54 protein-coding genes and 1 tRNA gene (2 of these 55 running past the window's edge) are annotated in these 54,388 nt (G+C 63.5%); 25 read left to right on the top strand and 30 right to left on the bottom strand.

Features of this window, described 5'->3' with window-relative positions; all coding sequences use genetic code 11:
• The 8 genes from AC1DZ5_RS18875 to AC1DZ5_RS18840 all read left to right on the top strand — a co-directional run.
• Positions 1-1,319: the 3' portion of a DNA translocase FtsK gene (locus AC1DZ5_RS18875; RefSeq protein WP_477891887.1), read on the top strand. It extends 1,018 nt beyond the left edge of the window; only the last 1,319 of its 2,337 coding nucleotides appear in the window; its start codon lies off the left edge, out of view; its stop codon occupies positions 1,317-1,319.
• A 15-nt stretch (positions 1,320-1,334) separates the two neighbouring features.
• Positions 1,335-1,967 carry an outer membrane lipoprotein periplasmic chaperone LolA gene (gene lolA, locus AC1DZ5_RS18870; RefSeq protein ID WP_477891885.1) on the top strand — a complete coding sequence of 211 codons (633 nt, stop codon included), beginning with the start codon at positions 1,335-1,337 and terminating at the stop codon, positions 1,965-1,967.
• Positions 1,968-1,978: 11 nt separating this feature from the next.
• Complete coding sequence (locus AC1DZ5_RS18865) at positions 1,979-3,274, top strand: replication-associated recombination protein A (protein WP_477891883.1); 1,296 nt, start codon at positions 1,979-1,981, stop codon at positions 3,272-3,274.
• A gap of 222 nt (positions 3,275-3,496) precedes the next feature.
• Positions 3,497-4,426 carry a branched-chain amino acid ABC transporter permease gene (locus AC1DZ5_RS18860; protein ID WP_477891881.1) on the top strand — a complete coding sequence of 310 codons (930 nt, stop codon included), beginning with the start codon at positions 3,497-3,499 and terminating at the stop codon, positions 4,424-4,426.
• A gap of 13 nt (positions 4,427-4,439) precedes the next feature.
• The gene (locus AC1DZ5_RS18855) at positions 4,440-5,525 is read left to right on the top strand and encodes a branched-chain amino acid ABC transporter permease (RefSeq protein WP_477891879.1); all 1,086 of its coding nucleotides are present in this window, start codon (positions 4,440-4,442) and stop codon (positions 5,523-5,525) included.
• 66 nt (positions 5,526-5,591) lie between these two features.
• Entirely contained in the window at positions 5,592-6,362 is a 771-nt protein-coding gene (locus AC1DZ5_RS18850; protein ID WP_477891877.1) for an ABC transporter ATP-binding protein, read from the top strand.
• 9 nt (positions 6,363-6,371) lie between these two features.
• A complete protein-coding gene (locus tag AC1DZ5_RS18845; RefSeq protein ID WP_477891875.1) occupies positions 6,372-7,091 on the top strand; it encodes an ABC transporter ATP-binding protein in 720 nt (239 codons plus the stop codon).
• Between the two features lie 126 nt (positions 7,092-7,217).
• Positions 7,218-7,601 carry a hypothetical protein gene (locus AC1DZ5_RS18840; protein ID WP_477891873.1) on the top strand — a complete coding sequence of 128 codons (384 nt, stop codon included), beginning with the start codon at positions 7,218-7,220 and terminating at the stop codon, positions 7,599-7,601.
• Between the two features lie 47 nt (positions 7,602-7,648).
• Here AC1DZ5_RS18840 and AC1DZ5_RS18835 read toward each other — a convergent pair whose 3' ends face one another.
• Positions 7,649-8,701: a CDP-6-deoxy-delta-3,4-glucoseen reductase gene (locus AC1DZ5_RS18835; protein ID WP_477891871.1), complete on the bottom strand. Its 1,053-nt coding sequence runs from the start codon at positions 8,699-8,701 to the stop codon at positions 7,649-7,651.
• 44 nt (positions 8,702-8,745) lie between these two features.
• On the opposite strand from AC1DZ5_RS18835, the gene AC1DZ5_RS18830 reads away from it, so the two are divergent.
• On the top strand, positions 8,746-9,660 hold the full coding sequence (locus tag AC1DZ5_RS18830) for an SDR family oxidoreductase (protein ID WP_477891869.1): 915 nt from the start codon (positions 8,746-8,748) through the stop codon (positions 9,658-9,660).
• Here the strand turns inward: AC1DZ5_RS18830 and AC1DZ5_RS18825 are convergent.
• Entirely contained in the window at positions 9,657-10,352 is a 696-nt protein-coding gene (locus tag AC1DZ5_RS18825; protein WP_477891867.1) for a phosphatase PAP2 family protein, read from the bottom strand. The genes AC1DZ5_RS18830 and AC1DZ5_RS18825 overlap by 4 nt on opposite strands.
• 100 nt (positions 10,353-10,452) lie before the next feature.
• Here AC1DZ5_RS18825 and AC1DZ5_RS18820 point away from each other — a divergent pair, with 100 nt between their 5' ends.
• A complete protein-coding gene (locus AC1DZ5_RS18820; protein ID WP_477891865.1) occupies positions 10,453-10,902 on the top strand; it encodes an META domain-containing protein in 450 nt (149 codons plus the stop codon).
• 6 nt (positions 10,903-10,908) lie between these two features.
• Here AC1DZ5_RS18820 and AC1DZ5_RS18815 read toward each other — a convergent pair whose 3' ends face one another.
• From AC1DZ5_RS18815 to AC1DZ5_RS18805, 3 genes are all read right to left on the bottom strand, one after another.
• On the bottom strand, positions 10,909-13,182 hold the full coding sequence (locus AC1DZ5_RS18815; RefSeq protein WP_477891863.1) for a xanthine dehydrogenase family protein molybdopterin-binding subunit: 2,274 nt from the start codon (positions 13,180-13,182) through the stop codon (positions 10,909-10,911).
• A complete protein-coding gene (locus AC1DZ5_RS18810) occupies positions 13,179-13,643 on the bottom strand; it encodes a (2Fe-2S)-binding protein (protein ID WP_477891861.1) in 465 nt (154 codons plus the stop codon). The genes AC1DZ5_RS18815 and AC1DZ5_RS18810 overlap by 4 nt, the downstream gene beginning before the upstream one ends.
• 128 nt (positions 13,644-13,771) lie before the next feature.
• Positions 13,772-13,856, bottom strand: a tRNA-Leu gene (locus AC1DZ5_RS18805).
• Positions 13,857-13,897: 41 nt separating this feature from the next.
• Between AC1DZ5_RS18805 and cysM the strand changes: the two genes are divergently transcribed.
• The 3 genes from cysM to AC1DZ5_RS18790 all read left to right on the top strand — a co-directional run bounded on the left by cysM (position 13,898) and on the right by AC1DZ5_RS18790 (position 15,696).
• Positions 13,898-14,800, top strand: coding sequence for a cysteine synthase CysM (cysM, locus tag AC1DZ5_RS18800; protein WP_477891859.1), 903 nt, complete (start codon positions 13,898-13,900; stop codon positions 14,798-14,800).
• 86 nt (positions 14,801-14,886) lie between these two features.
• Complete coding sequence (locus tag AC1DZ5_RS18795; protein WP_477891857.1) at positions 14,887-15,438, top strand: NUDIX domain-containing protein; 552 nt, start codon at positions 14,887-14,889, stop codon at positions 15,436-15,438.
• Between the two features lie 30 nt (positions 15,439-15,468).
• Positions 15,469-15,696 carry a sulfurtransferase TusA family protein gene (locus AC1DZ5_RS18790; RefSeq protein ID WP_105259997.1) on the top strand — a complete coding sequence of 76 codons (228 nt, stop codon included), beginning with the start codon at positions 15,469-15,471 and terminating at the stop codon, positions 15,694-15,696.
• Between the two features lie 82 nt (positions 15,697-15,778).
• Here AC1DZ5_RS18790 and AC1DZ5_RS18785 read toward each other — a convergent pair whose 3' ends face one another.
• A complete protein-coding gene (locus tag AC1DZ5_RS18785) occupies positions 15,779-18,697 on the bottom strand; it encodes a valine--tRNA ligase (RefSeq protein ID WP_477891854.1) in 2,919 nt (972 codons plus the stop codon).
• 71 nt (positions 18,698-18,768) lie between these two features.
• On the opposite strand from AC1DZ5_RS18785, the gene AC1DZ5_RS18780 reads away from it, so the two are divergent.
• Positions 18,769-19,263, top strand: coding sequence for a cupin domain-containing protein (locus AC1DZ5_RS18780; protein ID WP_477891852.1), 495 nt, complete (start codon positions 18,769-18,771; stop codon positions 19,261-19,263).
• 20 nt (positions 19,264-19,283) lie between these two features.
• Here AC1DZ5_RS18780 and moaC read toward each other — a convergent pair whose 3' ends face one another.
• From moaC to AC1DZ5_RS18765, 3 genes are read right to left on the bottom strand one after another with little or no spacing between them, the layout of a single operon-like run.
• A complete protein-coding gene (gene moaC, locus AC1DZ5_RS18775) occupies positions 19,284-19,796 on the bottom strand; it encodes a cyclic pyranopterin monophosphate synthase MoaC (RefSeq protein ID WP_477891850.1) in 513 nt (170 codons plus the stop codon).
• Positions 19,797-19,818: 22 nt separating this feature from the next.
• Complete coding sequence (locus AC1DZ5_RS18770; RefSeq protein WP_477891848.1) at positions 19,819-20,712, bottom strand: MaoC family dehydratase; 894 nt, start codon at positions 20,710-20,712, stop codon at positions 19,819-19,821.
• A gap of 42 nt (positions 20,713-20,754) precedes the next feature.
• Complete coding sequence (locus AC1DZ5_RS18765) at positions 20,755-22,131, bottom strand: esterase-like activity of phytase family protein (RefSeq protein WP_477891846.1); 1,377 nt, start codon at positions 22,129-22,131, stop codon at positions 20,755-20,757.
• Positions 22,132-22,280: 149 nt separating this feature from the next.
• On the opposite strand from AC1DZ5_RS18765, the gene yaaA reads away from it, so the two are divergent.
• The 3 genes from yaaA to queF are packed head-to-tail and all read left to right on the top strand — an operon-like array spanning position 22,281 to position 24,837.
• Entirely contained in the window at positions 22,281-23,054 is a 774-nt protein-coding gene (yaaA, locus tag AC1DZ5_RS18760) for a peroxide stress protein YaaA (protein WP_477891844.1), read from the top strand.
• A 27-nt stretch (positions 23,055-23,081) separates the two neighbouring features.
• Positions 23,082-23,981, top strand: coding sequence for an alpha/beta fold hydrolase (locus AC1DZ5_RS18755; protein WP_477891842.1), 900 nt, complete (start codon positions 23,082-23,084; stop codon positions 23,979-23,981).
• 10 nt (positions 23,982-23,991) lie between these two features.
• Entirely contained in the window at positions 23,992-24,837 is an 846-nt protein-coding gene (gene queF, locus AC1DZ5_RS18750) for an NADPH-dependent 7-cyano-7-deazaguanine reductase QueF (protein ID WP_477891840.1), read from the top strand.
• A gap of 56 nt (positions 24,838-24,893) precedes the next feature.
• On the opposite strand, the gene AC1DZ5_RS18745 is transcribed toward queF, so the two are convergent.
• The 4 genes from AC1DZ5_RS18745 to AC1DZ5_RS18730 all read right to left on the bottom strand — a co-directional run bounded on the left by AC1DZ5_RS18745 (position 24,894) and on the right by AC1DZ5_RS18730 (position 32,951).
• Entirely contained in the window at positions 24,894-27,548 is a 2,655-nt protein-coding gene (locus tag AC1DZ5_RS18745) for a bifunctional diguanylate cyclase/phosphodiesterase (RefSeq protein WP_477891837.1), read from the bottom strand.
• Positions 27,548-28,633, bottom strand: coding sequence for a TRAP transporter substrate-binding protein (locus AC1DZ5_RS18740; RefSeq protein WP_477891835.1), 1,086 nt, complete (start codon positions 28,631-28,633; stop codon positions 27,548-27,550). The genes AC1DZ5_RS18745 and AC1DZ5_RS18740 overlap by 1 nt, the downstream gene beginning before the upstream one ends.
• A 111-nt stretch (positions 28,634-28,744) precedes the next feature.
• Entirely contained in the window at positions 28,745-31,360 is a 2,616-nt protein-coding gene (locus AC1DZ5_RS18735) for a sensor domain-containing protein (RefSeq protein WP_477891833.1), read from the bottom strand.
• A 31-nt stretch (positions 31,361-31,391) separates the two neighbouring features.
• Positions 31,392-32,951, bottom strand: a complete 1,560-nt coding sequence (locus AC1DZ5_RS18730; protein WP_477891830.1) for a methyl-accepting chemotaxis protein — start codon at positions 32,949-32,951, stop codon at positions 31,392-31,394.
• Positions 32,952-33,189: 238 nt separating this feature from the next.
• Between AC1DZ5_RS18730 and AC1DZ5_RS18725 the strand changes: the two genes are divergently transcribed.
• Positions 33,190-33,645: a DUF1569 domain-containing protein gene (locus AC1DZ5_RS18725; RefSeq protein ID WP_477891828.1), complete on the top strand. Its 456-nt coding sequence runs from the start codon at positions 33,190-33,192 to the stop codon at positions 33,643-33,645.
• Here the strand turns inward: AC1DZ5_RS18725 and dinB are convergent.
• Together dinB and AC1DZ5_RS18715 are read right to left on the bottom strand one after the other, a co-directional pair.
• Complete coding sequence (dinB, locus tag AC1DZ5_RS18720) at positions 33,642-34,901, bottom strand: DNA polymerase IV (RefSeq protein ID WP_477891826.1); 1,260 nt, start codon at positions 34,899-34,901, stop codon at positions 33,642-33,644. The genes AC1DZ5_RS18725 and dinB overlap by 4 nt on opposite strands.
• A gap of 21 nt (positions 34,902-34,922) precedes the next feature.
• A complete protein-coding gene (locus AC1DZ5_RS18715; protein WP_477891824.1) occupies positions 34,923-36,068 on the bottom strand; it encodes an alpha-hydroxy acid oxidase in 1,146 nt (381 codons plus the stop codon).
• Between the two features lie 146 nt (positions 36,069-36,214).
• On the opposite strand from AC1DZ5_RS18715, the gene AC1DZ5_RS18710 reads away from it, so the two are divergent.
• On the top strand, positions 36,215-39,094 hold the full coding sequence (locus tag AC1DZ5_RS18710; protein ID WP_477891822.1) for a DUF2339 domain-containing protein: 2,880 nt from the start codon (positions 36,215-36,217) through the stop codon (positions 39,092-39,094).
• The gene (locus tag AC1DZ5_RS18705; RefSeq protein ID WP_477891820.1) at positions 39,091-40,491 is read left to right on the top strand and encodes a DUF3999 family protein; all 1,401 of its coding nucleotides are present in this window, start codon (positions 39,091-39,093) and stop codon (positions 40,489-40,491) included. Before AC1DZ5_RS18710 ends, AC1DZ5_RS18705 begins: the two co-directional genes overlap by 4 nt.
• On the opposite strand, the gene AC1DZ5_RS18700 is transcribed toward AC1DZ5_RS18705, so the two are convergent.
• Both AC1DZ5_RS18700 and AC1DZ5_RS18695 read right to left on the bottom strand, forming a co-directional pair.
• Positions 40,475-40,900, bottom strand: a complete 426-nt coding sequence (locus tag AC1DZ5_RS18700; RefSeq protein WP_477891818.1) for an RcnB family protein — start codon at positions 40,898-40,900, stop codon at positions 40,475-40,477. The two genes, AC1DZ5_RS18705 and AC1DZ5_RS18700, sit on opposite strands and share 17 nt — an antisense overlap.
• A gap of 123 nt (positions 40,901-41,023) precedes the next feature.
• Complete coding sequence (locus tag AC1DZ5_RS18695; protein WP_310344025.1) at positions 41,024-41,164, bottom strand: hypothetical protein; 141 nt, start codon at positions 41,162-41,164, stop codon at positions 41,024-41,026.
• A 156-nt stretch (positions 41,165-41,320) separates the two neighbouring features.
• Between AC1DZ5_RS18695 and creD the strand changes: the two genes are divergently transcribed.
• Positions 41,321-42,634: a cell envelope integrity protein CreD gene (gene creD, locus AC1DZ5_RS18690; protein WP_477891816.1), complete on the top strand. Its 1,314-nt coding sequence runs from the start codon at positions 41,321-41,323 to the stop codon at positions 42,632-42,634.
• A 4-nt stretch (positions 42,635-42,638) separates the two neighbouring features.
• Here creD and AC1DZ5_RS18685 read toward each other — a convergent pair whose 3' ends face one another.
• A complete protein-coding gene (locus AC1DZ5_RS18685; RefSeq protein ID WP_477891814.1) occupies positions 42,639-42,974 on the bottom strand; it encodes a DUF6172 family protein in 336 nt (111 codons plus the stop codon).
• Between the two features lie 44 nt (positions 42,975-43,018).
• Between AC1DZ5_RS18685 and AC1DZ5_RS18680 the strand changes: the two genes are divergently transcribed.
• A complete protein-coding gene (locus tag AC1DZ5_RS18680; protein ID WP_477891812.1) occupies positions 43,019-43,612 on the top strand; it encodes a 3'-5' exonuclease in 594 nt (197 codons plus the stop codon).
• On the opposite strand, the gene msrA is transcribed toward AC1DZ5_RS18680, so the two are convergent.
• The 5 genes from msrA to AC1DZ5_RS18655 all read right to left on the bottom strand — a co-directional run bounded on the left by msrA (position 43,609) and on the right by AC1DZ5_RS18655 (position 46,695).
• Positions 43,609-44,346 (bottom strand): peptide-methionine (S)-S-oxide reductase MsrA, encoded by a 738-nt coding sequence (msrA, locus tag AC1DZ5_RS18675; protein WP_477891810.1) that lies wholly within the window; start codon positions 44,344-44,346, stop codon positions 43,609-43,611. The two genes, AC1DZ5_RS18680 and msrA, sit on opposite strands and share 4 nt — an antisense overlap.
• Before the next feature lie 49 nt (positions 44,347-44,395).
• A complete protein-coding gene (locus tag AC1DZ5_RS18670) occupies positions 44,396-45,013 on the bottom strand; it encodes a DUF938 domain-containing protein (RefSeq protein WP_477891808.1) in 618 nt (205 codons plus the stop codon).
• Between the two features lie 15 nt (positions 45,014-45,028).
• Positions 45,029-45,277 (bottom strand): hypothetical protein, encoded by a 249-nt coding sequence (locus AC1DZ5_RS18665; protein WP_477891806.1) that lies wholly within the window; start codon positions 45,275-45,277, stop codon positions 45,029-45,031.
• 78 nt (positions 45,278-45,355) lie between these two features.
• Positions 45,356-45,598 (bottom strand): hypothetical protein, encoded by a 243-nt coding sequence (locus AC1DZ5_RS18660; protein ID WP_477891804.1) that lies wholly within the window; start codon positions 45,596-45,598, stop codon positions 45,356-45,358.
• Positions 45,595-46,695 carry an MBL fold metallo-hydrolase gene (locus AC1DZ5_RS18655; RefSeq protein ID WP_477891802.1) on the bottom strand — a complete coding sequence of 367 codons (1,101 nt, stop codon included), beginning with the start codon at positions 46,693-46,695 and terminating at the stop codon, positions 45,595-45,597. Before AC1DZ5_RS18655 ends, AC1DZ5_RS18660 begins: the two co-directional genes overlap by 4 nt.
• A 126-nt stretch (positions 46,696-46,821) precedes the next feature.
• Here AC1DZ5_RS18655 and AC1DZ5_RS18650 point away from each other — a divergent pair, with 126 nt between their 5' ends.
• On the top strand, positions 46,822-47,091 hold the full coding sequence (locus AC1DZ5_RS18650) for a hypothetical protein (RefSeq protein ID WP_477891800.1): 270 nt from the start codon (positions 46,822-46,824) through the stop codon (positions 47,089-47,091).
• On the opposite strand, the gene AC1DZ5_RS18645 is transcribed toward AC1DZ5_RS18650, so the two are convergent.
• From AC1DZ5_RS18645 to AC1DZ5_RS18625, 5 genes are all read right to left on the bottom strand, one after another.
• Positions 47,088-48,185 (bottom strand): WD40/YVTN/BNR-like repeat-containing protein, encoded by a 1,098-nt coding sequence (locus AC1DZ5_RS18645; RefSeq protein WP_477891798.1) that lies wholly within the window; start codon positions 48,183-48,185, stop codon positions 47,088-47,090. The two genes, AC1DZ5_RS18650 and AC1DZ5_RS18645, sit on opposite strands and share 4 nt — an antisense overlap.
• Positions 48,186-48,212: 27 nt before the next feature.
• Positions 48,213-48,482 (bottom strand): MoaD/ThiS family protein, encoded by a 270-nt coding sequence (locus AC1DZ5_RS18640; RefSeq protein WP_477891796.1) that lies wholly within the window; start codon positions 48,480-48,482, stop codon positions 48,213-48,215.
• Positions 48,483-48,553: 71 nt separating this feature from the next.
• Positions 48,554-49,609, bottom strand: coding sequence for an alkene reductase (locus AC1DZ5_RS18635; protein ID WP_477891794.1), 1,056 nt, complete (start codon positions 49,607-49,609; stop codon positions 48,554-48,556).
• A gap of 105 nt (positions 49,610-49,714) precedes the next feature.
• Positions 49,715-50,155, bottom strand: coding sequence for a thioredoxin TrxC (gene trxC / locus AC1DZ5_RS18630; protein ID WP_477891792.1), 441 nt, complete (start codon positions 50,153-50,155; stop codon positions 49,715-49,717).
• Positions 50,156-50,259: 104 nt separating this feature from the next.
• Positions 50,260-52,032, bottom strand: coding sequence for a phospholipase D-like domain-containing protein (locus AC1DZ5_RS18625; RefSeq protein ID WP_477891790.1), 1,773 nt, complete (start codon positions 52,030-52,032; stop codon positions 50,260-50,262).
• 178 nt (positions 52,033-52,210) lie between these two features.
• Between AC1DZ5_RS18625 and AC1DZ5_RS18620 the strand changes: the two genes are divergently transcribed.
• Positions 52,211-52,963 (top strand): NYN domain-containing protein, encoded by a 753-nt coding sequence (locus AC1DZ5_RS18620; RefSeq protein WP_310344055.1) that lies wholly within the window; start codon positions 52,211-52,213, stop codon positions 52,961-52,963.
• 15 nt (positions 52,964-52,978) lie between these two features.
• Here the strand turns inward: AC1DZ5_RS18620 and AC1DZ5_RS18615 are convergent, their stop codons facing one another.
• Complete coding sequence (locus AC1DZ5_RS18615) at positions 52,979-53,215, bottom strand: hypothetical protein (protein WP_477891788.1); 237 nt, start codon at positions 53,213-53,215, stop codon at positions 52,979-52,981.
• 203 nt (positions 53,216-53,418) lie between these two features.
• Between AC1DZ5_RS18615 and AC1DZ5_RS18610 the strand changes: the two genes are divergently transcribed.
• Positions 53,419-54,348 (top strand): M14 family metallopeptidase, encoded by a 930-nt coding sequence (locus AC1DZ5_RS18610; RefSeq protein ID WP_477891786.1) that lies wholly within the window; start codon positions 53,419-53,421, stop codon positions 54,346-54,348.
• On the opposite strand, the gene pdxR is transcribed toward AC1DZ5_RS18610, so the two are convergent.
• Positions 54,345-54,388 carry the end of a MocR-like pyridoxine biosynthesis transcription factor PdxR gene (gene pdxR, locus AC1DZ5_RS18605; protein WP_477891784.1) on the bottom strand. The gene runs 1,417 nt beyond the window's last position, so 44 of the gene's 1,461 nt are visible here — the last part of the coding sequence; its start codon lies off the right edge, out of view — the gene reads right to left on this strand; it ends in the stop codon at positions 54,345-54,347. The two genes, AC1DZ5_RS18610 and pdxR, sit on opposite strands and share 4 nt — an antisense overlap.

The following is a 54,388-nucleotide window of genomic DNA, read 5'->3' as shown; positions in this document are numbered from 1 at the left end:
TGATCACGCGCTACGAGATTGAACCCGCCACGGGTGTGAAGGGCTCGCAGATCGTGGGTCTGGCCAAGGACTTGGCGCGGAGCTTGAGTTTGGTGTCCATCCGGGTGGTGGAGACGATTCCCGGCAAAAACTACATGGCGTTGGAACTGCCCAACGCCAAGCGCCAGAGCATCAAGCTGTCCGAGATTTTGGGTTCGCAGGTCTACAACGAAGCCAAATCCATGTTGACCATGGGTCTGGGCAAGGACATCGTGGGCAACCCGGTGGTGGCCGATTTGGCCAAGATGCCGCACGTGCTGGTGGCGGGTACCACAGGCTCGGGCAAGTCAGTTGGTATCAACGCAATGATTCTGTCCTTGCTCTACAAGGCCGAAGCGCGTGATGTGCGCCTGTTGATGATCGACCCCAAGATGCTGGAAATGTCGGTCTACGAAGGCATTCCGCATTTGCTGGCGCCTGTGGTGACCGACATGCGACAGGCTGCACACGGGCTGAACTGGTGCGTGGCGGAAATGGAAAAACGCTACAAGCTCATGAGCAAGATGGGCGTGCGCAACCTGGCCGGCTACAACGTCAAGATTGACGATGCCAAGGCCAAGGGGGAGTTCATCTACAACCCCTTCAGCCTGACGCCCGAGAGCCCCGAGCCGCTGAACCGCCTGCCGCACATCGTGGTGGTAATCGACGAGCTGGCTGACTTGATGATGGTGGTGGGCAAGAAGATCGAAGAGTTGATTGCGCGATTGGCGCAGAAGGCACGGGCCGCTGGTATCCATTTGATTCTTGCCACTCAGCGCCCCAGCGTGGACGTGATCACCGGCCTGATCAAGGCCAACATCCCGACCCGTATTGCCTTCCAGGTCAGCAGCAAGATCGACAGTCGCACCATCCTGGACCAGATGGGCGCCGAAGCGCTCTTGGGCATGGGTGACATGCTTTACATGCCCAGCGGTACCGGCCTGCCAGTCCGCGTGCACGGTGCGTTTGTCAGCGACGAAGAGGTGCACCGCGTTGTGAGCTACCTGAAGAGCCAAGGCGAGCCAGATTACATCGACGGTGTCCTGGAAGGCGGCACGGTGGATGGTGAAGACGGCGAGGGCGGCGGTGATTCCGGCGGCGAGAAAGACCCGATGTACGACCAGGCCGTGGAAGTGGTGCTGAAGAACCGCAAGGCCAGCATCTCGTTGGTACAGCGCCACCTGAAGATTGGCTACAACCGCGCCGCGCGGCTGGTGGAAGACATGGAGAAAGCCGGGCTGGTGAGTTCCATGAGTGGCAGCGGCCAGCGTGAGATTTTGGTACCGGCCCGTTCCGAATAACTTGTGGGTCAGACCATGATCAAACAAATTGCTCTTATTTTGATAGCTGCCAGCGCAATTTCTGCGCGGGCTGGAGGGCTGGAAAGCTTGGAAACCTTCGTGAAGACGGTAAAGAGCGGCAAGGCAGACTTCACCCAGGTGGTGACGGCGCCCGCCAAGGAAGGGCAGACCGCACGCAGCAAGACGTCCAGCGGCAGCTTCGAGTTCGCCCGGCCCAGCCGCTTCAAGTTTGTCTACAAAAAACCGTTCGAACAAACCATCGTGGCCGACGGCCAAACGCTGTGGCTGTACGACGTAGACCTGAACCAGGTGACCGCGCGCAAGCAGTCTGCCGCCCTGGGTTCCACGCCCGCCGCGCTGATTGCGGCGGCGCCCGACTTGAAAGCTCTGCAGGCCGATTTCACTTTGGCTGACGCGCCGGACAAGGATGGCCTCCAGTGGGTGCAGGGCACGCCCAAGGCCAAGGACAGCCAGCTGCAGCAGGTGCGCGTGGGCTTCAAGCAGGACCAGCTCGCAGTGCTGGAGATTCTGGACAGCTTTGGCCAGCGCTCCGTGCTGAGCTTCGTAGGCTTCCAGCCCAACGCCGTGCTGGATGCCGCGGCCTTCCAGTTCAAACCACCGGCCGGTGCGGACGTGGTGCGCCAATAGCGCGGAAAACCATGGCATCGTCGCCATCGAAACACCCCCCACTTGCCGAACTGCTGCGCCCCAAGACCCTGGGGCAGGTGATTGGCCAGCAGCACCTGCTGGGCGACGGCATGGCGCTGCGCCTGGCGTTCGAGTCGGGCCAGCCGCACAGCTGCATCCTCTGGGGCCCGCCTGGCGTGGGCAAGACCACTATCGCCCGGCTCATGGCCGACGCGTTTGATGCCCAGTTCATCACCATCAGCGCCGTGTTGGGCGGCATCAAGGACATCCGCGAGGCGGTGGAGCAGGCCCTGCTGGCGCGCGACGGACTGGAGCAGCGTCGCACCATCGTGTTTGTGGACGAGGTGCACCGCTTCAACAAAAGCCAGCAGGACGCGTTTTTGCCGCATGTGGAAAGCGGCCTGTTCACTTTCATTGGCGCCACCACCGAAAACCCGTCATTCGAGGTCAACTCGGCGTTGTTGTCCCGCGCCGCCGTCTATGTGCTGCAGCCGCTGGATGCCGACAATTTAAAGCAAATAGTGGAGCGGGCCCAGGCGGAGTCTGCGCTACCAGCTATCGAAACCATAGCGGTGGATCGGCTTATCGCCTACGCCGATGGCGACGCCCGGCGCCTGCTCAACACGCTGGAAACCCTGACCGTGGCCGCCGTGCAGGAGAAGGTCGAGGAGATCACCGATGCCTGGCTGCTGAAGGTCTTGGGTGAGCGCATGCGCCGCTACGACAAGGGTGGCGAGCAGTTTTACGACACCATCTCGGCCCTGCACAAAAGCGTGCGCGGCTCGGACCCTGATGCCTCGCTGTACTGGTTTGTGCGCATGTTGGATGGCGGAGCCGACCCGCGCTACATGGCGCGCCGCCTGATTCGCATGGCGGCCGAAGACATTGGCCTGGCCGACCCGCGCGCGCTACGCATGGCGCTGGATGCGGCTGATGTGTACGAGCGCCTGGGCACTCCAGAAGGTGAGCTGGCCTTGGCCGAGTGTGTGATCTACCTGGCCGTCGCACCCAAGTCGAACGCGGTCTACAAGGCCTTCAACGAAGCCAAGGCCTTCATCAAGAAGGATGGCACGCGTCCCGTGCCCATGCACCTGCGCAATGCGCCCACCAAGCTGATGAAAGAGCTGGACTACGGCAAAGGCTACCGCTATGCGCATGACGAAGACGATGGCTTTGCGGCTGGCGAACAGTACCTGCCCGATGGCATGGCTGGTACGAATTTCTACAGGCCGGTAGAGCGGGGGCTGGAGATTCGTATCAGTGAGAAGTTACGCGACCTCAAAGCGCGCAATCATAAGCAAAGTTAATACTGCATGAAATGCAGAAAGTGTTGCCGAATCGGCATACTTTTCAAGGGTAAACCCACCCCAAACCCTCGAGACCCTGGTACGCGACCTCGCTAGAATCGCGGCACTGCTTTGGCCTGCACCGCCAGTGAACCTGACGTGGCAGGCTTATTGCTTTCGATTGGTCTAACGCCACCAGTGTTAACGGCCATGCCGTTCGCATCCAAGAACAACGGAGTATTTATGGATATTTTGATACAGCAGATCATCAACGGTCTGGTGTTAGGTAGCATGTATGCGCTCATCGCGCTGGGCTACACGATGGTGTACGGCATCATCAACCTGATCAACTTTGCCCATGGCGAAGTGGTGATGGTGGGAGCCCTGACCAGCTGGACCGTGATTGGCCTCATGCAGGACGCGATGCCCGGTACTCCGGGCTTCATCATCCTCTTTCTGGCCCTCATCATTGCCTGCGTGGTCGCTGCCACCCTCAACTTTGTTATTGAGAAGGTAGCCTACCGCCCCCTGCGCAACAGCCCCAAGCTGGCCCCTCTGATCACTGCCATCGGCATGTCCATCTTGCTGCAAACCCTGGCGATGATCATCTGGAAGCCTAACTACAAGTCCTACCCCACGCTGTTACCCAACACACCGTTTGACATCGGTGGTGCGGTGATTACGCCCACCCAGGTGATGATTCTGGGCTTCACGGCCGTGTCGCTGGCGCTGCTGATGTGGCTGGTCAACTACACCAAACTGGGGCGCGCCATGCGCGCCACAGCCGAGAATCCCCGTGTGGCGGGTCTGATGGGCGTGAAGCCCGACATGGTGATTTCTGCCACCTTCATCATTGGCGCCGTGCTGGCTGCCATTGCCGGTGTGATGTACGCGTCCAACTACGGCACCGCACAGCACGCTATGGGCTTCCTGCCCGGCCTCAAGGCCTTTACCGCTGCTGTGTTTGGCGGCATCGGCAACTTGGCGGGTGCCGTGGTTGGCGCCATCCTGCTGGGTCTGATCGAATCGATTGGCGCTGGCTACATCGGCGCCTTGACCGGTGGTGTGCTGGGCAGCCACTACTCCGACATTTTTGCTTTCATTGTTTTGATCATCGTGTTGACATTGCGTCCTTCCGGCTTGCTGGGTGAGCGTGTAGCCGATCGTGCGTAAGGAGACCCAACAGATGAACTCTCAAAAACGACTGATCACCATGCTGGTGGCCGCCGCCGGCCTGCTGATTCTGCCGCTGTTGCTGCAAGGCTTCGGCAACGCCTGGGTCCGCATCGTGGACATGGCGCTGCTGTTTGTGCTGCTGTCTCTGGGCCTGAACATCGTGGTGGGCTACGCCGGTCTGCTGGACTTGGGCTATGTGGCGTTCTTCGCTATCGGTGCCTATATGTACGGCCTGCTGGCATCCCCCCATTTGGTAGAGACCTTCCCCGCTATCGCGGCCATGTTCCCTGAAGGCATGCACACACCGCTCTGGGCCATCGTGCCGTTGGCCGCGGGTCTGGCCGGTGTGTTTGGCATCTTGTTGGGCGCGCCTACGCTGCGCCTGCGCGGTGACTACCTGGCCATCGTGACGCTGGGCTTCGGCGAAATCATCCGGGTATTCATGAACAACCTGGACAACCCGGTCAACATCACCAATGGTCCCAAGGGTCTCCTGGGAATCGATCCCTTGCATTTCTTCGGCTTAAACCTGGGCAAAAAACTCAGCGTCCTTGGTTTCGAGTTTGCCTCGGTATCGCTCTACTACTACCTGTTCCTCACGCTGGTGGTGGTAAGCGTGGTGATCAGCCATCGCCTGGAGTTGTCCCGCGTGGGCCGCGCCTGGATGGCCATTCGCGAGGATGAAATCGCTGCCAAGGCCATGGGCATCAACACCCGCAACATGAAGCTGCTGGCATTTGGCATGGGCGCTACCTTTGGTGGCGTGTCGGGTGCGATGTTCGCTTCCTTCCAGGGTTTTATTTCTCCCGAATCCTTCAGCCTGATGGAGTCCGTGATGATCGTGGCCATGGTGGTGCTCGGTGGCGTGGGCCATTTGCCCGGAGTGATTCTGGGTGCGGTGCTGCTGTCGGCGCTGCCTGAAGTGCTGCGTTACGTGGCCGGTCCGCTACAAGCCATGACCGATGGTCGCCTGGATGCTTCCATCTTGCGCCAGTTGCTCATTGCACTGGCCATGATCAGCGTCATGCTGATTCGCCCGCGCGGCCTGTGGCCATCGCCAGAGCACGGCAAATCTTTGCAAAACGCCAAAACCTGAACTTTGTTGGGCCACGGCTTCGCGCCCTGCGCAAGCCCGCTGGCCCTCAACAGAATGGAATCTCCTATGACAGATACAGTATTGAACGTCTCCGGCGTGTCCAAGCGCTTTGGCGGTTTGCAAGCCCTGAGCGATGTGGGCATCAAAATCGAACGCGGCCAGGTCTACGGTCTGATCGGCCCCAACGGCGCTGGCAAGACCACCTTCTTCAACGTGCTGACCGGCATGTACACACCCGATAGCGGCAGCTTTGAGCTGGCTGGTCGGCCTTACCAACCCACTGCAGTGCACACCGTGGCCAAGGCCGGTATTGCCCGCACCTTCCAGAACATTCGCCTGTTCGCTGAAATGACGGCACTGGAAAACGTGATGGTGGGTCGCCACATACGCACCCACTCCGGTTTGTTGGGCGCGGTGTTTCGCACCCCTGGCTTCAAGGCCGAAGAACTCGCCATTGCCAAGCGCGCACAAGAGTTGCTGGACTATGTGGGCATTGGCAAGTTTGCCGACTACAAGGCTCGTACGCTGAGCTACGGCGACCAGCGCCGCCTGGAAATTGCCCGTGCATTGGCCACCGATCCGCAACTGATTGCACTGGACGAACCGGCTGCCGGCATGAACGCCACCGAGAAGGTCATGTTGCGCGAATTGATTGACCGCATTCGCAAGGACAACCGCACCATCCTGCTCATTGAGCACGATGTGAAGCTGGTGATGGGCCTGTGCGACCGCGTGACGGTGCTGGACTACGGCAAGCAAATTGCCGAAGGCACACCTGCCGATGTACAGAAAAACGAAAAAGTGATTGAGGCCTACTTGGGCACGAGCGGCCACTAAGGAATTAGCATGACAACCCAGACTCTGCTCAAAGTTAAAGGCCTGAAGGTCTCGTATGGCGGCATCCAGGCCGTCAAAGGTGTGGATTTCGAAGTCCACGAAGGCGAACTGGTATCGCTGATCGGCTCTAACGGTGCTGGCAAGACCACCACCATGAAAGCCATTACCGGCACCTTGCCCATCAACGCAGGTGACATCGAATACCTGGGTAAAAGCATCAAGGGCCAGGGCCCTTGGGACCTGGTCAAGCAAGGTCTGGCCATGGTGCCCGAAGGCCGCGGTGTGTTCACCCGCATGACTATCACTGAAAACCTGCAGATGGGCGCCTACATCCGCACCGACAAGGCGGGCATCCTGGCCGACATCGAGAAGATGTTCACCATCTTCCCGCGCCTGCGCGAGCGCAAGGACCAGCTGGCCGGCACCATGTCCGGTGGCGAGCAGCAGATGCTGGCGATGGGCCGCGCGCTGATGAGCCGCCCCAAGGTCTTGCTGCTGGATGAACCCTCCATGGGTCTGTCCCCCATCATGGTCGACAAGATCTTTGAAGTGGTGAAAGACGTGTACGCCCAAGGCGTGACCGTGCTGCTGGTGGAGCAAAACGCCAGCCGTGCACTGTCCATTGCCAACCGCGGCTACGTGATGGAATCCGGAATTGTCACCATGTCAGGCAAGGCGTCGGACATGCTGACCGATCCCAAGGTGCGCGCAGCCTACCTGGGCGAATAAGCCCTCCAGGCATCCCGGATGCAAGTTGTTACGACACTTTGCATTCGGGATGTCAGGCCCGCGCTGAGTGGAGCCGTTGAAAAGGGCATGGAGTCATTCCATGCTTAACCTCAACAGGAGTTCACGATGAAAATTCACGCTTTGCTGGCTGGTCTGGTGTTGGTGGCAACTGGCGCCGCGTTCGCGCAAACCGCTACCCCTGCACCCAGAGACCCTTTGGCCACCCCCAAGATCGACCAGCGTGAGGCCAACCAAGACAAGCGCATTGCACAGGGTGTGGGTTCTGGTCAGCTGACCCAGCGTGAAACCCGCCGCCTGAACCGTGGCGAAGCCCGTATCGACAAGGTCGAAGACCACGCCGAAGCCGACGGCAAGGTGACGGGCCAGGAGCGCAAGCGCATTGCGCACCTGCAGCGCGCTGAGAGCCGCGACATTGCCTACCAAAAGCATGACCGCCAAGTGGATCTGAACCATGACGGCAAGCGCGACCGCAAGAACGGCAAGCTGTAAACCTGCGACCGGCAGCACGAGCGGGGCCTGCAGGCCCCGCTGCTGTTTCAGGCGTGGGCCTTGTCGGCCTCCGAGGTGAACGCGTCGGCAAAGAACTCTTCGTCTGGCAGGCCCGCAAGCGCACAAAAATCCGCGCGGGCCGAGTCCACGACAATCGGTGCGCCGCAGGCGTACACCTGATGGCCGCTGAGGTCGGGCAGGTCGTTCAGCACGGCGCGGTGCACAAAACCGGTGCGTCCTTGCCAAGCATCATCGGGCAATGCATTGGACACCACGGGAACGTAGGTCAGTTGCGGCATGCGCTGCTGCATGTTTCGCACCCAGGCGTCCATGTACAGGTCTGCGGGTCGGCGCCCGCCCCAGTACAGCGTCACAGGCCGGACAATGCCCTGCGCCAGCATGTGCTCCAGCAGCGCCTTGACGGGCGCAAAGCCGGTGCCAGAGGCCAGCAGTACGATGGGTTTATCCGAATCTTCGCGTAGGAAGAACGAGCCATAAGGCCCTTCCAGTCGCAATATCTCCTTCTCCTTCATCGCACCAAACACGTGGTCGGTGAACTTGCCGCCAGGCATGTGGCGGATGTGCAGCTCCATGCCGGCGCCCTGGCCGGGCGCATTGGCCATCGAGTAGCTGCGCCGCGCGCCGTCGCGCAGGATGAACTCCACGTATTGCCCGGCACGGTAGGCAAAGTTGTCGTTGGCCGGCAATTGCAGTTGCAGCACCATGACGTCGTCGGACACCCGTTGCAAGGTCGTCACGCGCGTCGGCATCTTCTTGATGGGCAGGGCGCCGGCCTCGGTTACTTGGCGCGACTCCAGCACCACATCGCTTTGCGCGGTGGCGCAGCAGGTCAGTACCAAGCCGGCGGCTTCTTCCGCCTCACTCAATGCCTTGGCCTGGTGCAGACTGTGGCGTACTGAGCCCGACAGCAACTTGCATTTGCAGGAGCCGCAGGCACCGTCTTTGCAGCCATAGGGCAGGCCAATGCCTTGGCGGATACCAGCAGCCAAAATGGTTTCATCGGCTTGGGTGCTGAAGGCGCGTCCGCTGGGTTGCACGGTGACGGAGAAAGTGGTGGCGGCGTCCGCAGAGACGGTCATCTTTTGGGTATCCTCAAGGGCTTATCTGTCTGTAGCCCCCGATTTTGCCCTCAATCCAATCCCCCCTCGGTGCCCTGCCGTCCCGCTTCAAACGCCAGCGGGTGTTGGTGGTGGGCTGCGGCGACGTGGGCAGCCGCTTGGTGGCGGCCCACGCAACGGTGCGCTGGCTGGCGCTGACCTCTAGTGCCTCGCGTATGGCGGAGCTGCGCACCCTGGGTACCGTCCCGCTGTTGGGTAATCTGGACCGTGCGGCCACACTGAATCGCTTGGCCGGTGTGGCCCACCGTGTGATCTACCTGGCACCCCCACCGTCAGAAGGCTGGTCCGACCCCCGCGCCGCCCAACTGAGTCAGGCCTTGCGCCGGCGTAGCGCGCCGCAGCGCGCGGTGTATGGCTCCACCAGCGGTGTGTATGGTGATTGCCAGGGCCAATGGGTGGCCGAGACGCGTGCACTCTCGCCACAAACCCCGCGCGCGCAGCGCCGCGTGCATGCCGAACAGGCCTTGCGCACCTGGGGCCGGGCCAGTGGCGTGCCACTCAGTGTGCTGCGCATCCCCGGTATTTACGCACCCAACCGCGAGGGCGGCACGCCACACGAACGGCTGCAGAAGGGCACGCCTGTGCTGCGCGCGGAGGATGACGTGTACACCAACCATATCCACGCTGACGACCTGGCCCGCGCCTGCTGGCTGGCACTGTGGCGCGGTGCACCGCAACGCATCTACAACGTCAGTGATGACTCGCAGCTGAAGATGGGGGATTACTTTGACATGGCGGCCGACCTGTATGGCTTGTCACGCCCACCCCGTGTGGCACGCGACAGTGCACGCGAGCAGTTGCCTGTGGTGCTGTTGAGTTTCATGAGCGAATCTCGCCGTTTGGTGAACCAGCGCATGAAGCAGGAGCTGCGCCTGGTACTGCGCTACCCCGATGTGGGGCAGGGGCTGCGCAGCACCTAGGGCGCGTAGCGCCGGTAGGCCCACTGCAGGACCTGCCACACCAGCCAACTGCTGACCAGCGTGATGGGGTAGGCCCACAGCACGTCGCTGAGCCAATGCGCCACGTCCGACATGCGGGCAAAGCCAATCACCAGGCCGCTGGCCGTTCCCACCACAGCCCAAGCGGTTTGCCGGCGCCGGTGCACCAGCAGTAGGGTGGCAAGAAAGAAGCCGCAAGCCACGTGGCCGCTGACGAACGAGCAGTTGTTGTCGCACTGGTCAGTCATGACAGCGGCGCGCGTGAACTGCTGCGCACCACCGAAATTCTCCACTTGGTAGGGCCGTGCACGCGCCCAGTGGTCCTTGAACCCCGCGTTCACCACCACGCCTGGCCCGACGATGCCCGCCAGCACCACAAACGCCAGCGGCAGTCGGAGGTGTTTCCAGCGCCCCAAGAAGGTGGCTACCAGCCAGGCCACAAAACACAGTGCCAAGACGCCGCGGAAAATAGCGGGTATGTACAGGTTGATCCCTTGCACCCACCACCAGCCGCCCGACGCGATGGTGGGCTGCGCGCCAGTGAATAGGCCTGCAGCCGCCAGATCCAGCGCCGGAAACACGGTGGGCACCAGGGCGGCGAGCAAAGCAAGAGCCAGCAGGCCCCAAAACAGGCGGGGTGTGGCTGTGGTGGCAGGGGTGGTGGACGACGACATGGGGCTGGAGGTTCGGAGCGCGAAAGACCGTGATTGTGCGGGATGTTGGTAGGGGCCTGGTTACCATAGGCTTTTGTCACTCCATTCTTCGGACATCACCATGCTGTTTTCTTCTTTCAAACCTGTTGTGATGGTCGCGTTGGTGCTGGCGTTGGCCGGCTGCGATGTCGCCCCGGTGCAACCGCAGCCCGTCCCGGTGTCCGGTGCCCAGCTGCAGGGGCGTGAATGGGTGGCCAGCTACATCGACGGCATCGCCACCGTGACGGCCCCCGCACCCCGGTTGCGCTGGACCACTGCGGACCAGCTGGCAGGCAGCGGCGGCTGCAACGCGTTCATGGGCCGGGCCGTAGTGGAGCAGGGTGCGCTAAAGCTGGGCCCCCTGGCGGCCACTGGCAAGCTCTGCATGACGGCGCCCCAAGGCCAGGAGGATCGCTTCTTCAAGGCGCTGGAGGCCACCCGCAGCGTACGGCTGCAAGACGGGCAGTTGCTGCTGGAAGACGCGACAGGCCGTGTACAGGCCCGCCTGATCCCCGGCACCACAGCGCCCTGAAATCGCTCAGGCTGCGGTGACCAGCGGCAGGCTGCGCTGGCGCTTGCCGGTCAGGGCAAACAAAGCGTTGGCCACCGCGGGGGCAATGGGCGGCACGCCGGGTTCGCCCACACCACCGGGGTGGCGCGTGCTGGGCACCAGCCAGGTTTCCACCACTGGGGCTTCTGCCAGCTGCACCATGGGGTAGCTCGGGAAGCTGGTTTGTTGTACTGCGCCGTCCTTGATGTCGATCTTGCTGTACAGCGCGGCTGTGAGGCCAAACACCACAGCGCTTTCCATTTGCTGCGCCACGATGTTCGGGTTGACCACCGTGCCGCAGTCGATGGCACACACCACCTTGTGCACACGAGGCACCCCGTTTTTCAGCGACACCTCGGCCACCTCGGCAACGATGGAGCCGAACGATTCATGCAGCGCCACCCCACGCGTACGCCCGGCGGGTAGGGGGCTGCCCCAGCGCGCCTTGCTGGCGGCCAGCTGCAAGACTGCGGCATAGCGGGGGGCTTCCTTGAGCAGGGCTAGACGAAATGCCACCGGGTCTTGCTTGGTTTGTGCGGCCAGCTCGTCGATAAAGCTCTCAGAGAAGAATGCGTTGTGCGAATGCCCGACCGAGCGCCAAAAGCCCACCGGCACGTCCATGTGCGTGGCCACATGGGCCATGTGCTGGTTGGCAAAGCCGTAGGGCAGGTCAAACAAACCCTCGGCCGTGGTCTTGTCGGGCATGTCGATGGGTCCGGACAGGGCTGGAAGCCCACGAGCCATCCAGCGCGGGCTGATGGCATCGCCGGCAGATTTGATGCGCAGACTGCTGACCTGCCCTTGGCTGTCGATCGCGGCGCGCAGCTGCGCCACATGCATGGGGCGGTAGAAGTCGTGCGTGGTGTCTTCCTCGCGGGACCAGGCCAGTTGCACCGGGCGGCCCTTGCAGGCCATCGCCACGCGCACGGCCTGGGCCACGTAGTCCACCTCTAGTCGGCGGCCAAAGCCGCCACCCAGCAGCGTCACATGCAGCGTCACCTTGTCTTCTTTGACGCCGGCGACCTTGGCGGCGATGGCGCGTGCCATTTCCGGCACCTGGGTGGGGGCCCATACCTCCACCAGCCCGTCTTTTACTTGGGCCGTGCAGTTCATGGGCTCCATGGTGGCGTGGGCCAGGTAGGGGGCCTGGTAGGCAGCTTCTACCGTGCTGGCCGCGGCAGCCTCAGCGGCCTTGGTATCGCCTTTGTCGTAGAACGCAAAGCCATCTTCGTTTTTCAGCGCTGCTTGCAGGCGCTCTTCAATTTTCTGGGTGTCCAGCGCGCCGCCTGCGGGGGCTTGCCACTTCACCTCTACCGCCTGCACGGCCTGGTGTGCATGCCAAGTGGTCTTGCCGACCACCGCAAACCCGGCGGTGGAGCCACCCAGGGCGTCCAGCGGTACCAGCATTTCTATGCCTGGCATGGCCAGCGCGGCCTTGCTGTCCAGTGAGCCCACAGTGCCACCCAACTGGGGTGCAAGGCGAATGGCCGCAAATAGCATGTCGGGCATGCGCACATCCAGCCCAAACCGGGCCGTGCCATTGGTCTTGGCGGGAATGTCCACGCGCGGCGCCGGGGTGCCCAGCAGCTTCCAGTCCTTGCGGTCCTTGAGGGTGACGTTGGATGGCTTCAGCCCGGCAGCGCCTTGGGCCAACTCACCAAAATGGGCTGACTTGCCGGATGCATGCTGCACCACGCCGTCCTGGATGTTCAGTTCGGTGCGGGGCAGCTTCCACTGTGTGGCGGCCGCTTCCAATAGGCTGGCACGGGCCAGGGCTGCGGCGGTGCGTATGGGTTCCCAAGCGTCCGCCACGCTGGATGACCCCCCGGTGGCGTTGATGCCCAGTTCCCGCGCGATCTTGCCAACGAACCATTGGCCCAACTTGACCTTGGCCGGCGGGTTGTCGCTCTCGGTTTCCAGCGGGTGGAAGGGCAGGGTAGCGGTGAGCATCACCACGTTGCCGTACAGGGTTTCTGGCCCGGCCTGCTGCAGGCGCACCTTGGCCAGCGAAATGTCCAGCTCTTCGGCCACCAGCATGGCCAGCGCGGTGTGCACGCCTTGGCCCATCTCGCTGCGCGGCATGGCCAGTACCACGGTGCCATCCTTGGCGATCTTGATCCAGCCGTTCAGGCCGACTTCTCCCTCGGTGGGCAGCATCAGCGCGCCATCGCCCAGGCGCGAACGCTGGGGCATCAGGCCCCAGCCCACCACCAGCGCACCGGTAGCGCCCAGGGCGCTCAATAGCCAGGTGCGGCGCTTCATGCTGCAGCTCCCTGGGGTTGGCCCGCTGCACGGTGGATGGCGGCGCGCACGCGCTGGTAGGTACCGCAGCGGCAGATGTTGGTCATCGCCTCGTCGATGTCGGCATCGGTGGGCTTGGGTTTGCGGGCCAAGAGGGCGGCGGCGGCCATCAGCATGCCGCTTTGGCAGTAGCCGCATTGGGGCACCTGCTCGGCGATCCAAGCGGCCTGCAGGGCATGCAGCTTGTCGGTGCTGCCCAGGGCTTCGATGGTTTTGATTTTTTGGCCGGCCACGGCAGACACGGGCATCACGCAGGAGCGCACGGGCTGGCCGTCGATGTGTACGGTGCAGGCGCCGCAGGCGGCCACCCCGCAGCCAAACTTGGTGCCGGTCATGTTCAGCACGTCGCGCAACACCCACAGCAGGGGCATGTCGGGCGGGGCGTCGGCGGTCACCACCTTGCCATTGATGTTGAGTTCCATGGGCGTCTCCTTTGCGGTTGCGTGCTAGCGCGACACATCATAGGGTTTGGATGCGGGCCAGAGGTGTCACCCAAGGCCACCGGCAAGAAAAAAGCCTGCTGTTTTTGCAAACAGCAGGCTTTTTGATCTGGTGCCCGGGGCCGGACTCGAACCGGCACGCCTTGCGGCGGGGGATTTTGAGTCCCCTGAGTCTACCAATTTCACCACCCGGGCGGGGTATTCTGTGAAGCGCGAATTATGGCACATTTATGGGCATGACATTCCCCACCATCGAAGACGCCATCGGGAACACCCCGCTGGTCGCACTGCAGCGCATCCAGGCCACCGACAACCAATCCCGCAACACCGTGGTGCTGGGCAAGCTCGAAGGCAACAACCCCGCAGGTTCGGTCAAAGACCGGCCAGCCCTGTCCATGATCCGGCGCGCGCAGGAGCGCGGCGACATCAAGCCCGGCGACACGCTGATCGAAGCCACCTCGGGCAACACCGGCATTGCGCTGGCCATGGCCGCGGCTGTCAAGGGCTACCGCATGGTCTTGATCATGCCGGAGGACCTGTCCATCGAGCGCGCCCAGACCATGAAGGCTTTCGGTGCCGAGCTGATCCTGACACCCAAGAGCGGTGGCATGGAGTACGCGCGCGACCTGGCCGAACAAATGCAGCGCGAGGGCAAGGGTCGCGTGCTGGACCAGTTTGGCAATGACGACAACCCGCGCATCCACTACGAGACCACGGGCCCCGAACTCTGGGCGCAGACGCACGGCCGCATCACCCACTTTGTGAGCGCCATGGGCACCACGGGTACCATCACCGGCGTGTCACGCTTCTTGAAGGAAAAGAACCCGGCCATCCGCATCATTGGCGCCCAGCCGTCGGAGGGCTCGCGCATTCCCGGCATCCGCAAATGGCCCGAGGCCTATTTGCCCAAGATTTACGACCCCAAGAATGTGGATGAACTGGTCTACGTGAGCCAGCTTGACGCCGAAGACATGTGCCGCCGCCTGGCGCGTGAAGAGGGCATCTTTGGTGGCATCTCAGCGGCGGGTGCCTGCTGGGTGGCGCAGGAGATTGCCAAGCGCGAGCGCGATGCAGTGATCGTGTTCGTGGTCTGTGACCGCGGGGACCGTTACCTCTCCACGGGTGTGTTTCCCGCGTAATTTATAAGAAATAGGTTGGTAGCCCCCGTGGAATATGCGCGGGTAGCTACTGAATAGATAGCAAATCAATCTGCAAAAGGGTGGGCATGTCTGCAGCTTTCAAGTTCTGTCCACAGTGCGCCACGGCGCTAGAGCACATCACGCTGGCCGAGGACGGCGGCGACAAAACCCGCCTGCGCTGCCCGGCCTGTGACTTTACGCACTGGAACAACCCCACGCCCGTGCTGGCGGCGGTGATTGAGTACAACGGGCAAATCTTGTTGGCACGCAACGCGGCCTGGCCCGGCAAGATGTACGCGTTGATCACCGGCTTTATGGAGGCCGGCGAGACGCCCGAAGGGGGCATTGCGCGCGAGATTTCGGAAGAGACCAGCCTGACCACCAGCGCGCTCAAGCTGCTGGGCGTGTACGACTTCCAGCGCATGAACCAGGTCATCATTGCCTACCACGCCGTCTGCCATGGCGACGTAAAGCTGAGCCCCGAGCTGGTGGACTACAAGCTCTACAACCTGGAAGACGTGAAATGCTGGCCGGCCGGCACCGGTTATGCGCTGGCCGAGTTTTTGCGCTCGCGCGGGCATGAACCCACGTTCATCGACCCGGTGTGGCGCCAAGACGCCGAGAAGCTGGCGACTTAAAATCGGTGCCAACGCCAGAAAGCCTATCGCATGCACACCGACAAAGAAGTTGACACTCGCGGCCTGAACTGCCCGCTGCCCATCCTCAAGGCCAAGAAAGCCTTGGCGGAGCTGGTGAGCGGCCAGACCCTCAAGGTGGTGGCCACCGATCCCGGTTCCATCCGCGACTTTCAGGCTTTTGCCAAGCAAACCGGCAACGAGCTGCTGGAGCAGGAAACCGTGGGTGCCGAATACATCCACGTGCTGCGTAGACGCTAAAGCGTTTCCAAGCCCCAAAAAAACGCCGCAGGGTTTCCCGTGCGGCGTTATGTTTTGGGGCAGGCCCCAGCGGGGCCGAGCATTAGCCGAGGCGGGCCAACTGCTCTTTCACCTTCTCCAGCGTGGCGGCAAAGTCGGCTACGCGTTTGCGTTCTTGCTCCAGCACGGCGGCCGGAGCTTTGGCCACAAAGGCTTCGTTGCTCAACTTGACGCTGGCCTTGGTGATCTGCTCTTCCAGGCGCGCTACTTCCTTGCCCAGGCGGATCTTTTCGGCGGCCACGTCCACTTCCACAAACAGGCAGACGCGGGCCTCACCCACCACGGCCACGGGGGCGGATTGGGCGGCGGCTTGCCAGCTGGCTTCGTCGGCAAACACCTTCACCTCGCTGAGTTTGGCCAGTGACTGCAGCACGGCAGCAGAGGATTGCAGGAATTCGCCTTCGGCCGCGCTATGGGCCACCACAAACAGCGGCAGGCGCACGGCGGGCGACACGTTCATCTCGCCGCGCAGGTTGCGGCAGGCGTCCACCAGGGCTTTGAGCTTGACCACATGGGCAATGGCAGCGTCGTCAATACGCTCGGGCTGGCTCACGGGGTAGGCGGCGATGGACACGGACGGGCCCTGACGGCCGGCAACGGGCGCCACCTTTTGCCACAGCTCCTCAGAAATGAAGGGCGTGATGGGGTGGATCAGGCGCAGGATGACTTCCAGCGTGCGGATCAGCGTGCGGCGCGTGGCGCGTTTCTGCGCGTCATCGCCGGTGTTGATCTGCACCTTGGCAATTTCCAGGTACCAGTCGCAGAACTCGTTCCACACAAAGTCGTAAATCGTGTTGGCCACATTGTCCAGGCGGTATTCGGCAAAGCCTTTGGCCACTTCGGCTTCGGTCTTTTGCAGCAGCGAGACGATCCAGCGGTCGGCCTGGCTGAATTCCAGGTAGCCGTGGGCTTCGCCACCGGGTGCGCACTGCTCTTTGGTGTGCTCGTTCAAACCGCAGTCATTGCCTTCGCAGTTCATCAGCACAAAGCGCGTGGCGTTCCACAGCTTGTTGCAGAAGTTGCGGTAGCCCTCGCAGCGCTTGCTGTCGAAGTTGATGCTGCGGCCCAAGGATGCGAGTGCCGCGAAGGTGAAGCGCAGCGCGTCCGCACCGTAGGCGGGAATGCCTTCGGGGAATTCCTTCTCGGTGTTCTTGCGCACCTGGGGTGCAGTCTCGGGCTTGCGCAGGCCTTCGGAGCGTTTGACCAGCAAGGGAGCGAGCGAGATACCGTCGATCAGATCGACCGGGTCCAGCACATTGCCCTCGGACTTGCTCATCTTCTTGCCTTGCGCGTCTTTCACCAGGCCGTGGATGTAGACATGCTTGAACGGCACACGCCCCGTGAAGTGGGTGGTCATCATGATCATGCGGGCGACCCAAAAGAAGATGATGTCGTAGCCGGTGACCAGCACGCTGCTGGGCAGGTAGAGGTTGTAATCGTCGGTGGCGCCGGTGCCCGCACCTTCATTGCCCCAACCCATGGTGCTGAAGGGCACCATGGCGCTGGAATACCAAGTGTCCAGCACATCGGGGTCGCGCTTGAGTGTCTTGCCGGGGGCTTGCGCCTGGGCGTCGGCCTCGTTGCGGGCTACGTAGACCTTGCCGTCTTCGTCGTACCAGGCCGGAATCTGGTGGCCCCACCAGAGTTGGCGGCTGATGCACCAGTCCTGGATGTTGTTCATCCACTGGTTGTAGGTGTTGACCCAGTTCTCGGGCACAAACTTCACGTCGCCGCTTTGCACCACATCGATGGACTTCTGCGCGATGGACTTGCCGGTAGCGTCGCCCTTGCCCACGGTGTTCATGGCCATGAACCACTGGTCGGTCAGCATGGGTTCGATCACCTGGCCCGTGCGGGCGCAGCGTGGCACTTGCAGTTTGTGCTTCTTCACTTCGACCAGGAAGCCACCGGCTTCCAAATCAGCCACCACTTTCTTGCGCGCCACAAAACGGTCCAGGCCCTGGTAGGGCGCGGGGGCGTTCTCGTTGATCTTGGCGTCCAGCGTCAGCACGCAGATCAGGGGCAGCTTGTGGCGTTGGCCCACGGCGTAATCGTTCTGGTCGTGCGCGGGCGTGACCTTCACCACGCCGGTGCCAAAGGCTTTGTCCACGTAGTCGTCGGCAATCACCGGGATCTCGCGGTCACACAGGGGCAGCTTCACCATCTTGCCGATGAGGGCTGTGTAGCGCTCGTCTTCGGGGTGCACCATCACGGCCACGTCGCCCAGCATGGTCTCGGGGCGGGTGGTGGCCACGGTGATGTCACCACTGCCATCGGCCAGCGGGTAGCGGATGTGCCACAGCGAGCCGTCTTCCTCTTCGCTCTCCACTTCCAGATCGCTCACCGCACTCATGAGGATGGGGTCCCAGTTCACCAGGCGCTTGCCGCGGTAGATCAGGCCTTGCTCGTACAACTGCACAAAGGTTTCGGTCACCGTATTGGACAGCTTGGGGTCCATGGTGAAGTATTCGCGGCTCCAGTCCACGCTGTCGCCCATGCGGCGCATCTGGCCGGTGATGGTGTTGCCGGACTTTTCTTTCCACTCCCACACCTTGGCGGTGAAGGCCTCGCGGCCCAGGTCGTGGCGGCTGATCTTTTGTTCTTGCAGCTGGCGTTCCACCACGATCTGCGTGGCAATGCCGGCATGGTCGGTGCCCGGAATCCAGGCGGTGTTGAAACCGGCCATGCGGTGGTAGCGCGTCAGGCTGTCCATGATGGTCTGGTTGAACGCATGGCCCATGTGCAGCGTGCCCGTCACATTGGGCGGTGGCAGCTGGATGGCAAAGGCGGGTTGGCCGGCCTGCGGGGCCTGGGTGCCGCGGTAGCCCGCGATGCCATAGCCGCGCTTTTCCCACTCGGGGCCCCAGTGCGCTTCCAGCGCGACAGGCTCGAAGGATTTGGACAGGGACTGCAGACCCGGTTGTTCGGGGGCGGAGGGCGTGGGGGTAGCTTGGTCAGACATGGGGTTCTCTTGGGAGGACCCGCGATTTTACCGGGCGGGCGCTAAGCTACAGGACCAGCCTAGGAGGATCCATGCCCGACAGCCCCCCAACCACCATTCCCCCCGTTGCCGTGGCGGCCACCGAGGTGGTGCCCCGCACCAAACCGTCCAACTACCCCGAGCCCTTTGCCGCGCGTGTGGCGGGGCGCGAAAAGCGCCAGTTGGGCGATGTGTTTGGATTGAGCAACTTTGGGGTGAACCTGGTGCGGCTAGCGCCGCACTCCGTGTCGGCCCTGCGCCATGCGCACACCAAGCAGGACGAATTCATCTATGTGCTGCAAGGCCACCCCACGCTGCACACCGATGAAGGGCTGACTGCGCTGGCACCTGGCATGTGTGCTGGCTTCAAGGCGGGCACAGGCAATGGCCACTGCCTCAAGAACGAGACCGATGCGGACGTGCTGTACCTGGAGGTGGGCGACCGCACGCCCGGCGATGAGGGCAGCTACCCCGACGATGACCTCAAGGCACTGCTCATGGCCACTGGGCAATGGCAGTTTGTGCACAAGGACGGCACGCCTTATTGAGGCCGTGCCGCCGGGCATCCTCAGGTGGTGGGTGGTGCCAGGTAGGTACCCGACTTGCCGCCGTGCTTTTCCAGCAGCCGCACGTCGGTCATCACCATGCCCTTGTCCACGGCCTTGCACATGTCGTAGATGGTCAGCAGGGTGATTTGAACCGCGGTGAGGGCTTCCATCTCCACGCCGGTGCCGCCGGTGGTTTCGGCAATCGCCAGGCACTGGACGGCGGGCAAGGTGGTGGCGGTGGCGGGCACCATCTCAAACTCGATGGCCACGCGCGACAGCATGATGGGGTGGCACAGCGGAATCAGGTCACTGGTGCGCTTGGCGGCCATGATGCCGGCCACGCGCGCCACGCCCAGTACATCGCCCTTGGCAGCCTGGGCGTTCTGGATCAGGTCCAGCGTGCTTTGCTTCATCTGGATGCGGCCGCCAGCCACGGCTTTGCGCGCGGTCAGGGGCTTGGCACCTATGTCTACCATGTGGGCATCACCCTTGGTGTCGAAGTGGGTGAGGGCGGAGGGGTTGGTATCGGTCATGGTCAATCCTGTTGTCTATGGCTTACAGCCGACGCAGCGTGCCATCGATATGCGGCTCGCCGCCGGGCTGTACTTTCAATACAAAGCGGGTTGCGCCCTGGTCTTGGTCCGCACCCTGCGCCGTATGTAGGGCCACCTGGCCTGGAATCAACAGGGGGCGCTTGAACCGCAGGTCCAGCGCCAGCGGCGCGTCGGCGGGCAGGTTTGCCTGCAGCAGCGCCAGGCAGCGCGCGGCGCTGAACATGCCATGCGCAATGGCGCGTGGGTAGCCAAACAGGCGTGCCGTCAGTGCACTCACGTGGATGGGGTTCCAGTCGCCCGAGGGGCCGGCAAAGCGGCGTCCGGCGTTGCCTTGCACCGCCCACTGGGCGATGGGCGTGCCCCAATCGGGTTCACTGGCATCCAGCGCGGGCTTTTTGCCCGATTTGCTGCGCGCCAGTGGCGACAAAAAGGTGCTGGTCTCGCGCCAGGCGACTGTGCCACCGGTGTTCAGCGTGGTGTGGATAGCAAAGGATTGACCGCGCTCGGTGGTCTGGATGCCGTCCAGCGTGCAGTGCATATCTACGGCCTCACCGTTGGCGATGGGGCGCAGGCTCTCGATCTGGTTGCTCCAGTGCACCAGGCCCAGCAGGCGCAGCGGAAAACGCGCATGGCTCAGGATGGCCATGTGCAGCGGCATGGCCATGGCGTGCAGGTACAGAAGGGGCAGGGTGCCGGTGTCGGGCAGGTCACAGACCTGGCGGTACCGGGCCAGCCGGGCGGCATCGGCGCGGGCGCCTCGCCAGTGGGCGTCAAAACGGATGCCGTGTTGGGCATCGGGAGCCTGGGCCGGGCGTGCGGCGAACAGGCTGCGCACCAAGGCGCCGCCATTGCGGGGCGGGGCCTGGTACTGAAGGGAAATAGGAGCGTTGGACATGGTGTGCCATTGTGCATGGCGACACCCTGTGCGCAGCAGTTGTTACTGTGCGTCGACCAAAGCTTTGATGTCGAGCAGAGTCAGCTCGTTGTCATCGGGCTGGCCCAGCGTGCGGCCGCTGGAGAAGGGGAAGTTGTTGTCGTTCACCACCACGATGTGGGTGGCGTCCACCACGGTCAAGCCCTCGGGCCCCAGGTGCGGAAGCACAAAGCTGTCTTCGTTGGGGCCTCGCTTGGCTACGTGTTTGGGGTTGGAGATTTTGGTAAGGTCGATGAAGGCAACCTTCTTCACAAAACCATCGACATCTAGCTGTGCCATGTCGATCTTGTAGATGCGCTTGAAGCGCGCCGGGCGGGTGAAGCAGTCGGTGCGCGGCTCGTCCTTGCAGACATTGCCCGAGCCCTCAGACGCGTCGTCGCGTTCGATGACGAGACCGGTGGTCGCGTCCAGCATCTGGAAGTCCGAGGCCACATTGCCGGCCTCTTCAAACGCGTATTTCCACTGGCGTTCACTGTATTTCTGGCTGGCCACGTCCAACTCCAGGATATGGGTGTAGGGCTTGCCGTTGCGCGTTTCCTGCATCTTGGCAGCGGCATCCCACAGCGGCCACTCGAACATGGGGTACAGCGTCTTGCCATCCACCGACTTGGCCATGGGCTCAAAGCCGCCGCTGCGGCGCACTTCAAAGCTGGCGTCGCCGGGGTAGTTGGGCAGGCGGCCGTTCAGGTAGTGGTCGGGGCCGCGGTAGGCCTTGCCACTCACCACGGTGTCGATCACACCCAGCACTTTGCCCTTGGCGTCCACACGTAGCACATAGGGGCCGAACTCATCGCCAATCCACCACTCTTTGCCCACGACCTGGATGGACTCCGGGTCGAAGTCGATGCCAGTCAAGAAGCGCTCCGCCGTGGCCTCGTTCTGGATGGCAAACGGCACCTTGCGGTCGGGGTCGTGCAAAAAGGTGGTGTGCAGGCGCTTGACGCTGCCCTTGGCCCAGTCGGCCTGCACATGGTGGACCATGAGCAAAGCATCTTGCGAGTTGATCTTGCTGCCAAAGCCGTTGTCGGTCAGGGTCAGGAAGTGGTCTTTGCCCAGCGCCACGATGCCCGAAAAACCCTGGACCGATTGCCCGCGGATGGGCAGCGTGCCGCCCGACTTGCGCGGGTACTTGGGATCGCCCACAAAGCTGATGCCGTCGATGCTGTGCAGCACTTCGGTGCGCTGGCGGTTGGCGGCGGTGAACTTGCCCGCGGTCTCGAAAAACTTGCCGAACGCCTTGGGCGCGGTCACGGTGGTGCTGGCGGGTAGGGCGGCGTGGCCAGCCAGGGTGGCGGTCACTTCAGTTTGGGCCAGGGCGGTGGTGGCTGGCAGAGCCAGCGCGCAGGCCAGGGCCAGGTGGGAGAGGGTGAAACGTGGCATGAGAGAGGGTCACAAGTGGATCAAGCCGCGTAGCCTAGGGGGGCAGTGTGAAACAACCGTGACGCCCCGTAGGGCAGGCCTTTCACGCTAAACTGGTTTGTTGATCCCTGGCACCCCGCTCACCTGCGCCTTGACCCTTTTTTCCACCCATGCTGTTTCTGCTTTCTCCCGCCAAATCCCTGGACTACGACACCCCTTTGGGTGGCCAGCCGCACACCGCACCGCTGTTCGTCAAGCAGTCCAAAGAGCTGATTGGCATGCTGCGCGAATACTCTCCGCAACAAATTTCCACGCTCATGGACCTGAGCGACAAGCTCTCCACGCTCAACGTGGCGCGCTACGCGGCCTGGTCGTCCCGCGCCACACAGAAGAACGCGCGCCAGGCGGTGCTGGCCTTTGACGGTGATGTGTACGACGGCCTGCAGGCCAAGACGCTGGGTGTGGACGACCTGGCCTGGGCCCAGGACCATCTGTGCATCCTGAGCGGCCTGTACGGCGTGCTGCGCCCACTGGACCTGATGCAGCCTTACCGGCTGGAGATGGGCACTACGCTCAAAGGTCCGCACGGCAGCAACCTGTACCACTTCTGGGGCCGGCAGATTGCCGACTACCTGAACACCCGCTTGCGCAAGGACGCATCGCCCGTGGTCATCAACCTCGCCTCCAACGAGTACTTCAAGTCAGTGGACACCAAGGCCCTCAAAGGCCGCGTGGTGGAGTGCGTGTTCCAGGAGTACAAGGACGGCCAGTACAAGGTCATCAGTTTCTTTGCCAAAAAGGCGCGCGGCTTGATGGCGCGCTACGCCATTGAACACCGCCTGATGACGCCCGACCAACTGCGCAACTTTGACGTGGACGGCTACGCCTACGCCGCGGCTGAGTCCACCCCCGAACGCTTGGTCTTTAGAAGAAAACAGGCATAAGCCCCCGAATTACTTGCACGAACAGCTATGAAAATAAGAGCAAACGGAATCGATATCGAAGTGGAAGACAGCGCCCAGACGGACGCGTCTTTCGCCAGCAAGCCTGCGGTGCTGCTCATCATGGGCCTGGGCATGCAGCTGATTGCCTGGCCGCCCGAGATGGTGCGTGGGCTGGAGGAAGCGGGCTACCGCGTAGTGCGCTTTGACAACCGCGATGTGGGCCTCTCCAGCCACTTCGATGCGCTGGGCAAGCCCAACCTGCTGTGGGCCAGCCTGAAGTACAAGCTGGGCCTGGTGCCCGCCGCGCCCTACGGCCTGGCCGACATGGCCGCTGACGCTCTAGGCGTGCTGGATGTGCTGAAGATTGACCAGGCCCATGTGGTGGGCGTGAGCATGGGCGGCATGATTGCGCAGCGCGTGGCGTTGGCGGCACCCGCGCGCACGCTGAGCCTGACCAGCATCATGAGCACCAGCGGTGCGCGTGGCCTGCCGCAGGCGGCGCCCGAAGTGGTGCGTGTGCTGTTGAGCCGCCCGGCCGGCAGTAGCACCGCGGCTGTGGTGGAGCACACCATGCGCCTGTTCAAGGCCATTGGTAGCCCGGCCTACCCGGCGCCCGAGGCGGAGATGCGTGCCCGCGTGACCGAGGGCGTGCAGCGTGCCTTCCACCCCGTGGGCACGGCGCGCCAGATGCTGGCCGTGGTGGCCGACATCACGCGCGCCGCGCTCTTGGGCCGCATCACCACGCCCACACTGGTGATCCACGGCAAGGCCGACCCCCTGGTGCCGCTGGCCTGTGGCGAAGACACGGCGCGCCGTATTCCCGGTGCCAAGCTGCTCACCATCGACGGCATGGGCCATGACTTGCCGCCCGAACCCGTGCGCCAGATCCTGGCCGCGCTGATCCCGCACCTGCGCACGGCCACCTGAAAGCCCCGCCATGAACACCCCTGAACAATCCCAGCTCGGCAAGGCCTCGGCCTATGTGGACCAGTACGACGCGTCCCTGCTGTTCCCCATTCCCCGTGCGGGCAAGCGGGCCGAAATCGGCATCACCGGCGCTGCGCCATTCTTTGGTGCCGACATGTGGACCGCGTTTGAGCTGAGCTGGCTGAATACACGCGGCAAGCCCCAGGTGGCACTGGTGCACTTCACCATCCCGTGTGAGACGCCCAACATCGTGGAGAGCAAGTCCTTCAAGCTCTACCTCAACAGTTTCAACAACACCCGCTTTGCCGATGCTGCCGAGGTGCTGGCGCGGCTGCGCACCGACATTTCGGAAGCCGTGTGGCGCGGCGGTGTGGTGCAAAGCTCCATTGGTGTGAGGCTGATTGACACCACGCTGTTTGATCGCGAACCCGTGCACGAGCTGGACGGACTAAGCCTGGACCGGCTGGACGTGGAGTGCACCCACTACCAGCCCGCGCCCGAGCTGCTGACGATCGTGCCGGACGAAGGCGTGGTGAACGAGGTGCTGGTGAGTAACCTGCTGAAAAGCAACTGCCTGGTGACCGGCCAGCCCGACTGGGGCAGTGTGCAGATTAGCTACTCGGGCTTGCCGATCCAGCAGGAGGGGCTGCTGCAGTACCTGGTGAGTTTTCGCAACCACAACGAGTTCCACGAGCAGTGCGTGGAACGTATCTTCATGGACATCTGGACGCGCTGCAAGCCGACCAAGCTGACGGTGTACGCGCGCTACACACGCCGCGGTGGGTTGGACATCAACCCCTTCCGCACCAGCCACCCGCAGGCTCTGCCGGGCAACACGCGCACCGCACGCCAGTAAGCCGCCACGGCTAGTTGCTATTAAAAGAGGAGCTGCTAGCGCACGATTGACGAGGGCTAGGCGGCGATTTCGTGCTGAAGCAACATGGCTTCGAATTCCTTCACCGGCAGCGGCTTGGCAAACAGGTAGCCCTGGCACAGGTGGCAGCCATGCGCGGCCAGAAAGTCGCGCTGCGCTTCGGTTTCCACGCCTTCGGCAATCACCTCCAGCCCCAGCGTGTTGGCCATGCCGATGATGGTTTGCACGATCACCGCGTCAGACGCGTGCACGCCGATGTTGTGGATGAAGGACTGGTCGATCTTCAGCTGGTCCAGCGGCAGCTGCGTCAGGTAGGTGAGTGAGGAATGGCCGGTACCAAAGTCGTCCATCGAAAAGCGCACACCCGTGGCCTTGAGCTGCTTCATCTTGGCGATGGTGTCTTGCACGTTGTCCAGCACCAGGCTCTCGGTCAGCTCCAGCTTCAGCAGGTTGGGGTTGGCGCCCGAATCGTGCAAGATGCCGCGCACCTGTTCGACAAAGTCCACCTGGCGGAACTGCCGCGCACTCACGTTCACCGACAGCTGCAGCGCCGCCTTGTCGGGCGTGGCTTGCCAGGCTGTGAGCTGGGCGCATGCGGTCTGCATGACCCAGTGGCCTAGCGGCAAAATCAATCCTGTATCTTCTGCCAGGCCAATGAACTGCTGGGGCGACACCAGTCCGCGCTGCGGGTGGCGCCAGCGCACCAGCGCCTCGGCCCCCACGGGCACGCCCTGGTCGGTGGTCTGCAGCTGATAGTGCAGCTCAAACTGCTGCGCCGTCAGCGCGTGGCGCAGGTCGCTTTCCAGGTCGGCGCGGTTTTGGATGGCGGCCAGCATCTGCGGGTCAAAAAAGCACAGCGCGTTGCGCCCCGCGTTCTTCACCTGGTACATGGCAATGTCGGCCTGCTTGAGCAGTTCGGCCGAAGCCTGGTGCGTGTCTCCAAACAAGGCAGCCCCCACGCTGCACGAGCTGCGGTACTGCGTGCCGTTGAGCAGGTAGGGCTGGTTCAGGCTGTGCAGGATGTTATCTCCCACCATCTGCGCTTGCTGCGCGGCCTCCAGCGGGTCCAGGCTCAGGTCTAGCAGCATCACCACAAACTCGTCGCCGCCCAGGCGAGCCACGGTGTCGGCCTCGCGCACACAGGCTTTCACGCGCTGTGCCACCTGCTGCAGCAGCAGGTCGCCCACGTCGTGGCCCAGGGTGTCGTTCAGGGTCTTGAAGTGGTCCAGGTCCATGAACAGCAGGGCACCGCGCCGGCCGTTGCGCGTACAGGCGGTGATGGCCTGCTGCAGCCGGTCGGTCAGCAGGCGGCGGTTGGGCAGGCCGGTCAGCGGGTCGTAGAACGCCAGCTGCTCAATCTCGGCGGTGGCCTGGCGCAGGCGGGTCACGTCCTGGTAGACGATGACCACGCCCCCATCCGGTGTGGCGCGCTCGGTGATCTCGATTACGTTGCCATTGGGCAGCACGCGTTCGTGGCTGTGCAGGTGCTGCGACAGCATGTCCATGCGGCTGGCGATCCAGGTCTTGCGTTCGTCGTCGGACACATCGCCCAACAGCTCGTGGGCGGTGTTGGTCAGCATGCGCTCAAAAGACATACCGGGTGCAATCAGCCTGCGCTGCCAGGGGTAAATCTCCAGGTAACGGCGGTTCCAGCTGACCACGCAGCGCTGCGCGTCCAGTAGCAAAAAGCCGCTCTCCATAGACTCCAGCGCCTGGTCCATGGTGGTCTTGGCCAAGGTAATGGCGCGCTGCGCCTGGCCCATGCGGCGCAGGTAGCGCAGGCCCACCACGCCCGCGACCACGATGACCAGGATGAACGTGAGGGCCACACCGCCAATCATCTTGCTTTCGTTGCGCCACTCGGCCAGGACCGTGTCCAGCGGAATGCTGGCGGTGATCAGCAGGCTGCCGTAGAGCATGCCGCGTCTGGCTACCACCGCCGGGCGCTTGCTCAGGCGTGATGGCATCTCTTGTGCCTCGGGTGTGGCGCTGGTCATGCCCAAGGCAGGTTGCAACTGCGTGCCGCTGATGGATTCTTGCGCCGGCACGCTGGCCAGCAGCGTGCCGTTGCTGCGCTCCAGTGTGGCTTCCAGCTGGCTGATGTCGGCACCCTGCACCAGGATGGCAGTGATCAGGTTGACTTGCACCTCGGCCACCGCCAGCAGCTTGTGGCCATCGGCTAGGCGCACATGGCGGGCGAAGTACAGCACCGACTCCGAACTGCTGGGGCTGACCAGGGGGTTGCTGACCAGCAAGGTAGAGACCTGTTGTTCCAGTGCTTCCGTCACAAAACCCGGGGGCAGGGCCATGGCTTGGCCGGTGTCCGATGCGTCCGACGAGGCCACCACCGTGCCCTCTGCGTCCACCAAGGCCACGCTGCGCACCAGCAGGTTTTGCCGCGTGGCGCCTTCGATCAGTTTGTTGGCCAGCGGTGCTTCCAGCCAATCCAATTGCATGGTTTGCAGGCCCAGCAGGCTGTCGATGCTGGCCAGCAGCACGTCCACCCCCAGAAAACTGCGGTTCACCGCAGCCTGGGCACCGGTGACAAAGCGCTCGGCCTGGGCCTTGCCATCGGCCAGGGCCGATTCGCGGCTGTCGCGCACCAGCACGATGGCCAGGGCAGCAACGGCCAGCACAAAGAAGGTGGCGATGCCTATCACCGCGGTGGTGGCTTTGGTCAGGGAAGCACGCATCACTTGGTAGTAGTGGGTGCCAGCCCTAGGGCTGTACCTATGGTTTGGTCCCACAGCGCATTGCAGCGGCCGTTGCACCGCTGCAGCCAGCGCGGTAGCACGGTGCTGGTGAAGATGTCCTTGCGCATGCGCTCGTCTTGGGCCGAGATGGGCACCTCCTGCATATGGCCCTTGCGCCCACTGGTGCAGGCCGGCAGGCCGCGGTTGCAGGCCATGCCCTCTGTAGTTTCCAGCTCGCTCTCGCGCCAGATAGCAGCCTCCAGTTTGGGGAGCTCATGGGTCAGCACGGCGCGCAGGTCGGCGGGCAGGGTATCCCATGCGCTCAGGTTGGCTCCAAAAATGGCCAGTCCCCAGGTCACGGGCATGGAGTGCACATGGGTGGTGACCTCGTGCAGGCCCAGCACGTTGCCGCTCATGGTGCCGGTGATGGCGCATTCGGTGTTGCCCGAGGCCATGTTGGGCAGCAGCTGCGCAAACCCCACTAGCACCGGCACACCGCCCAGCGCGCTCACAAAATCGGCCTGGGTGGTGGATGCCACGCGGATGCGGCGCCCCGACAAGTCAGACAGGCTGGCCAGGGGCCGTTTGCAAAACACCACCTGTGCCGGGTAGGTGTACAGGCCCAGCATTTCCACGCCATGGCGTTCGCGCAGCGCTTTTTGCAGGTAGGGCTTGAAGGCAGCCACCGTTTTCTTCAGGGTAGCCATGTCCGGGTTCAGGCCGGCCAGGTCGGGGGCTGCGTATTCGGGGTATTGGGTGGAGATATTGCTCAGCAGTGCGGTGCCAAATGGCACCACGCCCAGCTGCATCAGTCGTAGCATCTCGGCGCCGGGCACGCCTGCGCGGTCAAACGGGCTGATCTCGGCGGAGTATTTGCCGCCGGTCAGACGTGGTAGTTCCTGGGTCCAAAAGGGTTCTTCGTTGCGGGTGTACTGGTTCAGCCCCGCCAGGCCGCCCACGATGCGCAGCTTTTGCCCCGGCGCCGTCGTGACCATGGCCTGGGCGTGCACGGTGCCGACCAGGCTTGCGCACAAGCACGCACAGAGACCCAGCGCCCAACTGGCGGCGCTTAGCTGCCGTGCCATTGTGTGATGCGTACCACCCATCGTCGCCTTTCGCGCGCTTGTTTTCAGAATCCAACGTATATGGTCGCCACTGTAACGCGAAGTGGCAGGTCCGAGCCCTATGGAAACTGCCTAGTGCGGTGCCAGCGCCAGCGTGGCGGCCAGAGTCAGCGCCGGAATGGGCCGGCCAAAGAAGTAGCCCTGGAATGCGTCGCAGCCAATCTCCGTCAGAAAGTCACGCTGCTCGGCGGTTTCCACCCCCTCGGCCAGCACCGACAGGCCCAGGCTGTGGCCCAGGGCCACGATGGTGCGCGCGATCACCGCATCGCTCGGGTCGGTCAACACGTCGCGCACAAACGACTGGTCGATCTTCAGCTGCGACAGCGGCAGCCGCTTGAGGTAGGACAGCGAGGAGTAGCCGGTGCCAAAGTCGTCCAGCGAGAATTTCACGCCCATGGCCTGTACCGCCCCCATTTTGACGATCAGGTCCTCCACATCGTTCACCAGCATGCTCTCGGTAAGCTCCATTTTCAGCAGATGGGGCGGCGCGCCCGTGGTGTGCAGGGCCGTGGCCACGCTGTCCACAAAGTTCGGCTGCGCCAGCTGTGAGGCGCTGACGTTCACGGCCAGTGTCCACTGCGCGGTGGCGCGGTGGCGGCCCCATTCGAGCAACTGGCGGCAGGCTGCTTCCAGCACCCATTGCCCTAACGGCAGGATCATGCCGGTCTCTTCGGCCAGCGGAATGAAGTGGGCGGGCGTTACCAGGCCACGCACGCTGTGGTTCCAGCGCACCAGGGCCTCGGCGCCGATGCACTGGCCCTGGGTGTCCATCTGCACCTGGTAGTGCAGCACGAATTCATGCCGTTGCAGGCCCTGGCGAATCTCTTTGGCCAGCTCCGCGTGGGTGGCTACGGCGGCCTGCATCACCGGGTCAAAAAAGCGCACGGTGTTGCGCCCTGCGGCCTTGGCCTGGTACATGGCCACATCGGCTTTCTTGAGCAGGTCGTCCATGCTCTGGTGGTCTTGCATGAACATCACGATGCCAATGCTGGGCGTGCTGCTGTAGGTGTGCTGGCGCAAGTTGTAGGGCACGGCCAGTGCCTCCAGCACCTTGTGGGCCACCACTTCGGCCTGGGTGGCGGCCTCATGCATGTTCGGGCTCAGCGCCTCCAGCAGCACCACAAATTCGTCCCCGCCCAGGCGCGCCACGCTGTCGCCCTCGCGCACGCACAGGCGCAGTCGCTCGGCCACCTGCTGCAGTAGCTCGTCGCCCACGTCGTGGCCCAAGGTATCGTTGAGCAGTTTGAAGTGGTCCAGGTCCAGAAACATCAGCGCACCGTGCTGCCCCAAGCGCGAGGAGTTGGCCATCGCTTGGCGCACCCGGTCCATCAGCAGGCGCCGGTTGGGCAGGCCGGTCAGGGGGTCGTAAAACGCCAGACGGCGGATTTCCTCCTCGTCCTGGCGCTGCTGGGTGACATCGCGCAGCACCGCCACATAGGTTTCTTGTGTGTACTGCGGAATGCGCGAGACCGACAGACTGATGGGAAAGGTGGCCCCACTGTGGTGGCGACCCTGCACCTCCACCGTCTTGCCTGCACCGGCCAGCGCATTGGCGTCGGCGAGCATGTGCAGGGTGCCATCGGCCTCGGCGTCCAGCGGGACGGCCAGCAGGTCGTTCAGCGTGCGGTGAAAGGCCATGTCGCTGCCATAACCCAGCATATGGCAGGCTGCATTGTTGTAGGAATGGATGGCGCCGCGCCGGTCCATCGTCAGCAGGCCATCCACCATGCTGTCCAGAATGGCCTGGCGGTAGCGTCCGGCTTCTTCCAGGGCATGGCGGTCGGCCAGCATCTGGCGCTCGTTGCGGTCGCGTTCAATGGCCAGGCCCAGCAGGTAGGCGCTGCGCGTGATGGCTTGCAACTCGGCTTCGGAAGGCGCCCGCACATGGCGGTAGTAGTTGCCAAAGCTGCCCAGCACCACGCCCTTGGTGGAGCGAATAGGAATGGACCAGCAGGCCCGGTAGCCATGCGCCAGTGCTAGGTCGCGGTAGTCGTCCCAGCGTGCGTCTGCGGTGATATCGGCCACCAGCGTGTCCCGCCCTGTGTAGGCCGCTGTGCCGCACGAGCCTGTGTACGGGCCAATAGCGACACCATCAATGGCCTGGCAGTAGGCTTCTGGCAGATGGGGTGCCGCACCATGGCGCAGGTGCACACCGTCGTCATCCAGCAGCAGCACCGAGCAGGTCACGCCGGGGAAAATGCCCTCAAAGTCAAGGATGAAGGTGGTCATGATGTCCACCAGCTTGGCGCTGCCTGCCAACATTTCCAGTAGCTGGCGCTCGGAGTGCGCCTGTTGCTGCAGCAGCCTCTGCTCAGAAATATCCAGCGTGGTGCCGACTAGAAACTGCGGTTGCCCTGCATCGTCAAACACCGGGGCCAACGTGGTCAGCATGCGCCGGCAGTGCTGCAGGTCTTCGCGCCAGACCTCGTCTTCGTTGGTGACCGTGTGGCGCAGCGCAAAGGCCACCTGGTCTTGCGCCGCAAAAGCCGCCATCTGCTCTGGCGAGAAAAAGCGGGGTCTGTCAGCGGCTGCCAGGGGCCCGTGGCCCAAACCCAGTGCCTGCTTCCACTCTGCATTCAGGTAGAGCACCTCGCCCGAGGCATTTTTGATAAAGAGCGGCACGGGCACCGCGTTCAGCAGACGTTGCAGATCCGACGGGGGCAGGGTGTCGAGTCGGCTGTTGGGCATGGTTAGCGGGTGGGCAGCATCTGGTGTTTTCCTATGGTAGCTGGAATACCTGGACAGAACGGGCCAGCGTGGCTGCACTGGTGTTCAGCCCCGCGGCCGACGCGGCGGACTCTTCCACCAGCGCGGCGTTCTGCTGCGTCACGGTGTCCAGCTGGGTGACGGCCTCATTCACCTGGGCAATGCCGATGGATTGCTCCTTGGTGGCGCTGGTGATGAGCTGAATCAGATCGCCGACCTCCTTGACCGATTGCACCACCTCGTCGATGGTGCGGCCCGCGCCGGTCATCTGGTGGTGGCCTGCCGAGATTTGTTCGGCAGACTGGGCAATCAGTTCCCGGATCTCCTTGGCCGCCGTTGCGCTGCGCTGCGCCAGGGCCCGGACTTCGCTAGCCACCACGGCAAAGCCGCGGCCTTGCTCGCCGGCGCGGGCGGCTTCTACTGCCGCATTCAGCGCCAGGATGTTGGTCTGGAAGGCGATGCCTTCGATGACGCCAATGATGTCGCGCATCTTGCCGGAGGACGTGTCAATCGCCTGCATGGACAGGCTGACCTGGTGCACTGCCTGGCCGCCACGGGTTGCGATATCGGTACTGCTGGCACTCTGGTTGGCGACGCGGATGGCGGTCTCTGCGGTCTGTTTCACGGTGCTGGCCAGCTCTTCCATGGAGGCGGCGGTTTCTTCCAGGCTGCTGGCTTGCGACTCTGTGCGGGAGGACAGGTCCATACCACCCTCGGCAATCTCGGCGGCGGAGCGGGTGAAGACTTCAATTTCCTCACGCACGTCCCCCACCACGGCCCGCAGGTTGATCTGGATCTGGCGCAGTGCGCGGACCATATTGCCCAGCGGTGGCGGGTAGTCACCCTGCACCGTGCTGGTCAGGTTGCAGCCCGCCAAGTCGTCCGCAAAGGCCTCGGCCGCGCCAATGGCGGCAGAGAAGCGAACCTGGAACCAGGCCAGCACGCAGCCCGCACCGACCAGCAGCGACACCAGTTGTAGGCCTGCGGCCTCCCAGCCGTGCATACCCAGAAACTGCGGGACCATGGCCAGCAATGTCATGCCCATCAGTGCCAGACCCAGGCGCGCTGTCAGCGTCAGGCGGGACAGCGCACCGCCCAGCCCGCGCAGGCCCTTGTAGCGCACCTCACCGCCGCGCAGGTAGATGGAGCCACCGCCGCGTTCGGCGTCTGCCCGCATTTGGGCGTACAGTGCCTCGGCCGCCTGCACGTCCTGCCGTTGGGGCTTGATGCGCACCGACATATAGCCTTTGGGCTTGCCGTTTTGTAGGATGGGGGTGACATTGGCCTGCACCCAGTAGTGGTCGCCGTTTTTGCGGCGGTTTTTGACCAGGGCTGTCCAAGGGTGGCCGCGGCCTATGGTCTGCCACATGTCCTTGTAGGCCTCAGGCGGCATGTCCGGGTGGCGCACCAGGTTGTGCGGTTGGCCAATCAACTCATCGTAGGTAAATCCACTGGTCTCCACAAACGCGTGGTTGCAGTGGGTGATGATGCCTTTGGTATCCGTCATGGACACCAGCATGTGCTCGGCGGGGTAATCAAATTCGCGCAGGGTGACTGGTAGGTTCATTCGCATGTGAACTCTCTTCCTTGGTTTTCGTCCAAACGCGGCTGGCTTGGACGTGACTCATTTGGCATCACACCTATGATCTTCGTCAACGTGGAAAGCAGTGGGGTTCCCATGCTGTTTTGATGTATGTCAATATGTATGGAATGGCCCGCTTCAAAGGTCTTGGCAAGATGCCAGTATGATTTTCGCCATGCAACGCCGCCACTTCCTCCTTTCCTCACTCGCCTTCACCACAGGAGCCACCATGGCTGATACCCCCAAGGTCCAATCGCTGGACGACGTCATGCGCTGGCTGGACAAGCTGGACCGCGCCACCCAGGTGCAAAGCACCACGGCCTGGAAGATGTCGGCCGTGCTGGAACACATGGCGCAAAGCGTGGACATGAGCATGGACGGCTTCCCAGAGCCCAAGAGCGCACTGTTCCAAGCCACGCTGGGCTCGGCCGCGTTTGCGGTGTTCCGCCTGCGCGGCAAGATGACGCATGGCCTGACCGAGCCGATTCCTGGTGCACCGGTATTGCCGCAGGCAGAAGACTGGAAGCCAGGCCTGGCACACCTGCGCAGCGCGGTGCAACGCTTTCAGACCTACAGCGGGCCACTGAAACCGCACTTTGCCTATGGCGCCTTGAGCCGGTCCGACTTTGCGCTGGCACATGCGCTGCACATTGCCAACCACCAGGACGAGATCACCGTTGCCTAGAACAGCTGCCCAGTCAGCGTGTCTTCTGCTCCTGAATTGATAGCTCCTCGTGCAATATCTACGGGGGCTGGAGGCCTGTTTGGCTTGTAATTCGCAGCTTCTTCCGCACTCAGCAGCGCGCCCATGCGCACGCCCAGCAGGCGCAGCTTCTTCTGTAAGGGCGCACGCTTGAGGCACAACCCTGCCACGCGGCGGATCTCCTTGGCGCCGTCGATATGGCGCTCGATGGTGATGTCGCGCGTCACCGCCGTGAAGTCCTCGTACTTGAGCTTGATGCCAACGGTCTTGCCCACATAGCCCTTGCGCTGCAGGTCGTCGGCCAGCTGTTCACACAGGCGGGTGAAGATGGCGCCCAGTTCGGCCTTGTCGCGCACCGCGTGCAGGTCGCGCTCAAAAGACGTTTCTCGGCTGATGCTGACCGGCTCGCTCTCCAGCGAGATGGGGCGGTCGTCCAGCCCGTGCGCGGCATCAAACATCCAGGCGCCAGTGCGCTGGCCAAAGGTGTCCATCAGCCACTGCAGGTCTTTGGCGGCCAGCTGGCCTATGGTCTCAATGCCGTGGCTCTTGAGCTTGGCATCCGCCTTGGGGCCTATGCCGTTGATTTTGCGGCAGGCCAGGGGCCAGATCATCGTTTCCACATCCGCCTCGTAGACGATGGCAATGCCATTGGGCTTGTTGAATTCGCTGGCCATCTTGGCCAGCAGCTTGTTGGGCGCCACACCCACCGAGCAGGTCAGGCCCGTGTCGTCAAAAATGACTTTCTGAATCAGCCGCGCCAGCACGCGCCCGCCCTCGCGCTGGCCGCCGGGCACGTCGGTGAAGTCAATGTAGACCTCGTCCACGCCGCGGTTCTCCATCAGGGGGGCGATCTCGGTGATGATGGTTTTGAAGCGCTGCGAGTAATGGCGGTATTGCGCAAAGTCCACCGGCAGCAATATGGCCTGCGGGCACAGCTTGGCCGCCTTCATCATGCCCATGGCCGAGCCCACGCCAAATGCACGCGCGGGGTAGGTGGCGGTGGTGATGACGCCGCGGCCGGTGTAGTCCTTGAGCAGCGGGAACGCCGCCACCGGAATTTCATGCAGCGGCAGCTCGGCATATTCGTCGCGCAGCGCATCGTCCAGCGCCCGGCGCCCTCCGCCAATCACCACCGGCAGGCCCTTGAGCTGCGGGTAACGCAGCAGCTCCACCGACGCGTAAAACGCGTCCATGTCGAGGTGGGCAATGCGCCGGATGGCGGGGCTGGGCGAACTCATGGCCCCAAGGATAGCAACGGGTCAGTAGGTGCCGGGAATCAGGATGCGCTGGTCTACCTTCTGGATGTCGGTGTGACCACAAAAGGCCATGGTGACGTCCAGTTCCTTGTGGATGATTTGCAGGGCCTTGGTCACACCCGCCTCACCCATGGCGCCCAGGCCATAGACCATGGCGCGGCCAATCATCGTGCCCTTGGCGCCCAGGGCCCAGGCCTTGAGCACGTCTTGCCCGCTGCGAATGCCGCCGTCCATCCACACCTCGATCTTGTCGCCCACGGCCGCCACGATGGCGGGCAGGGCGCTGATGCTGCTGGGTGCGCCGTCCAATTGGCGGCCGCCGTGGTTGCTCACCACAATCGCATCGGCCCCGCTGGCCAGGGCCAGCTGCGCGTCTTCCACGTCCTGAATGCCCTTCAGGATCAGCTTGCCGCCCCATTTCTCTTTGACCCACTTCACGTCGTCCCACGACAGGCGCGGGTCAAACTGCTCATTGGTCCAGGCCGCCAATGACGACATATTGCTCACCGCCTCCACATGGCCCACCAGGTTGCGGAAGGTGTGGCGGCGGGTACCCAGCATGCCCAGGCACCAGCGCGGCTTGGTGGCCAGGTTGATGATGTTGGCCAGTGTGGGCTTGGGCGGTGCGGTCAGGCCGTTCTTCAAATCCTTGTGGCGCTGGCCAATCACCTGCAGGTCCAGCGTCAGCACCAGGGCGCTGCAGCGCGCTGCGCGGGCGCGTTCGATCATCTTCACCATGGCGCTGCGGTCACGCATCATGTAGAGCTGGAACCAGAACGGTGCGCTGGTGTGCTCGGCAATGTCCTCAATGGAGCAGATGCTCATGGTGGACAGCGTGAAGGGGATGCCGAATTTTTCGGCCGCGCGGGCGGCGTGAATCTCGCCATCGGCATGCTGCATGCCGGTCAGGCCCACCGGGGCAATGGCCACGGGCATCTTCGCGTCGATGCCAATCATCTTGGTCGCCGTGCTGCGGTTTTCCATGTTCACCGCCACGCGCTGGCGCAGCTTGATCTTTTGGAAGTCGGCTTCATTGGCACGGTACGTGCCTTCGGTCCACGAACCTGAGTCGGCGTAGTCGTAAAACATGCGCGGCACGCGCTTTTCGGCCAGAACGCGCAGGTCTTCAATGTTGGTGATGGTGGGCATGCAGTCTCCAGTTGTGGCGCAAATGGTAGCGGGGAGGGGCGCGGAACATGCGTGAAATCTGCCCGGCGCTGATTGAAATAATTTGAGCGTCTTGGGCTAGACTGGCCCGCCACACGGGTGAATAACGACAATAAGGGAGCAGCAGCATGGTGCTATGGGGCGTGATCTGGGGGGCCATCATTGGCTACCTCACGGTGCGATACGACGAGGGACTGGGCCTGTTTGCGGGTGCCATCCTGGGCGCGGTGGCCGGGTGGACGCTGCACCGCGCGGTGCGCAACGAGATCGCTGCCCAGCGCACTGCGTCCGCCGAGCCCCAGGCCGGGCCGCCGCGCACCGAGGTGGACGCCACGTCGCACACCCCACCCTTTGTGCCCGCTACCGCGCCGCATGCGCTGCTGGACCCCAATGAGCCCGATGAATTTCTGGACGCGGTGGACACCGTGCCCGCACCCATGCCTGCCATGGCCCGCGCTGCAGAGGCAGTGCCGCCCACTGCGACGCGTACGCGGACCGCAGACTTGCCGGAGGCGCCCGAATGGGTGGCCGAGCCGCCTGATGTGCTGATCCGCCTGGTGGACCAGGCCAAGGGCTGGCTGCTGGGTGGCAACACCATCGTGCGCGCAGGCGTGCTGGTGCTGTTTGTGGGCCTGGCGTTTCTGGCCAAGTTTGCGGTGGACAACGCGCTGCTACCGCCCGAGCTGCGCCTGGCCGCCATTGGGGCCGCCGGCATTGCCCTGTTTGTGTTCGGTTTTCGCCTGCGTGGCCGCCAGCCCGACAAGCTGGCCTACGCGCTGACGCTGCAAGGCGCCGGGGTGGGCGTGCTCTATCTCACGGTGTTTGCTGCTTTCCGGCTGTACCAATTTTTGCCAGCCGGCGCGGCGTTTGGCGTGCTGGCGCTGGTGTGCGCGTTCTCTACGGCCATTGCCTTGATGCAAAACGCCTTGCCCATGGCCTTCATCGGCTTTACGGGTGCGTTTGCGGCGCCCATCCTCGTGTCCACGGGGCAGGGCAGCCATGTGGGCCTGTTTAGCTACTACCTGCTGCTGAACCTGGCCATCGTCGCGGTGGCCTGGCTGCGCGCATGGCGCCCGCTGAACCTGCTGGGCTTCTTCGCCATCTTTGGTGTGGCCACGGCCTGGGGAGCGCTCAAGTACCAGCCCGAACACTTTGCGACGACCGAGCCATTTTTGCTGGCCTTCTTCGCCATCTACCTCATGGCCAGCCTGCTCTACGCCACGCGTCATTCGCTGGCGCCCAAACAGGCGGTGGACGCCACGCTGGTGTTTGGCACGCCTCTGGTAGCTTTTGGTCTGCAGGCTGTGCTGGTGAAAGACATGGCATATGCCACGGCCTTCTCGTCGCTGGCGCTGGGCGCCTTGTACCTGGCCCTGGGCTGGTGGGCGGTGAAGCGCGAGGGCGCCAACAAGGAAGTGGGTCAGTGGCTGGCCGAGTGCTTTGCGGTGCTGGGCTTGGGCTTTGTGACCTTGGCCGTACCACTCGCGCTGGACGCCCGCTGGACCAGTGCCGTCTGGGCGGCCGAAGGTGCAGCCGTGTACTGGATGGGTCAACGCCAGGGGCGCTGGCTCGCGCGCTTGGCCGGGCTGGTGCTGCAAGTGCTGGCCGCAGGCAGCTACCTGAAGGGCTTGGACGAGATGCAGGCAAGCGCCTGGTTCATTGCCAATCCGGCCTTCATCGGCGCGGCATTGCTGGCCGCATCGGCGCTGGCGCTGGCGCACTGGACGCGCTTTGCCACCGAATCCGCACAGACCGGTTCGGGTGCTGGCTGGCTGCTGGCCAAGGTGGAGCAACAGATCTCGCCCTTGCTCTTCTGGGTGGGCTTTGCTTGGTGGCAGTTTGCGCTGGTGCACGACATTGAGCGCGCGGTGCCGAACGCCGAAGGCAACTGGGGTGCAGTGCTGAGCACGAATATGCAGTCGCACCTGGAGATGCTGGGTTGGCTGGTGAGCGCCTGGGTGGCGCACCGCCTGGCCCTGCCCACGCGCGCCAAGCCCTGGTCCATTGCAGCCACGCCTGCCTGGTTTTCGTTGCCGATCATGGTGCTGTTTGCGCTGGATGGCATCGTGTCGCTGGACCATGTGTTCCAGGCCTGGGGCTGGGTGGTCTGGCCGGTGGCACTGCTGCTGCATTTCGCCAAGCTGAGGAATCTGGACGCACTGGCGCCCCGCGCCTGGTGGAGTGCGGTGCACACGGGGGGCGTGTGGCTGGTGGCACTGCTGGTGGGCAACCTGCTCGTGTGGGCCGTGCAGCGGGCGCAGCTGCAGGGCACGTCCTGGGCCGCAGTTATCTTTTTGGTGGCCAGCGTGCTGGTGCTGCTGGCGCTGTGCGCGCGCAGCCTGTATGACCCAGGCAGCCGCCTGCGCCAGGCCTGGCCGCTGGACCGCTTTGCGCTGGCGTATCTGTGGCGGGCCGCCGCACCGCTGGCCGTGGATGTGGGCCTGGGTGCCCTGCTGGTGGCGGTGTCGTCCAATGGCAATGCGCGCCCCTTGCCCTACGTGCCCTTGCTAAACCCCACGGACATCACCGTGGCGTTGGCTTTGCTGGCCTGCTCCCTGTGGCTGACCCGCGTGCGCCAGAGCGACCTGGCAGTGCCCGCTTGGGTGGGCCACGCGCGCTGGACGCTGGTGCTGGCGGGCCTGGGCTTTGTTGCGCTGAACACGGTGTGGCTGCGCGTGGCGCACCACTACGCGGGCGTGCCGTGGGATGCCGAGCGCCTGTTTGAGTCCTTCCTGGTGCAGGCGGGCTACTCCATCTTGTGGACGCTGCTGGCCCTGGGCCTGATGCTGGTGGCGCACCGCCGCCATGCCCGCCCGGTGTGGATGGGTGGCGCGGCCCTGCTGGGGCTGACGGTGGCCAAGCTGTTCCTGGTGGACCTGAGCAACCGCGGCGGTTCCGAGCGCATCGTGGCCTTTATCGCCGTGGGCGTGATGATGTTGGTGGTGGGCTACTTTGCGCCCATTCCCCCCGCCAAGACTGCACCTGCAGAAGAGGAGGGTGTGGCATGAAGGCACGCATGGTGTTGGTGGCAGCGCTGGCCGCTACGGTGGTGACATGGGCGCTGGCGGCCGAGGCGCCTGCGCCGGTCGAATTTGCCTGGCGCGGCACATTGACCTTGCCCGCAGGCAGCAGCCTGGTGCGGGCCGAGGTGCCGGTGGAGGCCCTGCTGCGCATGCAAAGCAGCGCCGCCCACGACCTGCGCGTGTTCAACGCGGAGGGCACGGTGGTGCCTTACGCACTGCTGCGCTCGGTGGACCTGGAGCGCACGGCGCCCTTGGTGCAAACCCGTGCTTACACCGCCTATCCGCTGTTTGCCACCGCTGCCGGTGCCAAGCCGGTGCGCGGGGCCGTAGAAGTGCGTGTGTCTGTCGATGGCAGCGCCTGGGTGCAGTGGGGTGGGTCCAATGCCAGGGCCGCAGCACTGCCGGACGACGCGCAGCCCTTGCAGGCCGCACTGTTTGACACCCGGGCCGAGAAGCATGCGCTGGCCGCGCTAGACATCAAGGCCGAACTGCCGCGCAACGCGCTGGTGCACCTGGCACTGGCCAGCAGCGACGATTTGCAAGATTGGCGTCCGGTGCCCGTGAAGGGACCATTGTTCCGTTTTGATGGTGCCGATGCACCCGCTAGCAGCACGCTGGAGCTGCAGCAGCCGCTGAACCCTCAGGGCCGCTACCTGCGCCTGAGCTGGGCCGGGCAGAGCGGGGTAAAGCTTGTGTCCATCACCGGCCGCGTGGCGCCACAAACCGCGGTGTTGCCGCGTGTGCGCTCGGCCTTGCCTGTAGGCACGCCCGATGGCAGCAGCCTGAGCTGGTCCTTGCCCTTTGCCACACCCATTGCGGCGCTGCATTTGCAGGCCACGCAAGACAATACCCTGCTGCCGCTGCGCATTTCGGGCCGTGCGGACGCCACCCAGCTGTGGCGCACGTTGGCGTCTACCGTGGTCTACCGGCTGGACACCGTGGGCCAGGGCAGCAGCAACCCGCCGGTGGCGCTGCAAGGTACGTCGGCGCGCGGGCTGCGGGTGGAGGCCAGCAATGGCCAAGCCCTGGTCGCCAGCAGCTTGCACGCGAGTGTGGAATTTGCGCCGCTGCAAGTGGCTTTTTTGGCATCCGGCCCTGGGCCGTTCACGCTGGCCGTGGGGCGTGCCAATACGCTGTCCGCGGCGGTCGATGCTTCGTTGTTGGGATCGGTATCACCCGCCAAGCTGGCGGAGCTGCCCGCGGTGACGGTGCAGCAGGTGCGGGCGGATGCACCCGATGCGCCCCACGTGTGGGCCGCAGCCCTACTGCCCGATGGGGTCACCGTGCGCACCGCCCTGCTCTGGGCGGTGCTGGTGGTGGGAGTGATGTCGCTGGCGGGCGTGGCCTACGCCCTGTTGCGCCAGATCACTGGTTCAAAATAATCTGCGCAATGATGCCGGTGGCAATGGCAATCAGCACATAGTCGGCGCCTACCTGCACCCATTGGTGGCCACGGGGTGGCGAGGGCAGGTGGTGGCCGTAGTAGTTGTTCACCACATAGACCGGGCGGCGGTACTCGTAGGGCAGGTGGCCGCCACGGCGGAAGTCTGGCCCGCGTGCGCCGTAGTAGCCGCCGGGATGACCATCCCAATGGTGGTCCCATCGGCCGTCGCGACGGTCATCGTGTCGGTCGTCGCGGTCATTGCCGCGCCCGTTGTCGTGGCGTCCCCGGTCCTGCTGGCTCCAACGTTCGTCGTCCGGCCCGTGTCGACCACGGCCCTCTGCCTGCGCCAGGGTTCCGAACCCCATGCTGGCGATGACGATGGTGCACACAATGGCGGTGGATTTCATACAGTAGCCTATGGAAGTGAAGGAGCTTGCATAGTCCCCCGCCCAGGTGTCGGCCATGTAAAGCCTTGGCGCATTTGTGCAACCAATGGTTGGGCGCTGCGGCGGCCAGCGCCGCACGAAAACCTATTTCTTCTCTTTGCCGCGGGGGATGACGGCGGTGATGGGGGGCATGGGGCGGTCGGATACGCCACCGGGTTTGGGAGCGGAGGTGTCCTTCTTCGGCTTCTTAGCCATCTTGTTGCTGCGTTGTTCGCCTTTGGCCATGGGCCTCTCCTTGGTGGGGTCTCGACATGAGACGTTCAGACAAGGATGTTACGCCAGACTGGGCTGGTGTTTTCACAGCGTTTTCATGGCCACCGCACACTGCCTTCACGGTGGCTCGGGACACTGCCAGCTCCATCCAAAACCGAGGAGCTGACGATGAAAAATATATTGCTGCAAAAGGGGGTGCTGGTCACCCTGCTGGCGTTGCTGCTATGGGTGCCGCTGAGCATGATCGAGCACACCATTGAGGAACGCACCCGCTACCGCGAGGAGGCCGTGCAGTCCATTGCGGCCAGCTCGGCGGGTGAACAGAAATTGTGGGGACCGGTGCTGACCGTGAAAGTGGAAGAGGAGTACGACGACGTCGGCTCGGGCTGGAGCAATGGCAATAGCAGGACGGCACGGGGACGTAGCACGCGCCAACACACGCTCACGTTGCATCCGTCCACAGTGGATCTGCAGGGCGCGATGGCCGTGGAGAAACGTGCCTTCGGCCTGTACAGCACACCAGTGTTTGAGCTGAACGCCACGTTGGAGGGGCAGTTCATGGCGCCCACCGCCAGTGCGCTGCCTGCACTGGGGCCCAATGCCACGCTGAAGTGGGGCGCACCCGTGCTGTCACTGGGTGTGGCCGACACGCGGGGCATCGTCGGTGCGCCGCGCCTGGTGTTGGGCGGCGTGGAGTTGACTAGTGCGCGCGGCAGTGAGGCCGAGGCCTTCAAGACCGGTCTGCATGCCACAGGCGCTGCGGCCTTCGATGGCCATGCCAAAGTGCTGCCCTTCACGCTGAACCTGCGCCTGGCCGGCACCAGTGCCTTTGCGTTTGTGCCCACGGGCGAGGTAAGCACCGCGGCGCTCTCGGGCAACTGGGCGCACCCCAGCTTTGGCGGTGACTTTTTGCCCCGTGCGCGCACGGTAGAAAAATCGGGGTTTGCGGCGCAGTGGAGCACTACCGCTCTCGCGTCCTCAGGCACCAACGACAGCGCGCAACAGGAACAAGGCTTTCAGGTCAAGCTGATCGAGCCCATCGACGTGTACCAGCAGGCCATGCGGTCCATCAAGTACGGTTTCCTGTTCATCGCGCTGAGCTTTGCGTGCTTCTTCCTGTTTGAACAGCTGCGCCAGTTGCGTATCCACCCGATCCAGTACCTGCTGGTGGGGCTGGCCCAGGCGGTGTTCTTCTTGCTGTTGACCAGCCTGTCTGAGCACGTGGCGTTTGCGCTGGCCTATGGTTTGGCGGCGACTGCCTCGGTGGGGCTGGTAAGCATCTACCTGGCGTCGGTGCTGCAAAGTGTGCAACGCGCCGCAGGTCTGGGCACGGCCATGGCCACGCTGTATGCGGCGCTGTTCGGCATCTTGCAGTCCGAACACAACGCCTTGCTGCTGGGCTCGCTGTTGTTGTTCCTGGTGCTCGCCGCCTTCATGCTGGGAACACGCCGGGTGAACTGGTACGCCGCAACCGGCGCCTAGGCGCTTACTCTTCTTCTTCGTCGAAGAAGTTCTTCAGCGTGGGCGCATCGGCCGGGTCACGGGGTTTGCGGATGCCGTGCTTGGCCAAAATTTCTACGTAGAACTGGGTGCCGCCGTCTTTCACCAGCGCGTCGATCAGGGGCGTGATTTCGGCCAAGTGGACTACCACGGCGCTGTCTTCGTTAGCGCCAAACTTGCAGTCAAAGTCCCAAAAATCCACGCCCTTGGGCAGGTCGCGGCGGCGTTCGCGCTGGATGTATTTGCGGATTTCGTGCTTGGTGGCTTCCAGCAGGCGGTCGGGGTGTTTGCCTTCTACGGCGAGGGGGAAAGTCTTTTTCATGGGTGTCCTGGGCCAACGGGGGCGGGTGGGCGATGATACGCCCCATGCAGGAACGCCACGCCACCCCCGACAAAGACGCCATTGCCTTATTGCCCCCGTTTGAGCGCCTGGGGCTGGACCGCATCACCCTGGTCAGCACCGGCGCGCAGGCCGAGAAGGCCTACACCGCGCTCACCGCTGCGCCTGCCTGGGGTTTTGATACCGAGTCCAAACCCACGTTCAAGGTGGGCGAAGTGTCCGACGGACCGCATATCCTGCAACTCTCCACACCCGGGCGGGCCTGGGTGTTCCAACTGCATGACCTGGAGTGCCGTGCCTTGGCGGCCGAGCTGCTGGCGCTGGGCGGCATTGCCAAGGCCGGCTTTGGCCTGGGCGACGACAAAAAACGCATTGTGCAAAAGCTGGGTGTGCAGCCCCAAGGCATTCTGGAACTCAACACCATCTTCCGCGAGCGCGGCTACCGCAAAGACATGGGGGTGAAGGGCGCCGTGGCGGTGTTGTTCAACCAGCGCTTCATGAAATCCAAAAAAGCGGCGACCAGCAACTGGGCCAACGCGCAACTGACCGAATCGCAACTGGTTTATGCCGCGAATGACGCGTATGCCGCCATTCGCGTGTTCGAAGCGCTGGGTCTTTAAGGCACCAGCACCGGCTGCGCGCGGTACACCGCAGGCATCAGCTTCTGCAGGTTGGCAATCTTGGGCAGGTCAAAGCGCGCGATGTAGCCCGACTCCGGGTGCAGCGTGGCGTAGTTCTGGTGGTAGCCCTCGGCCGGGTAAAAGCCCTGCAAGGGGTTGAGCTGGGTGACGATCTTGTTGGGGAACACATGGGCCGTGTCCAACTGCGCCACATAGCGCTCGGCCACGGCCTTGTGCGCGGGGTCCTGGAAGAAGATGGCTGAGCGGTACTGCGTGCCCGAATCCGGGCCCTGGCGGTTGAGCTGTGTGGGGTCGTGCGCCACCGAGAAGTAAATCTGCAGCAACTGGGCGTAGCTGATCTGGCGCGGGTCGTAGGTGACTTGCACCGCCTCGGCATGGCCGGTACTGCCGCTGCTCACGCGGTTGTAATCCGCGTCTGCTGGTGATCCACCCGCATAGCCCGATACCGCATTGAGCACGCCTTTAGTGTGCTGAAACACGGCTTGCACGCCCCAGAAGCAGCCACCGGCAAAGACCGCGGTTTCGCGATCCTTGGCGGGTGACGGCAGTGCGGCCAGCACCGACGCCGATGGGGCTGGCAGCTCCGTGGCCTTTTCGGCACTGGCGCTGGGGCTGAAGTACAGCGCGGCTACAACCAAAGCACCTGTGAGTAGCAGGAGCTTGCTCTTGGTCAGGTTCAGGGGGGATGAACGCGTGTTGGACGGTTGGGGCATGGTGACTCCTCGCAGTGGTTGCCCATTGGTCGGTGGAGGTGCCAGGTTCTTACACCCGGGCCCAGACCAGCAGCAGGTTGTTGGCTGGCAAGGCGTGCCGCGCGTGCAGGCGCAGGCCGGCGCGCTCGGCCTCCAGGGCTACATCGGCCAACTGGCGAATGCCAAAACTGGAATCGTGCGTGCGTAGGCTCAGGTCAAAGTCGAGGTTGCTCTGCGTGGGCACCACATCGGCTTCAAAGTAAGGGCCATAAGTGACCAGCACGCCGTCCGGCGTCAGGTATTGCGCCGCACCGCGCATCAGGGCCCTGCAGGCTGCCCAGGGCGCGATATGCAGCATGTTGATGCACAGCACCAGGTCGTAGGGGCCGGCTTGCTCGCTGTTTTCGGGAAACCAGGGATCCTTGCATACATCGAGCCCCACCGCGATGTCGATATTGGCCAAGTCGGCCTCGGCTGCGCGCACCTCGACGTTGTAGAGCGCGCCGCGGTGCACCTCGGTGGGTTGCCAGGTCCATAGCGGCAGATGCTGCGCAAACCACACCACATGCTGCCCCGTGCCCGATGCAATTTCCAGTGCGTGGCCCTGCGCGGGTAGCAGGCTTTGCAGCACCTCCAGAATGGGCTGTTTGTTGCGTTCGGCGGAGGGGCTGTGGTCGGGTTGCGCCATGGATGGAGGGTCGGTTCAGTGCGTCACAAACTCGTACGACACCTCTTCGGTTTCCACCATGTCCAGGATGTCATTGAGCTCGTCCTCGCTCTCGGTGCTGCTCCAGGTGTCTTCGGGGTCGGCAGAGAACAGGGGTTCGATGGCGATGTCCAGAAACTGGCCATTGGGCAGGCTCAGTACCGGCGTGCCCTCAGAGGTTTCTACCAGCGCCCAATCATCAGGAACGGACATTTCGAGCTTGATGGTGACGTTGAGTTTTTTCATGGAGGAGGTCCTTGGTGTGCCGTGTGGGGTGAGGCGGCGAGGGTAACCCAATTGGGTGACAGCGGCCATGAGCAGGCCTTAGCGCTTGAGATGCGGCCCCAGGTGCTGGCTTACTGCCTCAGCATCCGGCGCTGCAAACTCGGTGTTGTGTTGGTCGGTCAGCGGCCCGCCCCCGGGCTCTACGGCACCGGCCGCGTCGTAGCCCACGGCCTTGAACTTCCACACCGCGCCTAGGCGTTTGAGGTTGCCCACGTGCGCGCCACTGGGCAGGTGCACGCTGTGCACGTTGGCGTTCACTTCTGTCAGAGTGAGTTCGGTCATGGCAGGTACCAGGCCTGGTTGTGGAATGGTTGGTCGTATTCGAATTTTTCGCCCACACGTGGCGTCACCACTTGCACCCCCGCACCCTTGGCCGCCGTCAGCGTGCGTTGTACAGGCTCGGCCCAGCCGTGGTAGGCCAGGTTGAAGGTGGCCCAGTGCAAGGGTAGCAGCGTGGTGGCGCCTAGGTTTTGCACGGCCTCGATGGCCGATTCGGGGTTCATGTGAATGTCCATCCAGCTGTCGCCATAGGCACCCACCTTCACCAGCGCCAACTCCGGCGCGCCCAGCTTTGCGCGGATGGCCTTGAAGTGGTGCGCATAGCCCGTGTCGCCGCTGTAGTAGGCCGAGTGGTTGGGGCCTTTGAGCATCCACGAGGCCCACAGGGTGGAATTGTTCATGCTGGTGCGGCCTGAGTAGTGGCGTGCCGGTGTGCAGACAATCGTCACGCCCTTGATATTGGCCTGCTCCCACCAGTCCATTTCATGGATCTGCTCGGCAGGCACCTGCCAGCGTTCCAGGTGCGCGCCCACGCCCAGGCCCACATAAAAGTGGGTGCCACCCTGTGCCAGGTGCTGGATGGTGGCCATGTCCAGGTGGTCAAAGTGGTCGTGCGAGATTACGACCGCGTCAATGTTCTGCCACTGCTCCAGTGGCAGCGGGGCCGGGTGCAGCCGCGCAGGACCGACGAACTGAAAGGGCGATGCACGCTTGGAAAACACCGGGTCGGTGAGGATGCGCACGCCGTCCATCTCTATCAGCGCGCTGGCATGGCCCAGCCACCAAGCGCGCAGTCCGGGCGCTGCGGGGAGGGCCAGGTCCTCGGTGCGCATCTTCTGCACCGGCACCTCGAACGTGGGCGCGCGTACCTCGTCACCCATCAGGTCGTGCAGCTCGCGCAGGATGGACATGTCGCTTATATAGGGTGGGGTGTTTTCAAACCGGCCGTTGTGCCACTGGGGCGACGCCTGCATGCGCGCCAGCCGTGCGCCCTGGGCCACGCCACCAAAGCTGGGCAACTGCAAGACCAACCAGGTGGCCACTCCCAGTGCCACCACCACGAGCAGCAGCCCTTGGATCCGCTTTTTCCAGCGTGTCATACCTCTCCTTTTTTTCGATAACCAGAGTCAACTGTTGTTATTAGGGTAAACCCTTGTATTGAGGCTAGGGTTTACCCTATACTGCAGTGCAGCAAACAATCTTTTTGCTGTTTTCAGGAGAACCTTATGGCCAGCACTACTTTGAACGCGCTTTCTTTGCCCTCCACTGCCCAGCCCACCGTGGGCGCATCGGTTCGCGAGTTGCTGGTGGCAGGCCAACATCTGGCCGCCGCCATCTGGCACACCGCTTTTGCCCCCGCTGCGGCGCAATCTACCGCCAAAACCGCCTTTGAAGAAGCCGAAGCACTGCGCTCCTTCGCCGCGACCCTGCAGCGCACCGACCCCGATTTCGCCCGCGACCTGTTCGCCGCTGCCGACCGCCACGAAGGCGTCTAAGCCCAACCCAGTGCCGCTACCGGCGGCAAGTCCTGGCTCACACAGTGCCAGTGCTCGCCCGCATCGGCGCTGACCCACAAGCCACCCGTGGTGGACGACATGGCCAGTGTGCTCCCATCGGGGGCCAGTTCCAGGCTGTGGCGGTAGACCAAATGGTAAGCGTGGTTCTGTGGCAGGCCCGCGCCGAAGGTCTGGAACGTTTTCCCGCCATCGTCCGTGCGGTTCACCACCATCTTGCCGTCCACCGCATAGCGATGTGTATCGGCCTTGGCCGGTACAAACCAGGCCCGCCGCGGGTCCTGGGGATCACAGGCCACCGCAAATCCAAACTCTGAAGGCTCGGGCGCCGCAATCCGCGCCCAGCGCTGCCCGCCGTCGGTGGACCGGTAGATGCCGCAGTGGTGCTGCACCCACAGCACATCGGGCTGGGCCGTGCACTGCACCATGCGGTGCGGGTCCTGCGTGTTCTGGTCGTCTGCGCTGTCTGCGGGCAGGTAGTCCGCCGTCATGCCGGCGGCCGTCAGTGCCCAGTTGTTTCCCCCATCATGCGTTTGCCACACGCCGCCGCACGAAACTGCCACGGTGATGTGTTGCGCATCACGCGGGTCTACCAGCACCGAATGCATGCCCGGAAAGTCATTACCACCACCAAACCAGCCGGGGCGGCGTGGGTCTTCCCACAGCGCGGTGTTCAGCGCCCAACTCAGCCCGCCATCTTCCGATTTGAACAAGCCCGCCGGCATGCAGCCCGCCCACAGCGTGCCCGGTTGTGCGGCGCTGCCGGGCGTCAGGGCCCAGACCAGGTCCACATTCCAGGGCGTGGGGTCGGCGGCCAGCGGGCCGTCTTTGGGTTTGGGGGGGAAGGCGGGCGCGGTGATGTCGGCCCAGGTGGTGCCCTGGTCGGTGCTCTTGCGCAGCTTCACGCCAAAGTGGCCCATGCGCAGCGCGGCGTACCAGTGGCCGTCGCGCGGGTCGGCCAGTACCTGGGTGACCGGGTCGCCCGCAAAGTGGTGGGCCACTACGGCCCATTGCGTGCCCTGGCCGCGCACCACAAACAAGCCTTTGCGGCTGGCTACCAAGAGGGTTTGCATCATGAAGTCTCCATGCTGGGGGCAAGCGAATTAGCCGCCGCTCAGGGCCTGTATCACCAGCACGCGGTCGCCGTTGGCGATGGGCTGGCTGAGGTCTTCACGGTTTGCCACCAGGGCCTGGTTCACAAACACGGCCACGTGCTTGCGCACGTTGCCTTGGTCGTCAAACACGTAGTGGCCCAACTCGGGGGCGGCCAGCAGCGCGGTGTCCAGCACCGCGCGCAAGCTGCCCGCAGCGACTTGCTGCGGCGCGCACTCCACGTGGCGCCGCAAGCTGGACGCAAACTCCACCTTCACCATGGCATCCCCCTGTTGATACGCCGCAGTATTGCAACCGCAGCGGCAATTGGCAAGATGGGGATGCGCTCGGCTTACAGCGTCGGGTAGTCCGTATAGCCCTTGGCGCCGGGGCTGTAGAAGGTGTTTTGGTCTGGCGTGTTCAGCGCGGCCTTGGTCTTGATACGCGCTGGCAAGTCCGGGTTGGCCAGGAACGCGGTGCCAAAAGCCACCGCATCCAGCTTTCCTGCGGCAATGGCTGCCTCGGCTTCTTCGCCGGTGTAGCCCATGTTGCCGACGATCACGCCCTTGTACTTTTCGCGCGCCACGGTCAACACATCGCCCTTTTGCGCACCGAAGAAGTCGGCGCGCATCACATGCAGGTACGCCAGGTTGAACGCATTGAGCTTCTCGGCCAGGAAGCCGATGAAGGCCAGCGGGTCGCTGTCTTTCATGCTGTTGTAGCTGTTCAGGGGCGATAGGCGCAGGCCCACTTTGTCCGCACCAATCGCAGCAGTCACGGCGGTCAGCACTTCAAACAGGAAGCGCGCACGGTTTTCCAGCGAGCCGCCGTAGGCGTCGGTGCGCTGGTTGGGCGTGTCGCGCAGGAACTGGTCGATCAGGTAGCCGTTGGCGCCGTGCACTTCCACACCGTCAAAGCCGGCGGCAATAGCGTTTTTGGCGCCTTGGGCGTAGGCAGCCACCAGGGCAGGAATTTCTTCGGCCGTCAGCGCGCGTGGTACGGCGTGGGGCACCTTGCCATTGGGCGTGTGGATGTCGCCCTCGGCGGCGGTGGCGCTGGACGATACGGTGGGCACACCTCCATTGATGTCCGGGTGGGCGGCGCGGCCAGCGTGCCAGATCTGCATGAAGATGCGGCCGCCCTTGGCGTGCACAGCCTCGGTCACTTTTTTCCAGGCGGTGATCTGTGCGTCGTTGTAAATGCCGGGTTCGTTGATGAAGGCCGAGGTGCCGGGCGCCACCATGGTGCACTCGGTGATCAGCAGGCCGCCGGTGGCGCGCTGCGCGTAGTACTCGGCCATCAGTGCGTTAGGCATGTGGCCCGCATCAGCGCGCGTGCGCGTGAGCGGCGCCAGCAGGATGCGGTTGGGGAGGGTGAGGGCGCCGAGTTTCAGGGGATTGAAGAGCATGGTGTTGAAGGTTAGTGGGTGAAAGGGAAACGGAAGGTACCAGCCGCGGAATATTCGGACTCCGGGCGGGTTACTGCAAAGTGATGTATTAGGGGCGTGGGTGTTTTAGCGCGGTGTGTGCTGTTGCACCCAGCGCACGATGTCGGCCGCGCCCATGGCACCCGCCTGGCGCGCCACCTCGCGGCCGTTCACAAACAGCGCGAGGGTGGGGATGCTGCGAATCTGGTAGCGCGCGCCCAAGGCCTGGTGCGTCTCGGTGTCCACCTTGGCCACGCGAATACGTGGCTCCAACTGGCCCGCCGCCTGCACATAGGCGGGCGCCATCTGGCGGCAGGGGCCGCACCAGGGTGCCCAAAAGTCCACCAGCAGGGGAATCTGGTTGCGCTGCAGGTGCTTGTCAAACGCGGCTACGTCCAGGTCCGCCGGCTTGCCGGTAAACAGGGGTTTCTTGCAGCTGCCGCAGTCGGGCGCACTGCCCAGCTGGTCGGCGCGCACGCGGTTGGTGGTGTGGCAATGGGGGCAGACGATGTGGAGGGCTTCGCTCATTGCACGCAGATAGTGGCGGTGGACCGGTTTGCAAGGTGTTCAGGGATTAAATTGGCCCCTAGCCCCCATGGAATATGCGCTAGCAGCTCCTAAATCAGTAGCAACTAGACGCCAAAGAAGAAAAAACCGTCGCGCGAAGCGTCGGCCTGGTGGTCAAAGTATTTGTTCTGCCAGCTGTCGGTTTCGCTGAGGTCGCCCCAGGCCTGGTCCAGCTTGTTGTCGCGCGCCAGCTGCGAGAGCTTGTAGCGCCAGGAGAAGTGGTTGGTCACGTCCAGCACGTGGGCGGCATAGGCCTGGGCCAGGCGCTGATGGCCGCGCACGATGACCAGGTTCTCGTCGTTCTGGTAACTGGCCTTGTAGCCCAGGTTGTGGCTGCCGGTGACCACCACGCAGTGCGGGCTGAAGGGGTCGATGACGATGATCTTGTCGTGGATGACGGCGTGGCCCAGCTTGTACAGCTCTTTCTCCCAGTAGCCAAAGTTGTCGGGTATACCGGCTACGCCGGACACCAGCACATCGGGCGCGGCCGTGGCATTGCGCTTGGTGATGAAGGTGGCGAACTGGCCCAGCGGTGCGGGATCGGTGATTGCCCCACGCACGTAAAAGGGCTTGCCGTCTTCCTGCATCTGCACCGCCTTGTCGTGCACCTGTTCGAGGAAGCTGGGCGCACCGGGGTTGAACGCCAGAAACAGCACGCCCTGCTTGGCCGCGCGTATCAGCCCAAACACCTGGTCCAGGTCAGGTGGGGGCGTGTCGGCGTCCTTGGTTTTTGCCTTGGTGTTGGGGGAGAACCAGACGGATACGCTGCCCGTGCCCAGCGCCGCATCCACCGCGCCACCGCCGCACCATTCGCGCAGTCCATGGCCCTGGGCCGGGTGCTCTGCGGCGTCCTGCACCAGCCAGTCCCAATAGTCCCGGTAGCCCGCGGCCACTGTGGGGTTGCGGATGATGAGCGCGTTGTTGGTTTGCGAGCACAGGCCGGTGGAGGTCCAGTTGGTGCTGCCCGTCAACACCTCTTGCGGGCCCGCCGCATCGGACCACACCACAAACTTGTTGTGCCCAATGGAGCTGGACGGCACAAAACGGTCGGTCAGCTGCACCCCGGCCGCGTGCAGGGCCTTGCGCGTTGCCGCGTTGGTGCCGTCAAAAATCTTGCGCGTGTGCTTCTTGCCGTCGTCCCCCTTGTATTCCTCGGACGTGTCGGCGTTGGCCAGGCACAGCGCCAGCTGGTTGTTGGCCGCCAGCGTGGTGATGGCGTCTATGAGCTGTGCGTCGGTCAGCTCATACAGCGCCAGGTGGCAAAACCCGCCCTGGGCCTGCGCCTTGTTCAGAAGCGACAGCACGCCCTTGCCCAGTACATCGCCGCTCAGCAGCTTGCGGATGGGGCTGCCCACCTTGGCAATTTCGCCACGCAGCGCCGTGGTGATGTTGTCGTAGCTGCCATTGGCCACCAGCGCGTTGATCTTCTTGGTGACCGCCTGGGTGGAAATCAGCCCCACGTTGAAGTAGGCCGCCACATCGCCATAGTCCCCGCCGATGGTGACCGGGTTGGACTGCAGCGCAATGGTGGGGTGGGGCGTAAGCGCGTCCACGTCGGGCCCCATCATGGGCACCACGGCGTAGCGGTAGGTGCCAGGCGCGGCAAACACGTCTTTCCACTGGAAGGACTGCACGGGCCACACATCGGTGTTCTGGCGCGGATGGGGTTGGCCCGGCACCCCGGGCACAAAGCCCACAAAGGCGGGCAGGGCGGTGGCGCTGCCATCGGCGTCCAGGCGCCGCACCGAAAAACCCAGGCAGCCCGGCACCTTGTGCTCCAGCTGCCAGAAGATGTAGGCAATGTCATTGTTGGCGAGCGCCAAGCATGCGTCGGACATGGTTTCCTCCCTGTGTTGGTCTGAACCCTATTGATAGGCAATATGCGGCGCGCGCGCATCAGTGAAAGTCACTAGGGATGGCGGCCTGGTTTGTCACGCGCCTGCCATGCAGAGCGAGTAACCATGCCGCTTTCACATGCAGCCTGTACGATGGCGTACACACAAGGGAGGTACCGCCATGGCCACCAACACCAACCAAAAACTCGCCGTCCTCATTGACGCCGACAATGCGCAGGCTTCCGTCATTCAGGAACTGCTGGCCGAGGTGTCGCGCTACGGCACCGCCACCATCAAACGCGCCTATGGCGACTGGACCACCACCAACCTCAAGGGCTGGAAAGAGGTGCTGCACACCATGGCGATCCAGCCTATCCAGCAGTTCAGTTACACCAGCGGCAAGAACGCGACCGATTCGGCGCTCATCATCGACGCCATGGATGTGCTGCACACGGGCGCGGTGGACGGCTTTTGTCTGGTCAGCAGCGACAGCGACTTCACCCGCTTGGCCACCCGCATCCGTGAGGCGGGGTTGGTGGTCTATGGCTTTGGCGAACGCAAAACGCCGGAGCCCTTTGTGGCCGCATGCGACAAGTTCATCTACACCGAAATCTTGCGCACCGAGCCCGAAGAGACCAAGCCTGACCAAGTGCCTCTGGCCGAACTGCCCAAGCTGCCCAAGCTCAAGCCCCTGCTCTTGAACGCATTGAATGCCATCGCGCGGGAAGATGGCTGGACCACGCTGTCGGCACTGGGCAGCCAGATCACCCGCAGCAACCCGGCGTTTGACCCACGCAACTATGGCGTTCCCAAGCTGGGCGAACTGATTCGCCAGCAGGCCGCTTACCTGGAAGTCAAAGAGGTGAAGTCGGGCGAGGGCGATGCCGTGCAGACGCACCTGCATGTGCGGCGCAAGGCCACGGGCAAAGGTTGAGATGCACGTCGCCGTCTACAGCACCTGCTCCTTAGCCTCTTCGTCCAGCGCAATGCTGTGGTTGCGCACGTACTGTTTGAACTGTGTGATCGGAATGGCCGTCAGGCCATGGGCACCGTTGTCCTCGGTCCAGCTCAGTGTGGCGCTGTCGGGTGCCAGGTCCACTTCTACAGGGCCTTTAGGGATCTCCAGCGGCGCGCCGTCGCCGGGCCGGTAGGTCACGGTATCGGTAATGGTGGCGTGTTGGCTCATCGTGTTCTCCTAAAGCTTCATTAGACGCCCCAGGCGCGCCGCTGTCTGTCAGACAACTGCCCGTCTGTGGTTCGCACAAGGTTGCAGCTGTTGCGGGATGTAACGACGCGTTTGGGCATGAAATTGACCTCTAGCCCCCGTGAAATATGCGCTAGCAGCTCCTAAAAGCGTAGCAATTTTCTGCCCTGTACGATGCTGCACCTATGAGCAGCACCCACTTCTATCCGATAGGCATCCCCGGCCAAGCCTGGGGCCCCGCAGAGCGTGCCCAGTGGCGCGCACGCCAAGTACGACAACGCAGCTATGCAGATGACGTGCTAACGGCCGTGGAGCGCTTGCGCAACCGGTTTGACGTGGAGACCTATGGCGAGGTGGCGTATGCGGATGTGCAGCACGCGGCAGAAACATTCCCACTCATGGCGATCCGCAGCCGCCAGTGGGATAAGTCCTTGCCTACCGTACTGATCACCGGCGGTGTGCATGGCTACGAGACCAGTGGCGTGCACGGCGCGCTGCGCTTTGTCGATGCGCATGCAGCGGAGTACGCCGGCCGCGTGAACCTGCTGGTAGCGCCCTGTGTGAGCCCCTGGGCCTATGAGCGCATCCAGCGTTGGAACTTTGACGCGCTGGACCCCAACCGCAACTTCCGCGTGGACAGCCCCGCCCAAGAGTCCGCCGCGCTCATGCGGCTGATTAACCCCTTGCACGGCCAGTTTGCCGCCCATATCGACCTGCACGAAACCACCGACACCGACGAGAGCGAGTACCGCCCCGCCGTGGCCGCGCGCGATGGCAAACCGTTTGAACCCGCCACCATCCCCGATGGCTTCTACCTGGTGGACGACACCGCCAACCCGCAACCTGCGTTCCAGGCAGCCATCATTGACGCCGTGCAGCGCGTTACCCACATTGCCCCGGCGGATGCGCAGGGCGGCATCATCGGCTCGCCGTTGGTGGCGCATGGCGTCATCCACTACGCCATGAAAGAACTGGGCCTGTGCGCCGGCATCAGCGGTGCGCGCTACACCAGCACCACCGAGGTCTACCCCGACAGCCCCCGTGCCACACCCGAGCAATGCATTGCCGCGCAGGTGGCGGCGGTGTGTGCGGCGGTGGAGTTTGTGCTGGCCTAGCGCGGCTTCAACTGCGCCAGCCTCGCCACCCCATCCTCTA

The sequence above is a fragment of the Rhodoferax sp. P1_F3 genome, assembly GCF_056405715.1.
The sequence above is the reverse complement of the archived record's forward strand: the minus strand, read 5'-3'. Positions and strand labels throughout refer to the sequence as shown.

Excerpts from the sequence above, each read along its gene's own strand:
- lolA (WP_477891885.1), top strand. The coding sequence starts at position 1,335 with ATGATCAAACAAATTGCTCTTATTTTGATAGCTGCCAGCGCAATTTCT.
- AC1DZ5_RS18865 (WP_477891883.1), top strand. The coding sequence starts at position 1,979 with ATGGCATCGTCGCCATCGAAACACCCCCCACTTGCCGAACTGCTGCGC.
- AC1DZ5_RS18860 (WP_477891881.1), top strand. The coding sequence starts at position 3,497 with ATGGATATTTTGATACAGCAGATCATCAACGGTCTGGTGTTAGGTAGC.
- AC1DZ5_RS18855 (WP_477891879.1), top strand. The coding sequence starts at position 4,440 with ATGAACTCTCAAAAACGACTGATCACCATGCTGGTGGCCGCCGCCGGC.
- AC1DZ5_RS18850 (WP_477891877.1), top strand. The coding sequence starts at position 5,592 with ATGACAGATACAGTATTGAACGTCTCCGGCGTGTCCAAGCGCTTTGGC.
- AC1DZ5_RS18845 (WP_477891875.1), top strand. The coding sequence starts at position 6,372 with ATGACAACCCAGACTCTGCTCAAAGTTAAAGGCCTGAAGGTCTCGTAT.
- AC1DZ5_RS18840 (WP_477891873.1), top strand. The coding sequence starts at position 7,218 with ATGAAAATTCACGCTTTGCTGGCTGGTCTGGTGTTGGTGGCAACTGGC.
- AC1DZ5_RS18835 (WP_477891871.1), bottom strand. The coding sequence starts at position 8,701 with ATGACCGTCTCTGCGGACGCCGCCACCACTTTCTCCGTCACCGTGCAA.
- AC1DZ5_RS18825 (WP_477891867.1), bottom strand. The coding sequence starts at position 10,352 with ATGTCGTCGTCCACCACCCCTGCCACCACAGCCACACCCCGCCTGTTT.
- AC1DZ5_RS18820 (WP_477891865.1), top strand. The coding sequence starts at position 10,453 with ATGCTGTTTTCTTCTTTCAAACCTGTTGTGATGGTCGCGTTGGTGCTG.
- AC1DZ5_RS18815 (WP_477891863.1), bottom strand. The coding sequence starts at position 13,182 with ATGAAGCGCCGCACCTGGCTATTGAGCGCCCTGGGCGCTACCGGTGCG.
- AC1DZ5_RS18810 (WP_477891861.1), bottom strand. The coding sequence starts at position 13,643 with ATGGAACTCAACATCAATGGCAAGGTGGTGACCGCCGACGCCCCGCCC.
- cysM (WP_477891859.1), top strand. The coding sequence starts at position 13,898 with ATGACATTCCCCACCATCGAAGACGCCATCGGGAACACCCCGCTGGTC.
- AC1DZ5_RS18795 (WP_477891857.1), top strand. The coding sequence starts at position 14,887 with ATGTCTGCAGCTTTCAAGTTCTGTCCACAGTGCGCCACGGCGCTAGAG.
- AC1DZ5_RS18790 (WP_105259997.1), top strand. The coding sequence starts at position 15,469 with ATGCACACCGACAAAGAAGTTGACACTCGCGGCCTGAACTGCCCGCTG.
- AC1DZ5_RS18785 (WP_477891854.1), bottom strand. The coding sequence starts at position 18,697 with ATGTCTGACCAAGCTACCCCCACGCCCTCCGCCCCCGAACAACCGGGT.
- AC1DZ5_RS18780 (WP_477891852.1), top strand. The coding sequence starts at position 18,769 with ATGCCCGACAGCCCCCCAACCACCATTCCCCCCGTTGCCGTGGCGGCC.
- moaC (WP_477891850.1), bottom strand. The coding sequence starts at position 19,796 with ATGACCGATACCAACCCCTCCGCCCTCACCCACTTCGACACCAAGGGT.
- AC1DZ5_RS18770 (WP_477891848.1), bottom strand. The coding sequence starts at position 20,712 with ATGTCCAACGCTCCTATTTCCCTTCAGTACCAGGCCCCGCCCCGCAAT.
- AC1DZ5_RS18765 (WP_477891846.1), bottom strand. The coding sequence starts at position 22,131 with ATGCCACGTTTCACCCTCTCCCACCTGGCCCTGGCCTGCGCGCTGGCT.
- yaaA (WP_477891844.1), top strand. The coding sequence starts at position 22,281 with ATGCTGTTTCTGCTTTCTCCCGCCAAATCCCTGGACTACGACACCCCT.
- AC1DZ5_RS18755 (WP_477891842.1), top strand. The coding sequence starts at position 23,082 with ATGAAAATAAGAGCAAACGGAATCGATATCGAAGTGGAAGACAGCGCC.
- queF (WP_477891840.1), top strand. The coding sequence starts at position 23,992 with ATGAACACCCCTGAACAATCCCAGCTCGGCAAGGCCTCGGCCTATGTG.
- AC1DZ5_RS18745 (WP_477891837.1), bottom strand. The coding sequence starts at position 27,548 with ATGCGTGCTTCCCTGACCAAAGCCACCACCGCGGTGATAGGCATCGCC.
- AC1DZ5_RS18740 (WP_477891835.1), bottom strand. The coding sequence starts at position 28,633 with ATGGCACGGCAGCTAAGCGCCGCCAGTTGGGCGCTGGGTCTCTGTGCG.
- AC1DZ5_RS18735 (WP_477891833.1), bottom strand. The coding sequence starts at position 31,360 with ATGCCCAACAGCCGACTCGACACCCTGCCCCCGTCGGATCTGCAACGT.
- AC1DZ5_RS18730 (WP_477891830.1), bottom strand. The coding sequence starts at position 32,951 with ATGCGAATGAACCTACCAGTCACCCTGCGCGAATTTGATTACCCCGCC.
- AC1DZ5_RS18725 (WP_477891828.1), top strand. The coding sequence starts at position 33,190 with ATGGCTGATACCCCCAAGGTCCAATCGCTGGACGACGTCATGCGCTGG.
- dinB (WP_477891826.1), bottom strand. The coding sequence starts at position 34,901 with ATGAGTTCGCCCAGCCCCGCCATCCGGCGCATTGCCCACCTCGACATG.
- AC1DZ5_RS18715 (WP_477891824.1), bottom strand. The coding sequence starts at position 36,068 with ATGCCCACCATCACCAACATTGAAGACCTGCGCGTTCTGGCCGAAAAG.
- AC1DZ5_RS18710 (WP_477891822.1), top strand. The coding sequence starts at position 36,215 with ATGGTGCTATGGGGCGTGATCTGGGGGGCCATCATTGGCTACCTCACG.
- AC1DZ5_RS18705 (WP_477891820.1), top strand. The coding sequence starts at position 39,091 with ATGAAGGCACGCATGGTGTTGGTGGCAGCGCTGGCCGCTACGGTGGTG.
- AC1DZ5_RS18700 (WP_477891818.1), bottom strand. The coding sequence starts at position 40,900 with ATGAAATCCACCGCCATTGTGTGCACCATCGTCATCGCCAGCATGGGG.
- AC1DZ5_RS18695 (WP_310344025.1), bottom strand. The coding sequence starts at position 41,164 with ATGGCCAAAGGCGAACAACGCAGCAACAAGATGGCTAAGAAGCCGAAG.
- creD (WP_477891816.1), top strand. The coding sequence starts at position 41,321 with ATGAAAAATATATTGCTGCAAAAGGGGGTGCTGGTCACCCTGCTGGCG.
- AC1DZ5_RS18685 (WP_477891814.1), bottom strand. The coding sequence starts at position 42,974 with ATGAAAAAGACTTTCCCCCTCGCCGTAGAAGGCAAACACCCCGACCGC.
- AC1DZ5_RS18680 (WP_477891812.1), top strand. The coding sequence starts at position 43,019 with ATGCAGGAACGCCACGCCACCCCCGACAAAGACGCCATTGCCTTATTG.
- msrA (WP_477891810.1), bottom strand. The coding sequence starts at position 44,346 with ATGCCCCAACCGTCCAACACGCGTTCATCCCCCCTGAACCTGACCAAG.
- AC1DZ5_RS18670 (WP_477891808.1), bottom strand. The coding sequence starts at position 45,013 with ATGGCGCAACCCGACCACAGCCCCTCCGCCGAACGCAACAAACAGCCC.
- AC1DZ5_RS18665 (WP_477891806.1), bottom strand. The coding sequence starts at position 45,277 with ATGAAAAAACTCAACGTCACCATCAAGCTCGAAATGTCCGTTCCTGAT.
- AC1DZ5_RS18660 (WP_477891804.1), bottom strand. The coding sequence starts at position 45,598 with ATGACCGAACTCACTCTGACAGAAGTGAACGCCAACGTGCACAGCGTG.
- AC1DZ5_RS18655 (WP_477891802.1), bottom strand. The coding sequence starts at position 46,695 with ATGACACGCTGGAAAAAGCGGATCCAAGGGCTGCTGCTCGTGGTGGTG.
- AC1DZ5_RS18650 (WP_477891800.1), top strand. The coding sequence starts at position 46,822 with ATGGCCAGCACTACTTTGAACGCGCTTTCTTTGCCCTCCACTGCCCAG.
- AC1DZ5_RS18645 (WP_477891798.1), bottom strand. The coding sequence starts at position 48,185 with ATGATGCAAACCCTCTTGGTAGCCAGCCGCAAAGGCTTGTTTGTGGTG.
- AC1DZ5_RS18640 (WP_477891796.1), bottom strand. The coding sequence starts at position 48,482 with ATGGTGAAGGTGGAGTTTGCGTCCAGCTTGCGGCGCCACGTGGAGTGC.
- AC1DZ5_RS18635 (WP_477891794.1), bottom strand. The coding sequence starts at position 49,609 with ATGCTCTTCAATCCCCTGAAACTCGGCGCCCTCACCCTCCCCAACCGC.
- trxC (WP_477891792.1), bottom strand. The coding sequence starts at position 50,155 with ATGAGCGAAGCCCTCCACATCGTCTGCCCCCATTGCCACACCACCAAC.
- AC1DZ5_RS18625 (WP_477891790.1), bottom strand. The coding sequence starts at position 52,032 with ATGTCCGACGCATGCTTGGCGCTCGCCAACAATGACATTGCCTACATC.
- AC1DZ5_RS18620 (WP_310344055.1), top strand. The coding sequence starts at position 52,211 with ATGGCCACCAACACCAACCAAAAACTCGCCGTCCTCATTGACGCCGAC.
- AC1DZ5_RS18615 (WP_477891788.1), bottom strand. The coding sequence starts at position 53,215 with ATGAGCCAACACGCCACCATTACCGATACCGTGACCTACCGGCCCGGC.
- AC1DZ5_RS18610 (WP_477891786.1), top strand. The coding sequence starts at position 53,419 with ATGAGCAGCACCCACTTCTATCCGATAGGCATCCCCGGCCAAGCCTGG.